Origin of the sequence: Streptomyces sp. NBC_00344 (assembly GCF_036088315.1) — a bacterium.
Classification (GTDB): Bacteria; Actinomycetota; Actinomycetes; order Streptomycetales; family Streptomycetaceae; genus Streptomyces.
In genome coordinates this window covers 5,973,867-6,030,349 of record NZ_CP107996.1, presented here as the reverse complement: position 1 = coordinate 6,030,349, position 56,483 = coordinate 5,973,867, and the positions used below count along the sequence as shown (strand labels likewise).

General features: G+C 70.2%; 52 protein-coding genes, 1 pseudogene and 1 riboswitch (2 of these 54 cut by a window edge). Of the genes and pseudogenes, 21 read left to right on the top strand and 32 right to left on the bottom strand.

Annotated elements, in window-relative coordinates; translation table 11 throughout:
- On the top strand, positions 1–1,365 hold the 3' portion of the coding sequence (locus tag OHS16_RS27335) for a hypothetical protein (protein WP_328539901.1). The gene continues 255 nt to the left of window position 1, outside the view; 1,365 of the gene's 1,620 nt are visible here — the last part of the coding sequence; its start codon lies off the left edge, out of view; its stop codon occupies positions 1,363–1,365.
- Positions 1,366–1,371: 6 nt separating this feature from the next.
- Here the strand turns inward: OHS16_RS27335 and OHS16_RS27330 are convergent, their stop codons facing one another.
- Positions 1,372–2,871, bottom strand: a complete 1,500-nt coding sequence (locus OHS16_RS27330; protein WP_328539900.1) for an SCO1417 family MocR-like transcription factor — start codon at positions 2,869–2,871, stop codon at positions 1,372–1,374.
- Between the two features lie 187 nt (positions 2,872–3,058).
- Between OHS16_RS27330 and yczE the strand changes: the two genes are divergently transcribed.
- The 4 genes from yczE (at position 3,059) to OHS16_RS27310 (ending at position 6,450) form a co-directional block, all read left to right on the top strand.
- The gene (gene yczE / locus OHS16_RS27325) at positions 3,059–3,643 is read left to right on the top strand and encodes a membrane protein YczE (protein WP_328541007.1); all 585 of its coding nucleotides are present in this window, start codon (positions 3,059–3,061) and stop codon (positions 3,641–3,643) included.
- A complete protein-coding gene (locus OHS16_RS27320; protein WP_328539899.1) occupies positions 3,640–4,425 on the top strand; it encodes a glycerophosphodiester phosphodiesterase family protein in 786 nt (261 codons plus the stop codon). Before yczE ends, OHS16_RS27320 begins: the two co-directional genes overlap by 4 nt.
- Positions 4,422–5,771 carry an MFS transporter gene (locus OHS16_RS27315; protein WP_328539898.1) on the top strand — a complete coding sequence of 450 codons (1,350 nt, stop codon included), beginning with the start codon at positions 4,422–4,424 and terminating at the stop codon, positions 5,769–5,771. Before OHS16_RS27320 ends, OHS16_RS27315 begins: the two co-directional genes overlap by 4 nt.
- Positions 5,772–6,075: 304 nt before the next feature.
- Positions 6,076–6,450 carry an RNA polymerase-binding protein RbpA gene (locus OHS16_RS27310; RefSeq protein ID WP_161311542.1) on the top strand — a complete coding sequence of 125 codons (375 nt, stop codon included), beginning with the start codon at positions 6,076–6,078 and terminating at the stop codon, positions 6,448–6,450.
- Between the two features lie 158 nt (positions 6,451–6,608).
- Here OHS16_RS27310 and fxsA read toward each other — a convergent pair whose 3' ends face one another.
- From fxsA to OHS16_RS27290, 4 genes are all read right to left on the bottom strand, one after another.
- Positions 6,609–7,193: an FxsA family membrane protein gene (fxsA, locus tag OHS16_RS27305; RefSeq protein WP_328539897.1), complete on the bottom strand. Its 585-nt coding sequence runs from the start codon at positions 7,191–7,193 to the stop codon at positions 6,609–6,611.
- Positions 7,194–7,238: 45 nt separating this feature from the next.
- A complete protein-coding gene (locus tag OHS16_RS27300; protein ID WP_328539896.1) occupies positions 7,239–8,006 on the bottom strand; it encodes a polyprenol monophosphomannose synthase in 768 nt (255 codons plus the stop codon).
- 587 nt (positions 8,007–8,593) lie between these two features.
- Positions 8,594–10,234, bottom strand: coding sequence for an amidohydrolase (locus tag OHS16_RS27295; RefSeq protein WP_328539895.1), 1,641 nt, complete (start codon positions 10,232–10,234; stop codon positions 8,594–8,596).
- Between the two features lie 90 nt (positions 10,235–10,324).
- Positions 10,325–10,765, bottom strand: a complete 441-nt coding sequence (locus tag OHS16_RS27290) for an Lrp/AsnC family transcriptional regulator (RefSeq protein WP_164266613.1) — start codon at positions 10,763–10,765, stop codon at positions 10,325–10,327.
- A 202-nt stretch (positions 10,766–10,967) separates the two neighbouring features.
- Between OHS16_RS27290 and OHS16_RS27285 the strand changes: the two genes are divergently transcribed.
- Complete coding sequence (locus OHS16_RS27285; protein WP_328539894.1) at positions 10,968–11,357, top strand: hypothetical protein; 390 nt, start codon at positions 10,968–10,970, stop codon at positions 11,355–11,357.
- A gap of 104 nt (positions 11,358–11,461) precedes the next feature.
- The gene (locus tag OHS16_RS27280; RefSeq protein WP_328539893.1) at positions 11,462–11,701 is read left to right on the top strand and encodes a hypothetical protein; all 240 of its coding nucleotides are present in this window, start codon (positions 11,462–11,464) and stop codon (positions 11,699–11,701) included.
- Here the strand turns inward: OHS16_RS27280 and OHS16_RS27275 are convergent.
- Positions 11,664–12,836, bottom strand: a complete 1,173-nt coding sequence (locus OHS16_RS27275; protein WP_328539892.1) for an acyl-CoA dehydrogenase family protein — start codon at positions 12,834–12,836, stop codon at positions 11,664–11,666. The genes OHS16_RS27280 and OHS16_RS27275 overlap by 38 nt on opposite strands.
- A 302-nt stretch (positions 12,837–13,138) precedes the next feature.
- Here OHS16_RS27275 and OHS16_RS27270 point away from each other — a divergent pair, with 302 nt between their 5' ends.
- Complete coding sequence (locus OHS16_RS27270; RefSeq protein WP_328539891.1) at positions 13,139–14,389, top strand: glycoside hydrolase family 18 protein; 1,251 nt, start codon at positions 13,139–13,141, stop codon at positions 14,387–14,389.
- A 71-nt stretch (positions 14,390–14,460) separates the two neighbouring features.
- Here the strand turns inward: OHS16_RS27270 and OHS16_RS27265 are convergent, their stop codons facing one another.
- Positions 14,461–15,087: a TetR/AcrR family transcriptional regulator gene (locus OHS16_RS27265; RefSeq protein WP_328539890.1), complete on the bottom strand. Its 627-nt coding sequence runs from the start codon at positions 15,085–15,087 to the stop codon at positions 14,461–14,463.
- A 225-nt stretch (positions 15,088–15,312) separates the two neighbouring features.
- Positions 15,313–16,707 (bottom strand): peptidase C39 family protein, encoded by a 1,395-nt coding sequence (locus tag OHS16_RS27260; protein ID WP_328539889.1) that lies wholly within the window; start codon positions 16,705–16,707, stop codon positions 15,313–15,315.
- Positions 16,708–16,879: 172 nt separating this feature from the next.
- On the opposite strand from OHS16_RS27260, the gene OHS16_RS27255 reads away from it, so the two are divergent.
- Both OHS16_RS27255 and OHS16_RS27250 read left to right on the top strand, forming a co-directional pair.
- Positions 16,880–17,461: a uridine kinase family protein gene (locus OHS16_RS27255; RefSeq protein ID WP_328539888.1), complete on the top strand. Its 582-nt coding sequence runs from the start codon at positions 16,880–16,882 to the stop codon at positions 17,459–17,461.
- Between the two features lie 428 nt (positions 17,462–17,889).
- A complete protein-coding gene (locus OHS16_RS27250; RefSeq protein WP_328541006.1) occupies positions 17,890–19,773 on the top strand; it encodes an AAA family ATPase in 1,884 nt (627 codons plus the stop codon).
- Positions 19,774–19,852: 79 nt separating this feature from the next.
- Here the strand turns inward: OHS16_RS27250 and OHS16_RS27245 are convergent, their stop codons facing one another.
- From OHS16_RS27245 to OHS16_RS27195, 11 genes are all read right to left on the bottom strand, one after another.
- Positions 19,853–20,941, bottom strand: coding sequence for a hemolysin family protein (locus tag OHS16_RS27245; protein ID WP_328539887.1), 1,089 nt, complete (start codon positions 20,939–20,941; stop codon positions 19,853–19,855).
- On the bottom strand, positions 20,938–22,281 hold the full coding sequence (locus OHS16_RS27240) for a hemolysin family protein (RefSeq protein WP_328539886.1): 1,344 nt from the start codon (positions 22,279–22,281) through the stop codon (positions 20,938–20,940). Before OHS16_RS27240 ends, OHS16_RS27245 begins: the two co-directional genes overlap by 4 nt.
- Before the next feature lie 184 nt (positions 22,282–22,465).
- On the bottom strand, positions 22,466–22,918 hold the full coding sequence (locus OHS16_RS27235) for a PH domain-containing protein (protein WP_328539885.1): 453 nt from the start codon (positions 22,916–22,918) through the stop codon (positions 22,466–22,468).
- Positions 22,919–22,966: 48 nt separating this feature from the next.
- The gene (gene hisG / locus OHS16_RS27230; RefSeq protein WP_328539884.1) at positions 22,967–23,815 is read right to left on the bottom strand and encodes an ATP phosphoribosyltransferase; all 849 of its coding nucleotides are present in this window, start codon (positions 23,813–23,815) and stop codon (positions 22,967–22,969) included.
- 59 nt (positions 23,816–23,874) lie between these two features.
- Positions 23,875–24,147: a phosphoribosyl-ATP diphosphatase gene (locus OHS16_RS27225; RefSeq protein WP_328539883.1), complete on the bottom strand. Its 273-nt coding sequence runs from the start codon at positions 24,145–24,147 to the stop codon at positions 23,875–23,877.
- Between the two features lie 34 nt (positions 24,148–24,181).
- Complete coding sequence (ribH, locus tag OHS16_RS27220) at positions 24,182–24,667, bottom strand: 6,7-dimethyl-8-ribityllumazine synthase (RefSeq protein WP_328539882.1); 486 nt, start codon at positions 24,665–24,667, stop codon at positions 24,182–24,184.
- A 25-nt stretch (positions 24,668–24,692) separates the two neighbouring features.
- The gene (locus tag OHS16_RS27215; protein ID WP_328539881.1) at positions 24,693–25,976 is read right to left on the bottom strand and encodes a bifunctional 3,4-dihydroxy-2-butanone-4-phosphate synthase/GTP cyclohydrolase II; all 1,284 of its coding nucleotides are present in this window, start codon (positions 25,974–25,976) and stop codon (positions 24,693–24,695) included.
- Positions 25,973–26,626: a nicotinamide mononucleotide transporter family protein gene (locus OHS16_RS27210; RefSeq protein WP_328539880.1), complete on the bottom strand. Its 654-nt coding sequence runs from the start codon at positions 26,624–26,626 to the stop codon at positions 25,973–25,975. Before OHS16_RS27210 ends, OHS16_RS27215 begins: the two co-directional genes overlap by 4 nt.
- Positions 26,623–27,273, bottom strand: coding sequence for a riboflavin synthase (locus OHS16_RS27205; protein WP_328539879.1), 651 nt, complete (start codon positions 27,271–27,273; stop codon positions 26,623–26,625). The genes OHS16_RS27210 and OHS16_RS27205 overlap by 4 nt, the downstream gene beginning before the upstream one ends.
- Positions 27,274–27,278: 5 nt before the next feature.
- A complete protein-coding gene (ribD, locus tag OHS16_RS27200) occupies positions 27,279–28,325 on the bottom strand; it encodes a bifunctional diaminohydroxyphosphoribosylaminopyrimidine deaminase/5-amino-6-(5-phosphoribosylamino)uracil reductase RibD (protein ID WP_328541005.1) in 1,047 nt (348 codons plus the stop codon).
- 177 nt (positions 28,326–28,502) lie between these two features.
- Positions 28,503–28,633, bottom strand: a riboswitch (FMN riboswitch).
- A gap of 115 nt (positions 28,634–28,748) precedes the next feature.
- Complete coding sequence (locus tag OHS16_RS27195) at positions 28,749–29,921, bottom strand: ROK family transcriptional regulator (RefSeq protein ID WP_328539878.1); 1,173 nt, start codon at positions 29,919–29,921, stop codon at positions 28,749–28,751.
- A 123-nt stretch (positions 29,922–30,044) separates the two neighbouring features.
- On the opposite strand from OHS16_RS27195, the gene OHS16_RS27190 reads away from it, so the two are divergent.
- The gene (locus OHS16_RS27190; RefSeq protein WP_328539877.1) at positions 30,045–31,259 is read left to right on the top strand and encodes an MFS transporter; all 1,215 of its coding nucleotides are present in this window, start codon (positions 30,045–30,047) and stop codon (positions 31,257–31,259) included.
- Positions 31,260–31,368: 109 nt separating this feature from the next.
- Here the strand turns inward: OHS16_RS27190 and OHS16_RS27185 are convergent, their stop codons facing one another.
- A complete protein-coding gene (locus tag OHS16_RS27185; RefSeq protein ID WP_328539876.1) occupies positions 31,369–32,658 on the bottom strand; it encodes an alginate lyase family protein in 1,290 nt (429 codons plus the stop codon).
- A 264-nt stretch (positions 32,659–32,922) separates the two neighbouring features.
- Between OHS16_RS27185 and OHS16_RS27180 the strand changes: the two genes are divergently transcribed.
- The 6 genes from OHS16_RS27180 to OHS16_RS27155 all read left to right on the top strand — a co-directional run bounded on the left by OHS16_RS27180 (position 32,923) and on the right by OHS16_RS27155 (position 40,361).
- Positions 32,923–34,308, top strand: coding sequence for a uracil-xanthine permease family protein (locus tag OHS16_RS27180; RefSeq protein WP_328539875.1), 1,386 nt, complete (start codon positions 32,923–32,925; stop codon positions 34,306–34,308).
- A gap of 225 nt (positions 34,309–34,533) precedes the next feature.
- Entirely contained in the window at positions 34,534–35,802 is a 1,269-nt protein-coding gene (locus OHS16_RS27175) for an RICIN domain-containing protein (protein WP_328539874.1), read from the top strand.
- Entirely contained in the window at positions 35,802–37,169 is a 1,368-nt protein-coding gene (locus OHS16_RS27170) for a ricin-type beta-trefoil lectin domain protein (RefSeq protein WP_328539873.1), read from the top strand. Before OHS16_RS27175 ends, OHS16_RS27170 begins: the two co-directional genes overlap by 1 nt.
- 79 nt (positions 37,170–37,248) lie before the next feature.
- Positions 37,249–38,502, top strand: coding sequence for a ThuA domain-containing protein (locus OHS16_RS27165; RefSeq protein ID WP_328539872.1), 1,254 nt, complete (start codon positions 37,249–37,251; stop codon positions 38,500–38,502).
- 269 nt (positions 38,503–38,771) lie between these two features.
- A complete protein-coding gene (locus OHS16_RS27160) occupies positions 38,772–39,404 on the top strand; it encodes a DUF5995 family protein (RefSeq protein WP_443042799.1) in 633 nt (210 codons plus the stop codon).
- A 24-nt stretch (positions 39,405–39,428) separates the two neighbouring features.
- Positions 39,429–40,361 (top strand): LLM class F420-dependent oxidoreductase, encoded by a 933-nt coding sequence (locus tag OHS16_RS27155; RefSeq protein WP_328539870.1) that lies wholly within the window; start codon positions 39,429–39,431, stop codon positions 40,359–40,361.
- 60 nt (positions 40,362–40,421) lie between these two features.
- Here OHS16_RS27155 and OHS16_RS27150 read toward each other — a convergent pair whose 3' ends face one another.
- The 3 genes from OHS16_RS27150 to OHS16_RS27140 form a co-directional block, all read right to left on the bottom strand.
- The gene (locus OHS16_RS27150; RefSeq protein WP_328539869.1) at positions 40,422–42,116 is read right to left on the bottom strand and encodes a flavin monoamine oxidase family protein; all 1,695 of its coding nucleotides are present in this window, start codon (positions 42,114–42,116) and stop codon (positions 40,422–40,424) included.
- Between the two features lie 55 nt (positions 42,117–42,171).
- Positions 42,172–42,969 (bottom strand): carbon-nitrogen hydrolase family protein, encoded by a 798-nt coding sequence (locus tag OHS16_RS27145; protein WP_328539868.1) that lies wholly within the window; start codon positions 42,967–42,969, stop codon positions 42,172–42,174.
- A gap of 216 nt (positions 42,970–43,185) precedes the next feature.
- Positions 43,186–43,638 carry an Lrp/AsnC family transcriptional regulator gene (locus OHS16_RS27140; protein WP_328539867.1) on the bottom strand — a complete coding sequence of 151 codons (453 nt, stop codon included), beginning with the start codon at positions 43,636–43,638 and terminating at the stop codon, positions 43,186–43,188.
- Between the two features lie 246 nt (positions 43,639–43,884).
- On the opposite strand from OHS16_RS27140, the gene OHS16_RS27135 reads away from it, so the two are divergent.
- Complete coding sequence (locus OHS16_RS27135) at positions 43,885–44,244, top strand: ATP-binding protein (protein WP_328541004.1); 360 nt, start codon at positions 43,885–43,887, stop codon at positions 44,242–44,244.
- A gap of 143 nt (positions 44,245–44,387) precedes the next feature.
- On the opposite strand, the gene OHS16_RS27130 is transcribed toward OHS16_RS27135, so the two are convergent.
- From OHS16_RS27130 to OHS16_RS27110, 5 genes are all read right to left on the bottom strand, one after another.
- Positions 44,388–45,260, bottom strand: coding sequence for an RNA polymerase sigma factor SigF (locus OHS16_RS27130; RefSeq protein WP_443042701.1), 873 nt, complete (start codon positions 45,258–45,260; stop codon positions 44,388–44,390).
- 201 nt (positions 45,261–45,461) lie between these two features.
- Entirely contained in the window at positions 45,462–46,904 is a 1,443-nt protein-coding gene (locus OHS16_RS27125; protein WP_328539865.1) for a GuaB1 family IMP dehydrogenase-related protein, read from the bottom strand.
- 174 nt (positions 46,905–47,078) lie between these two features.
- A complete protein-coding gene (locus tag OHS16_RS27120) occupies positions 47,079–47,243 on the bottom strand; it encodes a hypothetical protein (protein WP_328539864.1) in 165 nt (54 codons plus the stop codon).
- Positions 47,240–47,464 carry a hypothetical protein gene (locus OHS16_RS27115; RefSeq protein ID WP_328539863.1) on the bottom strand — a complete coding sequence of 75 codons (225 nt, stop codon included), beginning with the start codon at positions 47,462–47,464 and terminating at the stop codon, positions 47,240–47,242. Before OHS16_RS27115 ends, OHS16_RS27120 begins: the two co-directional genes overlap by 4 nt.
- A gap of 76 nt (positions 47,465–47,540) precedes the next feature.
- Entirely contained in the window at positions 47,541–48,803 is a 1,263-nt protein-coding gene (locus tag OHS16_RS27110) for an NAD(P)/FAD-dependent oxidoreductase (RefSeq protein WP_328539862.1), read from the bottom strand.
- A 415-nt stretch (positions 48,804–49,218) separates the two neighbouring features.
- On the opposite strand from OHS16_RS27110, the pseudogene OHS16_RS27100 reads away from it, so the two are divergent.
- The 3 genes and pseudogenes from OHS16_RS27100 (at position 49,219) to OHS16_RS27090 (ending at position 52,776) form a co-directional block, all read left to right on the top strand.
- Positions 49,219–49,693 (top strand): annotated as a pseudogene (locus tag OHS16_RS27100) (DUF4383 domain-containing protein).
- 107 nt (positions 49,694–49,800) lie between these two features.
- On the top strand, positions 49,801–51,327 hold the full coding sequence (locus OHS16_RS27095; RefSeq protein ID WP_328539861.1) for an SDR family oxidoreductase: 1,527 nt from the start codon (positions 49,801–49,803) through the stop codon (positions 51,325–51,327).
- A gap of 75 nt (positions 51,328–51,402) precedes the next feature.
- Positions 51,403–52,776, top strand: coding sequence for a cryptochrome/photolyase family protein (locus tag OHS16_RS27090; protein WP_328539860.1), 1,374 nt, complete (start codon positions 51,403–51,405; stop codon positions 52,774–52,776).
- Positions 52,777–52,803: 27 nt separating this feature from the next.
- On the opposite strand, the gene OHS16_RS27085 is transcribed toward OHS16_RS27090, so the two are convergent.
- From OHS16_RS27085 to fmt, 4 genes are all read right to left on the bottom strand, one after another.
- A complete protein-coding gene (locus OHS16_RS27085) occupies positions 52,804–53,820 on the bottom strand; it encodes a sugar-binding transcriptional regulator (protein ID WP_328541003.1) in 1,017 nt (338 codons plus the stop codon).
- A gap of 109 nt (positions 53,821–53,929) precedes the next feature.
- Entirely contained in the window at positions 53,930–54,616 is a 687-nt protein-coding gene (rpe, locus tag OHS16_RS27080) for a ribulose-phosphate 3-epimerase (protein WP_328539859.1), read from the bottom strand.
- A 216-nt stretch (positions 54,617–54,832) separates the two neighbouring features.
- Positions 54,833–56,287, bottom strand: coding sequence for an RsmB/NOP family class I SAM-dependent RNA methyltransferase (locus OHS16_RS27075; RefSeq protein WP_328539858.1), 1,455 nt, complete (start codon positions 56,285–56,287; stop codon positions 54,833–54,835).
- Between the two features lie 40 nt (positions 56,288–56,327).
- Positions 56,328–56,483 carry the end of a methionyl-tRNA formyltransferase gene (fmt, locus tag OHS16_RS27070; protein WP_328539857.1) on the bottom strand. It continues 789 nt past the right edge of the window, so only the last 156 of its 945 coding nucleotides appear in the window; its start codon lies beyond the right edge, outside the window; its stop codon occupies positions 56,328–56,330.

Below are 56,483 nucleotides of genomic sequence, written 5' to 3'. Positions count from 1 at the left end.
TTGCTCGCCCTGATCACGGTGATGGCCGCGGCCGCCTGGAAAGGCCATGAACGCCCAGCGGTGCCGACCGGGCCCGACGAAGCGGAGACAGCCAGGCTCCAGGCTCTCTACGAGGCCCTGATGCCGTACTTCTCCGTACCCGAGGACCCCGCTCCGCTCTTCACCCACGGAGGCGAGTGGGACCACACGTTCAGTGACTACGAGTTCGACGAGGACGGGCGGCTGACCGAGCTCCAGGTGAAGTACCCCGCGTACTTCACGGACGGGGAGGCCTCCTGCCGTGCCCGGATCGAACAGTTGCTGGAGACCAAGTCCGGTCGCGGTCGTGAGTATCTGTTCGACTGGGACGAGGAAGGAAACACGCTCACCATGAGCGTGCTGCCCGCCCTCCCCACCTCGATCGCGGCGCAGCCCTTCGTCACCGCCCCGGGAGAGACCGTCCTCGGCTTCACGGACGACGGCGTGGTGCAGCGCACCGTTCCGGTCCAGGAGGGCGAGGAGACCCGTGACGCCTCCCCCGTCGTGTGGCGGACCGGCTCACGGTCGACCGAACCGCATCTGCTCGTCGTCGGCGCACCGGGCAGCGGAACCACCACGCTGCTCCGCTCGATCGCGCTCCAGACCCTGCGGCACGGCGATGTGGTGATCGTCGAGGGTGGCGGGACCGGTGAGTACGCCTGTCTCAGCGGGCGGCCCGGCGTGCTCGCAGTCGAGTGCGGCCTCGCCGGCGCGCTGGCCACCCTCGAATGGGCCGCGCACGAAACCGAGCGGCGGCTGACCGTGACCAACCGCGCCAGGCAGTCCGGGCATCCCTCACCCGAGGACGTGAGACGCCCGTTGTGGATTCTGCTCGACCGGCCGAGCGCTCTCGGACATCTCGCGGCGGCCGAGGGCCGCACCGACCCCCAGGACCTGCTGCAGATCCCGCTGCGGCACGGCAGAACCGCCCATGTCACCGTCGTGGTCGCCGAGCAGTTCGACACGGTCGGCGCCATCGGCGAGACCATCCGTCAGCACACCCGCGCCCGCGTCGTGCTCGGGCCCGCGACCTGCCATCAGGCCGAAACCGTGCTCGGCATCCCGCCCCACACCACGCCGACCCCCGGCACCCCGCCGGGCAGGGGCTACGCGCGGCTCGGATCGGGACCCGTGCTCAGGCTGCAGGTGCCGGCCACCCCCGACCCGTACGACGACGCCACCACCGAGGCGCACCGCAGGGCCGTCCTCGCCCTCGTCCCCGGGGCCCCTGAGCAGGCGGACGCGGCACCGGTCCCCATGGAGAAGAAGCAGGAGGCGTCCGGCCCGGCCGATGCGGCACCGGCCCCCGTGGAGGCCGCGGCCGGTCCGGTACCCGCCGAGGGCTGACCCCGGTCAGGCGACGAACGTCCGAGGGGCCTCCGTGCCGGTGCTCGCGCCGGTCCCGACGAGCCGTGCGGCCGCCGCGAGCCGCAGCGCGGCCTCGTCCGCCACCGGACCGCCCACCGTGAAGGGGAGCCGCACATACCCTTCGAACGCCCCGTCGACCCCGAACCGCGGCCCTGAGGGAACCCGTACGCCGACCCGCTCGCCGACCTCGGCGAGCCGCGATCCCGATAGCCCTCCGGTCCGCACCCAGAGCGTCAGTCCGCCGTGCGGAACCTCGAACTCCCAGCCGGGCAGTTCCCGGCGTACCGCGGTGACCAGTGCGTCACGGTTGTCTCGCGCCTGCTCCCTGCGGATACTCACGGCGTCCTCCCACCCCCCGGTGCTCATCAGCCAGTTGACCGCAAGCTGTTCGAGCACCGGGGTGCCCAGGTCGGCATAGGCGCGCGCCGCCACCAGACTGCGGATGACATCCGGGGCCGCCCGCACCCACCCGATCCGCATGCCGGCCCAGAAGGCCTTGCTCGCCGATCCGACGGTCAGCACCGTGCTGCCCGCCGGATCGAAGGAGCACACGGGGCGTGGCATCCGGATGCCGGGATCCAGCAGCAGTTCGGACATGGTCTCGTCGACGACCAGCACGGCGCCTGCCGAACGTGCCGCGTCCACCAGCCCGCGCCGCTGTTCCTCGTCGGCCAGCGCCCCGGTGGGATTGTGGAAATCCGCCACGACATAGGCCATCCTCGGCGCGGCATCGCGCAGCACCTGCCGCCATCGGCCGATGTCCCAGCCGCTGAGCCCCTCGGCCATCGCCACGGGCACCAGCCGGGCGCCGGCCTCCCGCATCAGCTGCAGGATGTTGGCGTACGAGGGGGATTCGACGGCGATGCGCTCGCCCCGGCCCGCGAACAGATGACAGATGGCGTCCATGGCACCCATCGCACCGGTGGTGACCATGATCTGTTCCGGCATGGTCGGAATGCCGCGCTCGCTGTAGCGGTCGGCGAGCATCTGCCGCAGTGCGGGCAGTCCGGCCGGATAGTCGCCGTGTGTGTGGGCGTAGGGGGCCAGTTCCTCCAGCGCCCCCTGCACCGCACGGGTGAGCCACGGCTCGGGCGCGGGCAGCGAAGCGGTGCCGAGGTCGATCACCGATCCGAGGGCTTCCGGCGGCAGTGGCTCCAGACCGCGGGCCGGCAGCGGGTTGCCCGCAGGCACCGCGGTCCAGCTGCCCGCTCCCCTGCGTGATTCCAGGAAGCCCTCGGCCCGCAGCGTCTCGTAGGCGGTGGCCACCGTGGTGCGGCTCACCACCAGCGCCACCGCGAGTTCACGCTCGGCGGGCAGCCGGGCCGCCACCGGCACCCGGCCCTCGAGGACCAGCAGTCTGATGCCGTCGGCCAGTGCCCGGTAGGCCGGAGGCTTCCGGGTGCCGGGCCCTGCGGGCCGGGTCTGCTGGGTGCTGAGCTGCCGGGCCAGCTGAGCGGCACCGACCGCTGAAGTCCACTGCGCCATGAAACCCAGTCCACCTTTCGGATATTGGCCCTGTCCGTCAGGAGATTACAAGCCACAGGGTGTCATGCATCAGTCCACCGCTGCCAGCCCGCTGCTGCCAGTTTTCCCTTTCACCGCGGGAGCCGACTTGTCCGGGACACTCACTCGCCGACTGCTTCAGCTGTACGCCGGCCTGGCTCTGTACGGGATGAGTTCCGCCCTGCTGGTGTGCGCGGGGCTCGGACTCGAACCCTGGGGGGTTCTGCACCAGGGGCTGGCCGAGCTGACGGGGCTGACCATCGGGACGGTCTCCGTCATCGTCGGCGCCGCGGTGCTGCTGTTGTGGATCCCGCTGCGGCAGCGCCCCGGACTCGGCACCGTCTCCAATGTCTTCGTGGTAGGCGCCGCCATGGACGCGACCCTCGGGCTGATGCCCGGCATCCACGGACTGACCGCCCGGATCCCGCTGATGGCCGCGGGGGTGTTGCTGAACGGAGTGGCCACCGGGCTCTACATCTCCGCGCGCCTGGGCCCCGGGCCGCGGGACGGGCTGATGACGGGACTGCACCGGATGACCGGCCGACCGATCCGGTGGGTGCGCACCGCCATCGAGATCATGGTCGTCGCGGCCGGCTTCGCCCTGGGCGGCACCGCCGGTGTGGGCACGATCACCTACGGACTGGCCATCGGACCGCTGGTCCAGCTTTCGCTGCGCCTGTTCACCGGCCGGCCGCAGGTCAGCGTGGCCTCGGTCGTCGTCCGGGCACCCGAGCGGGCCATACTGCCCGAGTGACCCGTACCCGCCACCCCTTTCTTGATCACGCAGGCCCGATACCGTTCGCCCACCGCGGCGGCGCGGCCGACGGCATCGAGAACACCAGCGCCGCCTTCGCGCGGGCGGCCGATGCCGGATACCGGTACTTCGAGACCGATGTGCACACCACCTCGGACGGCCGGCTCGTCGCCTTTCACGACGCGACGCTGGACCGCGTGACGGACGCCCGCGGCCGGATAGCGGATCTTCCCTGGCGCGAGGTGCGGCGTGCACGGGTGGCTGGTGCCAGGCCCCTGCCGCTCTTCGACGAACTGCTCGAGGAGTTTCCCGGGGCCCGCTGGAACATCGACGTCAAGGCGGAGTCCGCCCTTGTCCCGCTGATCGGCCTGATCCGCAGAACCGGTGCCTGGGACCGGGTGTGCATCGGCTCGTTCTCCGAGCGACGGGTTGCCCGGGCGCAGCGCATCGGCGGTCCGCGGCTCGCGACCTCGTACGGCATGCGAGGTGTGCTGGCACTGCGGCTGCGCTCGTACGGGGTCCCGGCCGCTCTGCGCGAAAGCGCTGTGTGCGCCCAGGTTCCCGAGTTCCACGGCCGGGTCAGAGTGGTGGACCGCCGCTTTGTGCGCACCGCTCACACCCTGGGGCTCCAGGTGCATGTCTGGACGGTCAACGATCCCGCCCGCATGACCGCCCTGCTCGACCTGGGCGTGGATGGCATCATGACCGATCATCTCGAGTCGCTGCGCACGGTTCTCACCGAGCGGGGGGCGTGGAACCGACGATCAGGGGGCACGGGTTGAGCGCTGGAACGGCGGAACGGGCGGCCGGTGCGGCCGACCGCAGGCGCGAGCAGCACGGCTGGTACTTCTACGACTTCGCCTGCTCCGTCTACTCGACAAGTGTGCTCACGGTCTTTCTCGGGCCCTATCTGACCTCGGTGGCGAAGTCCGCAGCCGACGCCGGGGGCTTCGTCCATCCTCTGGGCATCCCGCTGCGCGCGGGTTCGGTCTTCGCCTACTCGGTCTCCGCGTCCGTGGTGGCCGCTGTGGTGGTGATGCCGCTGGTGGGCGCCGCCGCCGACCGGACGGGACGGAAGAAGCCGCTGCTCGCGGCCTCCGCGTACATCGGCGCCGCCGCCACCGCCGGCATGTTCTTCCTGAACGGCGACCGCTACCTGCTGGGCGCCCTGCTGCTGATCGTGGCGAACTCGGCGCTGGCCGTCTCGATGGTCCTCTATAACGCCTATCTGCCGCAGATCGCCGAACCCGGCGAGCGCGACACCGTCTCCTCGCGTGGCTGGGCCTTCGGCTACACCGCCGGCGCCTTCGTCCTCGTACTGAATCTGGTGCTGTACACCGGCCACGACAGCTTCGGAGTGTCGCAATCGACCGCCGTACGCATCTGTCTGGCGTCGGCCGGGGTGTGGTGGGGCGCCTTCACCGTGATACCGCTGAGGCGGCTGCGTGACCGGCGGGTCGCGGCCGGCGGCGGGCGCGGCGCCGTCGGTGCGGGGTGGCGGCAGCTCATGGCAACCCTGCGGGACATGCGCCGCTATCCGCTGACGCTGTCCTTCCTGCTGGCTTACCTGGTCTACAACGACGGTATCCAGACGGTGATTTCACAGGCCTCCGTGTACGGTTCCGAGGAGCTGGGCCTCGGCCAGACCACGCTGATCACGGCGATTCTCCTGGTGCAGGTACTGGCGGTGGCGGGCGCGCTCGGCATGGGCCGGCTGGCGCGGACCCACGGCGCGAAGCGGACGGTTCTCGGTTCGCTCGCGGTGTGGACGCTGATCCTCTGCGTGGGGTACTTCCTGCCGCCCGGCAGGCCGTTCTTGTTCTTCCTGCTGGCCGCGGCGATCGGCACGGTGCTCGGCGGCAGCCAGGCGCTCTCCCGTTCGCTGTTCTCGCATCTGGTGCCGCCCGGCAAGGAGGCCGAGTACTTCTCCGCCTACGAGATGAGCGACCGCGGGCTCAGCTGGCTCGGGCCGCTGATCTTCGGGCTCGCGTACCAGCTGACCGGGGATTACAGGGATGCCATCGCCTCGCTGGTGATCTTCTTCGTACTGGGTTTCCTCCTGCTGGCGCGGGTACCCGTCAAGGACGCCGTGACAGCGGCGGGAAACGCGGTACCCGACCGGATTTAGGTGCTGAAGTGAAAGGCCGGTAGTGTACGCCTTTGGCTTACCAGGCGGACCGTTACTGCGCGATCAGGAAATGAAGACGCAGGGTGACATCTTTAGGCAGATGTGACAAACAGGGCACTGGTGGGTACAACAAGGGGCGGCACGACGGAAGGCAGCGGCGCGCAGCGCTTCCACCGATGGCGGTGGCGGGCGAGTAGCAGGCGCTTGACCCGCAACGGGAATCTTTACCGCCGACCGGACGTTGACCGGATGACGACGACAGCGACACCTGTCCTGTGGGCGACAAGCCCGGGAGGCACGATTCATGAGTGAGCGAGCTCTTCGCGGTACGCGCCTCGTGGTGACCAGCTACGAGACCGACCGCGGCATCGACCTGGCCCCGCGCCAGGCGGTGGAGTACGCATGCGAGAACGGACATCGCTTCGAGATGCCGTTCTCTGTGGAGGCGGACATTCCGCCGGAGTGGGAGTGCAAGGCGTGCGGCGCCCAAGCACTCCTGGTAGACGGGGACGGCCCTGAGGAGAAGAAGGGCAAGCCTGCGCGCACGCACTGGGACATGCTCATGGAACGACGCACCCGCGAGGAGCTCGAGGAGGTGCTGGCCGAGAGGCTGGCCGTCCTTCGCTCCGGTGCCATGAACATTGCCGTGCATCCGCGGGACAGCCGCAAGTCCGCGTAACGCTCAGGCGTTCGCGTACCGCACGAACAAGAGCCGCGGGTCCGCGGCACACTTCAGGGTGTGCCGCGGACCCGCGGCTTCTTCTGTGCCACCCGCGGCTGCTCGTGTGCGACCGCGGCTTCTTCGTGCGCCACCCCGGAGCGGAGGCAGCTGTGGCATCACGGAGCGAGCGGCGGGCGGGGGCCCTCGTCCCCGGCCTGCGAGGTCCGCTCCTCCTTGATGACCTCGCCCTGCACCACCTTGCCGTCCGGGCGCCGCATCCGGGCCTGCTGGTAGGCATCGCCGAGAGTGCCGGGCGCCGACGCGTTCATCCGGCGCTCGAGGGACCGCTCGGTGTAACGGCTCAGCAGCGACCTGACGGGCGGTACGAGGCAGATCAGCCCCACCACGTCCGAGACAAGACCCGGCAGCATGATCAGCAGACCGCCGAGCATCAGAAAGCCGTTGCCCGCGCTTTCCCGGTCGTCAGGTGCCGACTGGTCATCCGCGGGTCCGCCGTCCTGCTTCTGCTGGAGTGTCGCCGTCAGATTACGGAAGGCGCGACGCCCCGCCCGCTTGATGACGGCGCCGCCCAGCACGGCCCCGCCGATGAGCAGAGCGAGCACGGTGAGCCCGCCGGCGGCCTCCGCCACCACGATCAGCAGCCAGATCTCCAGCACCAGCCATACGGCGATACCGAGCGGGACGAGAGTGCGCGCACGTGAGCGCCTGGGTGCCGTCGGGGGCGGTGTGCCGGTCGTCATACTCCCAGTGTGCCTGGCAACGCGCGGGGGCGGCGTCCTGGGCGGTCAGGAAGGCCTGCGGCCCATCAGCCGGGAGGCCCGCGATCCGATACCCCAGGCGGTGACCCGCCACAGGGCCTCGACGACGATGTCACGGCTCATCTTGGAATCACCGATCTCCCGCTCGACAAAGGTGATCGGGACTTCGACGACATGGCAGCCGGCTTCCACGGCGCGGCGCGCGAGGTCCACCTGGAAGCAGTACCCCTGGGAGGCGACCTCGTCCATGCCGAGCTCTTCGAGGGTCTCTTTGCGGAAGGCCCGGAAGCCGCCGGTGACGTCCCGCATCGGCACGCCGAGGAGCAGCCGTGAATAGGTGCTGCCGCCGCGCGAGAGGACCTCGCGGTGCTTCGGCCAGTTGACGACCCGTCCGCCGGGCATCCAGCGGGAGCCGAGCACCAGATCGGCGCCCTTCAGCGCGATGAGCAGCCGCGGGAGTTCCTCGGGCTGGTGGGAACCGTCGGCGTCCATCTCCACCAGCACGCCGTAGCCGTGCTCGATGCCCCAGCGGAAGCCCGCCAGATAGGCAGCACCCAGCCCCTCTTTGCCCTGCCGGTGCAGCACCTGGACCTGGGGGTCCGCGGCGGCGATCGCGTCAGCGATCTTCCCGGTGCCGTCCGGACTGTTGTCGTCGGCAACGAGAATGTCCGCTTCGGGCACCGCGGCACGCAGCCGGGCGACGATCGGCTCGATGTTCTCGGCCTCGTTGTAGGTCGGGATGATGACCAAGGCCTTGCCGAGCGGACCGAACTGCCGCTCACCGCCGTCGTTCACTGCTGCCCCTCACATTGTCACTGCCGAACCATCACCCTATCGAGCGGGCGAACGGCCCAACGCAGCCGAGTCCGCCGGAAACCGGCGGCCGGTGTTCGCGCAGCGGCCGGAAGCCGTTCGACCGGGGCCCGGGTGGCGTCAGGGGCCATGAGGGAGTATCGGATCGGGGCCCGGTGTCCTTCGGGCCGACCTGGGGCCCGCTGGCTGCGGGTCGACCGAGAGCCGTTGTCTACTGAACGTCCGGGCCCCACCCGGGTCGCACCTTCCCCCGAGCTCCTGAGGAGCAGGGGTGACCCCCTTCCGGCTGAAACCTCCCTCGCCCCCGAGGCGCGGGCGCTGAACCTGGCTCCCAGTGGCGGCGCACACGGCACGCCGTCCCATGACCCAGCGGCGTTCGACGACTGCGTGGAGGTTCTCCGGTCGGACGTCCTTCGGTGGACTCGGCCGAACCTACCCGCCACCGGCCGCACTCTGTCAACACCCGCGTGAGCTGCGTCGTTTCCGTGAATCAGCAGGTCAGTACAGTGGAGAAGCGGGTCGTGGCAGAGCCTATGGAGCATCGATCGGCAGTACGGACGATCCGGATGTCACTCGTTCGGCCTCACGAAGACAGTCTGCCCGAAGACCACCGTCCGCAGGCAGACCGGGAGTTCGGCCCCGGGGGTGAGATCCGGCAGACCGGGGGTGCCGGACCGCGGATCCGTCGACCAGCGGGCAACCCGGTCGTCCGGGGCCTGGACCACCAGGTCGGCGGTGCGCCAGACCGCGTAGTCGGCCGGTGCACCGGGGATGAGGACACCTGAGTCGTCCCGGCCGATGGAACGCCAGCCGCCGCGGGTGTGGGCGGCGAACGCGGCGCGCACCGAGACCCGGTGCTCAGGGGTGCGGTGGAAGGCGGCGGCACGCACGGTGGCCCAGGGAGCCGGCGGCGTGACAGGGCTGTCGGACCCGAAGGCAAGCGGAACACCGGCGCGGAGCATGGCCGCGAACGGATTGAGCGTACGGGCCCGCTCGGCGCCCAGACGCTGCGCGTACATGCCGTCCTCACCGCCCCACGCCGCGTCGAAGGCCGGCTGAACGGAAGCGGTGAGCCCGAGCTCCGCGAAGGCGGCGATGGTTTCGGGCGTGAGCATCTCGGCGTGTTCGACACGGTGCCGGGCGGCGCGGACCCGGGCGAGCCCCAGCTTCTCCGCGACCGACCGCGCCCCGTCGACCACCGCAGTGATCGCCGCGTCGCCGATGGCGTGGAAACCGGCCTGGATGCCGGCCTCGGTGCAGGCCATGACGTGGGCGGCGATGTCGCCCGCGTCCAGCCGGCCGTGGCCGGTGTGGGCGGCGTCCGCGTACGGCTCGTGCAGACACGCGGTGTGCGATCCGAGCGAACCGTCCACGAAGAGGTCGCCCGCCGCACCGATGGCGCCGAGCTCCCTGACGCGCCGCGCGTCATCGGCGCCGGTGACGCGGTCCGCCCAGTAGCCGAAGACGCGCGGGCCCGGTTCCTGGGCCGCGAGGGCGAGCAGGCCGGTGAAGTCCTCCTCGTCGGAGATGTCCGGGCCACCGCACTCGTGCAGCGCGCCGATCCCCAGCGACGCCGCACGGTGGCGCGCGGCGCGCTGGGCCTCGGCCCGCTGCTGGGGGGTGACGGCGGCGTACGCGGCCGCCCGGACCGCGTGATGGGCGGCCCCGGTGAGCGGGGCGTCCGGGTGATATCCGGCGAGCGAGGTGATCCCGGGGACCAGGTCGAGAAGCGCGGTGGAGACCACGGCCGAATGAACGTCGACCCGTGGCAGATACACCGGCCTGCCGCCGGCCGCCTCGTCGAGTCCGGCCCGGGTGAGCGGCACCTCGCCCGGCCAGTTCGCCGCGTCCCAGCCGTGGCCGAGCAGCACCCGGTCGGCGGGGCGCGCCGCGGCATGTGCCCGCAGCAGGGCGAGCGCTCCCGCGGGCGTGCGTGCCGCCGACAGGTCGAGGCCGGTGAGCGCGAGGCCGGTCGATGTGGTGTGTACGTGCGCGTCGGTGAACGCCGGTGTGACCAGTGCCCCCTCGAGGTCGACGACCTCGTCGGCACCCCTGGCGAAGGTATCGGCAGCGCCTTCCGACCCCACCCAGGCGATGTGTCCGCGCTCCACGACCATCGCGGTGGCGAAGGGGTCGGCGGGGCTGTGAATGTCTCCGCCACGCAGCAGCACGGTGCGGTGGTCGGCCTGGAGGGCGGTGCTCTCGGTCATGGGAACAGTCTCCCGCCTGCGGGTGAACGACACGTACACCGGGGCGGCGCGAAGCCCGTAACGGGGCCTTCGCGATCCTCCCGCGCAGGCTCAGATCTCCGGCGGACGGGCCTCGTACGGAGTGGACAGCACGACCGTCGTACGGGTGGACACCCCGGCCAGCGAACGGATCCTGGTCAGCAGGTTCTCCAGTGCCAGCGGGGTGGGCACCCGCACCTTGAGAATGTAGTTCTCGTCCCCCGCGACACTGTGGCAGGCCTCGATCTCGGGGACCCCGGCCAGACGTTCCGCGATGTCGTCGGGTGCGCTCGGGTCAAAGGGCTTCACCGAGATGAAGGCGGTGAGCGGCAGCCCCACGGCCTCCGGGTCGACCACTGCGGCATAGCCGCGGATGACTCCGCGCTGTTCGAGCCTGCGTACCCGCTGATGCACCGCCGATGTGGACAGGCCCGTGGCCTTGCCCAGGTCGGTGTAGCTCATCCGCCCGTCCTTGACGAGCAACTCCACGATGCGGCGATCCAGCTCCTCCATACGGATCAACCTATTGCCCAGGTCACTCCCGGCACAGCCGAAGCGGGCCCGGAAGGGGCACTCACGGCGGCCATGTGATGAAGACCACAGGCCTGGAGCGGTGTGGGCGGGGGACGCGCGATTACCGCACCGGCGCTGCGGGAAGTGCTTGCTGTGGTCGAGACCACAGTTCCTGGTCGGCCCATCCGAGGGGGAAATTCTTATGCCCAAGCTCAAGAGCGCCGATTGCACCGAGCTCGCCGATATCGAGGACGACCCGGAACTGGACGCGTACGACACCTTTGAGATGTACCGGGTCATCTGCCCGGACTGCGCCCAGCCGATCGCGCTGCTCGCCGACGAGAGCCTGCTGCCCGAGCACGCGCTCTGCGCCAGCCCCTGGAATCCGTTCGGTCTGACCGTGTGTGCCGGCACCGGCCGCAGCGCCTCGCAGGCCCGGCCCGCGGACGACAGCCTCGAAGCACAGGAGCAGGACACCGCCCTGTTGTTGACGCTCCCTCAGGGGCTCGACTGGCGGAAGCAGCCCTTCTCGCACGTCGGCGGCCCCGGGTCGCGTCCGGTCAAGTTCACACAGCGGCGGCACGCCGCCTGACCGCCTGTCAGCGGCGCCCCGATGCCACCACCCCGGTAGGGCGCGAACAGACGCCCGACCCGGACGGACGGTGACCCCGTGGCGCCGCACCGCGTTGACCGTGCATGACTGTTCTGCACTACGGAACCGCGACCGGGCGCCGTCGGCTGGTCGCTTCCGCGCCAGAAGAATCGCTTCCGCACTTCGCCGACGCCCCGATCCACCAGGCGCTGATCCAGCAGTGGGGCCGCGCGGGCAGGGCCCTGCCGGGACGGCGCGACCCGGAGTGGACGCGCCTCACCGCGTCCACCGTCCGGGCCGGGCAGTTCAGTGCGACTCAGGACCCGCGAGGTGCCGGGCGATGACCATGCGCTGGATCTGGTTGGTGCCCTCGACGATCTGCAGCACCTTGGCCTCCCGCATGAACCGCTCCACCGGGAAGTCCATGGTGTATCCGTAGCCGCCAAGCACCTGGACGGCGTCCGTGGTGACCCGCATCGCCGCGTCCGTGCAGAAGAGTTTGGCCATGGCGGCCTGCCGGGAGAACGGACGACCGGTGTCCCGCAGCCGTGCGGCGGCCAGATAGAGGGACCGGCCGGCCTCGATCTGGGTCGCCATGTCGGCGAGCAGAAAGCGCAGCCCCTGGAAGTCGGCGATGGGGCGGCCGAACTGCTGCCTCCCGGTGGCGTACAGCACCGCCTCGTCCAGCGCCGCCTGCGCGACACCGATGGCGCAGGCCGCGATGCCGAGCCGCCCGGAGTCGAGCGCCGAAAGCGCGATGGCGAAGCCCTGGCCCTCCTCGCCGATGCGCCGGTCGTCGGACACCCGGACCCCGTCGAAGTGCAGCTGAGCGGTGGGCGAACCCTTCATTCCCATCTTCTTCTCGGGAACCGCGGCGTTCAGCCCCGCCGCGTCACCGGGCACCAGGAAGGCCGAGATGCCCCTGGCGCCCTCCCCGCCGGTACGGGCCAGAACGGTGCAGAAGTCGGCGACGCCGCCATGCGTGATCCACGCCTTGGTTCCGGTGATCACCCAGTCATCGCCGTCGCGTACCGCCTTGGTGCGCAGCGAGGCGGCGTCGGAGCCCGAAGCAGGCTCGGAGAGGCAGTACGCGCCGAGCAGCCCCCCGCCGAGCATGGCGGGGAGATGTGTCGTCCGCTGCTCCTTCGTTCCGTAACCGGCAAGAGCGTGACAGGCCAGCGAATGGACGCTGACGCCCAGACCGACGGTGAGCCGCGCTCCCGCCAGTTCCTCGAGCACCTGGAGATAGACCTCGTACGGCTGGTCCCCGCCGCCGAACGCGGAGTCGTACGGGAGGCCGAGCAGCCCTGATTCGGAGAGCAGCGAGAAGATCTCGCGAGGGAAGCGTCCGGCCTCCTCATCGGCGGCGGCCGTCGGAGCGATCTCCCGCTGGACGATGTCACGCACAAGCGCGATCAGGTCCCGGGACTCCTCGGTGGGCAACTGACGGTCCACCAACTGCGGGGCGTGGTCGGGCATGGCGACGCTCTCCTCCCTGTCGGGCGCTGCGGCATGGGCGCGGCCAGGGTGTGGCAGCGCTGCCGGGTCTCACCTTCAGCCGATGCTGCCCTCCCGGATCGCGGAAGAGCCTGACCAGAGGCTGTGGCGGCTTGAGTATGCCCGATCGGCGGACTTCCGTCACGAGATCCAGATTGGTCCGAACCATTGACCGCACTGGTCTAGTCCTTCTACCTTCCCTGTCATGGCTATCGCGTTCATGCCAAAACACTGGCGCGGAGCCATCCCCCACCTCACGTCCCCCTCCCCCACGAGGAGACAGCATGTTCGGACCACTCCACCCCCGGGCCCGTCTGCGGGCCCTCGTCGCCGCCGTCTGTACGGCTGCCCTCGGCGCCGCCCTGCTCGCGGGGGCCGGGACCGCGGCGGCCGGCGAGAAGAGCGCCCCTGCGGCCGGCACGGCGGCGGCCGCGGGCAGCAAGGTCGTCGGGTACTACGCCGACTGGGACGTCTACCAGCGCAACTACCAGGTCAAGAACATCGAGACCTCCGGGTCGGCCGCCCGGCTCACCCACATCAACTACGCCTTCGGCAACGTCACCGGCGGCAAGTGCGCGATCGGCGACGCCTACGCGGACTACCAGAAGACGTACGACGCCTCCTCCAGCGTCGACGGCACGGCCGACACCTGGGACCAACCGGTCGCGGGTAACTTCAACCAGTTGCGCGAGCTCAAGAAGCTGCACCCGAACCTCAAGGTCATCTGGTCGTTCGGCGGCTGGACCTGGTCCGGCGGCTTCGGCGAGGCGGCGAAGGACCCGGCGGCCTTCGCCCAGTCCTGCTACGACCTGGTCAAGGACTCCAGGTGGGCGGACGTCTTCGACGGCATCGACGTCGACTGGGAGTACCCCAACGCCTGCGGTCTCTCCTGCGACACCAGCGGGGCGGCCGCCTTCAAGAACGTGATGGCCGCGCTGCGCGCCAAGTTCGGATCATCGAGTCTGGTCACCGCGGCCATCACCGCGGACGCGTCGGCGGGCGGCAAGATGGAGGCCGCCGACTACGCGGGCGCAGCCCAGTACGTCGACTGGTACAACCCGATGACCTACGACTACTTCGGGGCCTGGGACGCCCAGGGGCCGACGGCGCCGCACTCCCCGCTCACCTCCTACACCGGCATCCCCAAGGAGGGCTTCAACACCGACGCGACCATCACCAAGCTCAAGGCGCTGGGCATCCCGGCGCAGAAGCTGCTGCTCGGCATCGGCTTCTACGGCCGCGGCTGGACCGGTGTGACCCAGGCCGCTCCGGGCGGCGCCGCCACCGGGCCCGCGCCCGGCACCTACGAACAGGGCATCGAGGACTACAAGGTGCTCAAGAACAGCTGCCCGGCCACCGGTACGGTCGCCGGAACCGCCTACGCCAAGTGCGGCTCCAACTGGTGGAGCTACGACACCCCGGCCACCATCGCCGGAAAGATGGACTACAAGAACCAGCAGGGCCTGGGAGGCACCTTCCTCTGGGAGCTCAGCGGTGACACGTCGAACGGTGAACTGATCCACGCCGTCAGCTGACGGCGTCCGCCGGACGGGAGGGCGGAGGGCCTGGCGGTCCTCCGCCCTCCCGTCGCGTCGGGCCGCGCTCCTCATGCCGCGGGCGGCGGCGACGGGCACTCGGGGACGAACTCACCGACGGTGTCCAGGGTGTTGCGCAACATCCTGACGAGCAGGGAGCGGACCGTCTCGCGCGCCAGCTCCGGATGGTTCAGCCAGTCGAGCGTGACCGACTCCACCGCGCTCAGCCAGCCGAGCAGGGCCAGCCGGGCCAGCTGCGGTATCCCCCGTCTGCCGTACGCGCCCTCCGCGATGGCGGCGATCAGTTCCTCACGGACCGCTTCGCGCAGTGCCTGCACCTGGGTGTCGAAGCCGACGCCGCCGGTGACGACGGTGCGGAAGGCGGCCTGATGGTGCTGCGCGTAGAGCAGATAGCCGTCGATGGTGCGGTGCACCCGTTCGGCACGGGGCAGCTCGGTGTCGCTCGCCGCGCGGGCGACAAGCTCCGCCACGGAATCCTCGACGACGGCGAAGTAGTAGCCGCGCTTGCTCTTGAAGTAGTAGTAGATCAGCCCTTTGGCTACCCCGGCGTGACGGGCCATGTCGTCCATGGACAACGCGTCGTAGGAGGTGTCGGCGAACAGCTTCCGCCCGGTCGCGATCAGTTCGGCGCGACGGAGCTGGGATCGCTCGGTCGCGAACTGTTGAGTGCTGTTCAATCAGGCCCAGTCCCCCGCTGCCTCAGGATTCCCCGAAGTATGACAGACGTCGTTCGGGACCAAGTGGGGCTGCCGGCAAGGACGTTGACGCACGACCGCAGGCGCCCGCTGCATCCGGTGCGGACGCGGCGGACGGTCGGGGCAGTCATGCGGCCCGGACCGCCCGGCGGGCACGGCTCTCCACGCGACAGCGAGCTTCGTCGCCGCGGGGAGCAGCCTGCCGGATCAGCGGATGCCGACGGACTCCAGAGCCCACCGCTGGGCGCGCGTGGGGCGGACCGGCCAGTACAGGTAGCAGACCCCGCCCGTGCCGGACACCACGGCGCCGGAGGCGTTGTGGCGCTTGGTGCGGAGCCAGATGTTCTCCCACTCGGACCGCTTGTAGACGTGCCGCACCGCGTCGTCGTCGTGCGATGCCGGATCGTTGGCGATCACATCGCCGTCCGCCGTGAAGCCGATCACCGTCATCAGATGCCCGGATGTGCCGTATCCCGCGCCGGTGAGCTCCTCCTTGAGGAACGACTGCGACGTTATGGCCGGGATGCCCGCCCGGATCAGGGTCTCCAGGTCATTGAGTGACGACAGCCGGGTGACCACCGAGCTCAGGTCCTGGTAGCTCGCCGCATAGGCGGCGTTGAACGGCCAGTTCCCGCAGCCCTCGTACTGGTAGTCGTATGTGTAGCGCGCCGCGTTGCAGACCTCGGGATCGGCGTAGCCGGGGTTCACCCACGCGAGGTCCTCGGCAGTCGGACCGCTCCCCCAGTACTTGATGATCATCGAGGACGAGGTGGGACTGCACCAGGCCTCACCACCGCCGTCGTACTCCGGGTACTGCCCGTCGTGGACGTCCTGGGAGAAGCGCGGGACGTCCAGTTCGCGGGCGTGACACGGCGTCGATGCGGGGACGGTGAACCGGTCCGGGATGTCGGACGCCATCGCGCCGAGCCGCCAGACGGTGGGGCTGAGCCCGGTGTCCGGCTTGCGGTAGAGGGTCAGCCGCAGCCGGTAGGAGACCAGGCGCAGCCCGCTCGCAGGAGCGTCGACGGAGAAGGTGTCGGTCCAGATGGAGCTCTTGCCGTCGCTCTGGTCGTCGACGGACGTGCGCTTGATGTCCTCGTCGCCGGATGCCCATCGCCCCATGACGTACCAGGGCGTCTCGGTGCCGTCGCTGTAGGTTCCGCGCAGTTCGGTCTGGAGCCAGGTGCCTGCCGGAGTGTGCGCGTTCCAGGAGGCGATGACCTCGGTGGCCGGTACCCGGGAGCGGTGGACGGGCGAGGTCCAGGTGGCGTAATCCCAGGACGCGGTCTTCTTGCTGTGCGGGTCGGTGTAGTCCATACGGCCGGCCGGTGAGCCGATCACCAGCGCCGGCCGCCGGCCCGCGACGGCTCGGACGCCTGCCGCGGCGCCGGAACGCCAGTCGGAGTATGTGGTCCAGGAACTGTTGTCCACGAGCGGAGGCGCGGGCCTTCCCTTGGCGACGGCCGGGGCGGCCGGAGCCCCCGGGGCGGCTGACGTGGTCCGGACGGCCGCGGACGCGGGAGCGGCGGATGCCGCCGCGGCACCCGCCGCGGCCGCGAGCGCGGCGGCGAGCACGGTTCGGCGCGGAGTTGAACTGGTCACGATGGTGGACCCCCAGTCGAGTACGGATGGGGCGGCAGCTGCACGGCAGTGGAGCAACTATCGCGGCTACCGGCGCACTTCTGCCAGTGATTCCCCTCGCGTCTTGGGACCAATATTGGTGTGGACCACTGGCGTGACCTGCGATGCGACCCTCTGCTCCTAGGCTGGCCCCATGAATGACCTTGATCGCCTCGCGGCTGCGGTCCGTGAACTCCCCGCCTCCTGCGGCCCGGTTCGCCTCATCGCGGTCGACGGCCATGCGGGGTCGGGGAAGAGCACTTTCTCGGCCAGGCTCGCCGCGGCACTGGACGGCGCGCCTGTACTGCATCTGGACGATCTGGCCACCCATCAGGAGCTCTTCGCCTGGATGGACCGTATGCGGTCCCAGGTGATCGGCCCGTTCGTCCGCGGTGAGGCCGCGCGGTACGGACCGTACGACTGGACACTGCGCCGCTTCGGCCCTGAAAGGAGCGTGCGCCCTGCTGACGTCGTCATTGTCGAAGGGGTGGGCGCCGGGCGGCAGGCGATGCGCCCTCACCTCGCGCAGCTGCTGTGGATGGACCGGGACGCCGAGGGTTCCTGGCGGCGGGGCCGCCGCAGGGACGGACCCGCGCTGTCGGGTTTCTGGGACGGCTGGACCGCGGCGGAAGCACAGCACTTCGCCGAGGACCCTTCCAGGCCATTCGCGCATCTTCTGGTGCGCGAGTTCCGCACGGGATACGAGTGGTGCCGGAACCCCTCAGTGACAGCATGAGCGACCCGTTCCGTGACGGACGGTGACCAGCTCTGCGGATGCCGGAGCTCCGGCGGAAAACCTCCCATCAAGTGCTTCAACTGTGCTTGACCCAGGGCCCGTACAGGTCTTACGTTCTCAATGTGCGGCTTTTCGAAGCCGCCGCGGACACGAAGCCCCCGGTTGTTCCCCCGTGATCGGGGGCTTCGTTCTGCCCACTTCACCCTCAAACGGACGCCCGGTATCCCTGATCGCTCACCCTCGGTCACCGCCGATCGCGTGCGAAGCGCCCCGGTGCGCGCCCCCTGCGCCCTTCGGTGCTCGCCCCCTGCGCAGGTACGATGCCCCTCGGGCGGCACCGGCAATTCCCGTCCGCTGCACAGCGGTTCACAGGCCGCAGGACTCCTGTCCGGCGGCACGGTACGGGGGCACGGTCTGTGGGGGACGTGATGGATTTCGGCATGCAGGGCACGCACGCCCCGGCCGACCTCGCCTGGCTGCGCGGAGTCGACGCCTACACGATGGGCGCATACCCGCAGGCCGAGGAGGAGTTCAGAGCCGCGGTGCGGCTCGATCCCGGGATGGCGGACGGCTGGCTCGGACTGCACGCGCTGCGGGTGGACACCACCACCGCGCTGCTGCGGATGTTCCGCCACAGGGAACGCTTCGGCGAACAGCGCTCACGGCTGAACCGGCCACTCAACTCCTGGTACTGGCTGGGCTGGTGGGTGCAGCCGGTGCTGGAGAGCCCACGCGATCTGCTGCTCGCGCACGCATCGCACTGGCTGGACGGGCGTCATGTGCCCGAACTCGACCGGGCACTCGCCGGGCTGCCCCCGGTCGACACCGACCCCCAGGTGCGCTTCCTGCACGCCTGCCGGGCCTATCTCGCCAAGGACTGGGAGCGGCTCGTCCGCCATACCGCGTCGTTGGTCGAGGACCCCCTGCTGGGCATCGAAGCGGGACTGTTCGGCGGTATGGCCCGGGTGCGCCTGGAGATGTACGGGCAGGCCGAGCCTCTGCTGTCGGCGGCGCTGATGCGCTGCCGCAGCGAACAGCCGCAGCGCAAGGAATTGCGCTACTGGCTCGCCCGTGCCCACGAGGGCACCGGCCGAACGGCGGCCGCCCTGCCCCTGTACCGGGCGGTGCACCGGGTGGATCCGGCCTTCATGGACACATCGGCACGGCTGGCCGCGATATCCGAGGGCGACGGATTCGACGAGACGGCCGACTACGCCGCCGTCGCGCTCGCCGGGTCCGGCCAGGACGCCGTGGACGGCCAGTCCGAAGGGGCGCTGCTCGAGAGTGATCCGGCGGAGAGCCGGGAGCTTCGTACCGGCGCCGATCCGCTCGGCGGCCCCGCCCCGGCCGACGCCGTGCGCAACAGGGAGATCTTTTCCGTGACCCCGGCGGGTCCGGAACTGCCCACCGGCCCCACCGACCCGGAGCTGCTCGCCGAGGCGCTGGCCGAGCTGGAGCGGATGGTCGGTCTGGAACCGGTGAAGCGTCAGGTCAAGGCACTGTCCGCGCAGCTCAACATGGCGAGGCTGCGGGCCGGGCAGGGCCTGCCCGTACAGCCCCCGAAGCGCCATTTCGTCTTCTCGGGCCCGTCAGGCACCGGCAAGACGACTGTCGCCCGGATTCTGGGCCGGGTCTTCTACGCGCTGGGGCTGCTCGGGGGCGACCACCTGATCGAGGCCCAACGGGCCGACCTGGTGGGGGAGTTCCTGGGGCAGACGGCCGTCAAGGCCAATGAGCTGATCGACTCGGCGCTGGGCGGGGTGCTGTTCGTCGACGAGGCGTACAGCCTCTCCAACTCGGGCTACAGCAAGGGCGACGCCTACGGGGACGAGGCTCTTCAGGTGCTGCTGAAGCGGGCCGAGGACAACCGGGATCACCTGGTCGTCATCCTGGCCGGCTACCCGGAGGGCATGGACCGTCTGCTCACCACCAACCCCGGTCTGTCCTCACGCTTCACCACCCGCGTCGACTTCCCCAGCTACCGGCCGCTGGAGCTCACCGCCATCGGCGAGGTGCTGGCCACGGAGAACGGCGACGTCTGGGACGAGGAGTCGCTGGACGAGCTGCGCTCGATCGCCGGGCATGTGGTGGACCAGGGCTGGATCGACGAACTGGGCAACGGCCGTTTTCTGCGCACGTTGTACGAGAAGAGCTGCGCCTACCGGGATCTGCGGCTGTCCGGGTATGCCGGAACACCTGACAGGGACGATCTGTCCACGCTGCGGCTGCCGGATCTGATGCAGGCGTACGGGGAGGTGCTGTCGGGACGCGGGCCGGTGGGACGCGGCACCCAGGAACCGCCGGCGCCCTGAGCGGCGCTGCGCGGCGCTCGCCCTCCCCCTTCCGGAGTTCCGGAGGGGGAGGACGGGCAGCGCCGCGCAGCCGGCCGGCTCACCCCGCCAGCGCCTGCTCGCTCCGTTCCATCCGCGGCTCCGACACCCGCCCCGCCGTGTCACGGTGTGCCGGGTCCCTGACCTCCCCCACCAGCATCTCCAGCACGTCCTCGAGCGCCACGAGTCCCAGCACCTTCCCCGAGGCGTCCGCGACCTGCGCCAGATGGGTCGCGGCCCTGCGCATCACGGTCAGGGCATCGTCCAGCGGAAGCTCCGTGCGCAGGGTGGTCATCGGCCGCCAGACCTGCTGCGGTACCGCACGGTGGCGTTCCTCCAGGTCGAGCACGTCCTTGACGTGCAGATAACCCATGAAGGCGCCACCGTCCGCGCAGACGGGGAAGCGGGAGTATCCGGTGCGCACGGTCAGCTCCTCGATCTGCTGGGGCGTGACCGAGGGGGCGACCGTGATCAGTTCGGCACGGGCGATGGTGACGTCCGCGATCGGGCGGCTGCCGAGTTCGAGCGCGTCCTCGAGGCGCTCCTGCGCCTCGGAGTCCAGCAGTCCTGCCTGGCCCGAGTCCTCGACGAGCCGGTTGAGCTGCTCGCTCGTGAAGACCGCCTCGACCTCGTCCCTTGGCTCGACGCCGAAGAGCTTCAGCACCAGCCGGGCGCAGGCGCCCAGGGCCACCGTCACCGGACGGCACAGCCGGGCGAACCCGACGAGCCCGGGGGCGAGCAGAAGCGCGGTCTTCCCGGGGGCCGCCATCGCGAGGTTCTTGGGGACCAGTTCGCCGATGATCAGGTGGAGCGACACGACACCGGCGAGTGCGATGACATAGCCCAGCGGATGGACCAGCCCGTCGGGCAGCCGTGCCGCCTCGAACAGCGGCTCCAGAAGGTGGGCGACGGTCGGCTCCGCGACAGCGCCGAGCGTCAGCGAACAGACGGTGATACCGAACTGCGCCGCCGCCATCATCCGCGGCAGGTTCTCCAGACCGTGGAGCACCTTACGGGCACGGGCGGAGCCTTCGGCGGCAAGCGGCTCGATCTGGCTGCGGCGCACCGAGACCAGCGCGAATTCGGCGCCCACGAAGAATCCGTTGGCGAGTACCAGAAGCAGGGCGAAGAGAAGCTGGAGGATGCTCATCGCACGCCCTCCGTGATCCCGGCGGGTACATCGGAGGTACGCACCAGACGCACCCGTTCGGCCCGGTAGCGGTCGACCTGGCGCACCGAGAGCCGCCAGCCGGGCAGCTCGGCCCGGTCACCGGGGGCCGGGATACGGCCCAGCAGATCGGCGATGAGCCCGGCGACGGTCTCATAGGGCCCTTCGGGCACTTCGAGACCTATCCGTCGCAGGGTGAGGACCCGGCAGCTGCCGTCGGCCTCCCAGGCGGGCCTGCCGTCCTCGGCGGGCAGGGCGGAAAGCTCGGGACGGCCGGCGTCCGCCCCGTCGTGCTCGTCCCTGACCTCACCGACGAGCTCCTCGACGATGTCCTCGAGAGTGACGACCCCGGCGGTGCCTCCGTACTCGTCGACCACCACGGCTATCGGCTGCTCGGTGCGCAGCCGCTCCAGCAGCTGCTGCACGGGCAGTGTCTCGGGCACCAGCAGGGGCGCCACGGCGACCCGGGACACCGACGTCCGCTGCCTGTCGTGCGGGGACACGGCGAGGGCGTCCTTCAGGTGGACCATCCCGACGACCTCATCGATGCGCTCCCGGTAGACCGGGAAGCGCGAGAGACCGGTCGCCCGGGTCAGATTGAGCACATCCGCCGCGGTCGCCGACGACTGCAGGGCGCTGACCTTCACCCGGGGTGTCATCACGTGCTGTGCGGTCAGCCCGGCCAGCGAGAGGGTCCGTACGAAGAGGTCGGCGGTGTCCTGCTCAAGCGTGCCCGCCTGCGCCGAGTGGCGCGCCAGCGATACCAGCTCGCCGGGGGTACGGGCGGAGGCGAGTTCGTCGGTCGGCTCCACCCCCAGGGCCCGCACCAGGCGGTTGGCGACGGTGTTCAGCAGGGCGATCACCGGCCGGAACGCGGCCGAGAACAGCTGCTGGGGCCCGGCGACGAACCGGGCGACCTGGAGCGGCTTGGAGACCGCCCAGTTCTTCGGGACGAGTTCGCCGATCACCATCTGCACGGCGGAAGCCAGCAGCATCCCGACGACGACGCTGATCCCGGAGACGGCCCCTTCGGGCAGTCCGGTCGCCGTCAGCGGCCCGGTGAGCAGCCGGGCGAGCGCCGGCTCGGCGAGCATGCCGACCACCAGTGAGGTGATGGTGATGCCGAGCTGGGTGCCGGACAGCTGGAAGGAGAGTTCCCGCAGCGCACGGACGACGGTGCCGGCCCGCCGGTCGCCGTCGGCGGCGGCGCGCTCGGCGTCAGCCCGTTCGACCGTGACGAGGCCGAACTCGGCCGCGACGAAGAATCCGTTGGCGAGAATCAGAAGGAAAGCTGCTCCGAGGAGCAGCAGGGGGATGGTCATGCCGCCGCCTCCGGCCGGGGGGCGGCGCAGGTACTACCGGACGATCCGTCCATTGCTGGAAGGAGTCACTCCTCATGTCGCAGGATGGCCCCGCGGGCCACTCGGACCACAGGGATGCGGGGCGGGGGCGCACCGGGCGCCGCCGCCACCAGAGTAAACAACCGCGGGGGTGTTCGGCAGGGGCTCAGCTCTTGGGTGCGCCCGTGCCGTGCGATTCCGCGAGAGCGCGCAGCGCGCCGGCGTCCCTGATCGCCCTGGCCCTGCCGATGCCCGGCTGAATGCCGAGTGCGGGCAGGCTGGTGCCGTCGCTGAGGTCGAGAAAGACCCAGGCGTCGCCCGGCCGCAGATTGACCCGCAGGATCTCGGCCCAGTCCAGCGTGCGCCGCGATGTGAGGTTGACCACCGTGACGCCGTCCTCGTCAGCGACCACCTTGGGGCGGCTGAGCAGCGCGAGTACTCCGAAGAAGATCAGCGCGGTGAGGATGAAGGTGACCCGGTCCCCCGTGGTCAGAGTGCTGAGGGTCAGGGAGATCCAGCAGAGGACGACCAGCATGATCGTCCCCACGGTCAGCAGCACGATCCGGGTGGGGGTCGGCCTGAAGGTGACGGGGAGGGTGGGCTGTTCGGGGGCGGTCATACTCCGTGGGTCCTTCGGGGCTGGTCGCGGTCCGTGTCGAGCGGCCGGTCAGAGACGGCAGGCGTGGATGGCGGTGGTGAGGATGGCCCGGGCTCCCAGGTCGTACAGACCGTCCATGATCCGCTGGGCCTCCTTGGCTGCGACCATGGAACGAACCGCCACCCAGCCCTCGTGGTGCAGCGGGGAGATGGTCGGCGACTCGAGACCCGGCGTGAGGGCCACGGCCTCCTCGAGGTGCTCGACCCGGCAGTCGTAGTCCATCATCACGTAGCTGCGGGCCACCAGAACGCCCTGCAGACGCCGGAGGAACTGCTGCACCTTCGGTTCATCCGCCTCGGCGCCGACCCGGCGGATGACCACTGCCTCGGACTTCAGGATCGGCTCGCCGATGACTTCGAGGCCCGCGTTGCGCAGTGACGTACCGGTTTCCACGACGTCGGCGATGATCTGCGCGACACCGAGCTCGATGGCGGTCTCGACCGCACCGTCGAGGTGCACCACCGAGGCGTCGACACCGCGGTCGGCGAGGTCCTTGCCGACGATGCCCTCGTAGGAGGTGGCGATGGTCTTCCCGCCGAAGTCCGCGGGGCCCGTGGCCGTACCGGGCTTGGTGGCGTAGCGGAAGGTGGAGCGTGCGAAGCCGAGCTGGAGGATCTCCTCGGCACTGGCGCCGGAGTCGAGCAGCAGGTCGCGGCCCGTGATGCCGATGTCGAGCTTTCCCGAGCTGACGTAGATCGCGATGTCGCGCGGGCGCAGGTAGAAGAACTCCACCTCGTTCCCGGGATCGACGAGAACGAGCTCCTTGGACTCCTTGCGCTGCTGGTAGCCGGCCTCATGGAGCATCGCCATCGCAGGCCCGGAGAGTGAACCCTTGTTGGGAACGGCGATGCGCAGCATGAGGTCAGCTTCCTTATGTAGCGGGGTGTGTGCGGTGCGTACGGAGATGAGGGCCGGGCTCAGAGATGGGCGTATACGTCGTCGAGCGAGATCCCGCGGGCGACCATCATCACCTGGACGTGGTACAGCAGTTGCGAGATCTCCTCGGCGGCGGCTTCCTTGCCCTCGTACTCGGCGGCCATCCAGACCTCGGCGGCCTCCTCGACGACCTTCTTGCCGATGGCATGCACACCCTTGCCCACCAGTTCGGCGGTACGGGAGGTGGAGGGGTCGCCGTCGGCGGCCTTGAGCTGGAGCTCGGAGAAGAGCTCTTCGAAGGTTTTGTTCGCCATGATGCTGCTAAGAGTACGGGGTCCGCGTCCCCACTCAGCGCCAGGGTTCGCTGACCGTGCGCAGTGTGGTCGCGGTGGCGACGGCGGCGGTGACAGCTTCGTGCCCCTTGTCCTCGTGGGAGCCCTCCAGTCCCGCCCTGTCCAGCGCCTGCTCCTCGGTGTCGCAGGTCAGCACGCCGAAGCCGACCGGTACTCCGGTTTCGACCGAGACCTGGGTGAGGCCGTTGGCCACGCCCTGGCAGACGTAGTCGAAATGCGGTGTGCCGCCCCTGATGACGACGCCGAGCGCCACGATGGCGTCGTAACCGCGTCCTGCCAGGACCTTGGCGACCACCGGGAGCTCGAAGCTGCCGGGGACCCGCAGCAGCGTCGGTTCGTCGATGCCCAGCTCTCCGAGGGCACGCAATGCGCCGTCGACGAGGCCGTCCATGACCTTCTCGTGCCACTGGGCCGCGATGACGGCCACGCGCAGGTCGCCGCAGTTCTTCACGGTGAGTTCGGGTGCGCCCTTGCCGCTCATGTCTCTCCCTCAGCCTTCTTGCTTCTTACTGGTTGCCGCAGGCCGACGTGTTGTCCAGCCAGGGCAGGTCATGTCCCATCCGGTCCCGCTTGGTCCGCAGGTACCGGAGATTGTGTTCGCCCGCCTGGACGGGCATCGGCTCCCGGCCGGTGACCGTGAGGCCGTGCCGGACGAGTGCGGATGTCTTCTCGGGGTTGTTGGTCATCAGCCGCAGGCTGCGCACTCCGAGGTCCTCGAGGATCTGCGCGCCCGCCGCGTAGTCACGGGCATCGGCGGGCAGCCCGAGTTCGAGGTTGGCGTCGAGGGTGTCCCGGCCGCGCTCCTGCAGTTCGTAGGCGCGCAGCTTGGAGAGCAGCCCGATGCCGCGTCCCTCGTGCCCGCGGAGGTAGACGACGACACCGCGTCCCGCGTCGGTGATCCGTTTCATCGACGCGTCCAGCTGGGGGCCGCAGTCGCAGCGCTGCGACTGGAAGATGTCGCCGGTGAGGCATTCGGAGTGGATCCGCACCAGGACGTCGTCCCCGTCCCCGATCTCGCCGTGCACCAGGGCCACGTGCTCGATGCCGTCGACCGCGGAGCGGTAGCCGTACGCCGTGAAGTCGCCGAAGGCGGTGGGCAGGTGGACGGTCGCCTCACGCCGGACGGTGGGCTCGGAGCTGCGGCGGTAGGCGATCAGATCCTCGATGGAGATGATCGTGAGGCCGTGCTTGCGGGCGAACGGGATCAGCTCGGGCAGCCGCAGCATCACTCCGTCCTCGCCCGCGATCTCGACGATCGCGCCGGCCGGGCGCAGACCCGCGAGACGGGCGAGGTCGACGGCCGCCTCGGTGTGCCCGTTGCGCACCAGCACACCGCCCGGCTTGGCACGCAGCGGGAAGACATGCCCGGGGCGTACGAAGTCGCCGGGCTCGGCCCGGCCGTTCGCGAGGAGCCGGAGAGTGGTGGCGCGGTCGGCCGCGGAGATGCCGGTCGTGACGCCGTGCCGGGTGCTCGCATCGACGGAAACGGTGAAGGCCGTCTGCATCGACTCGGTGTTGTGCGTGACCATCTGCGGCAGGTCGAGCCGCTCCAGCTCGTCGCCCTCCATGGGCGCACAGATCAGCCCGCGGCACTCGCTCATCATGAACGCCACGATCTCGGGGGTGGCCTTCTCCGCGGCCATGACGAGGTCGCCCTCGTTCTCACGGTCCTCGTCGTCGACGACCACCACGGGGCGGCCTGCGGCGATGTCGCGGATGGCCTGTTCGACGGGATCGAGGGACAGGTCCTCGGAGTTGTCGGTCGAGTACCAGACGGGCTGCGCAGTCATGCTGCTGCTCCTTCGAGGGCGGGCTCGGTGGTCGTACGGGAGCGGAGCCACCAGTCGCGCATGCCCCACAGGACGAGCGCGCCGTAGACGACATAGATGAGGCCGGAGAAAGCGAGGCCGCTGTGGAAGTTGAGTGGAACGCCCACCAGGTCGACGAGCAGCCAGGCGAACCAGAACTCGACCAGGCCGCGCGCCTGAGCGACCATCGCGACCACGGTGCCGACGAAGATGTAGGCGTCCGCCCACGGGCTCCAGGAGAGCGAGGGGAAGGCCGTGAACAGGCCGCCGACCGCGAGTGTCCCGAGGGCGGCGCCGGCCACCAGGTACCCCCGCTCGCGCCAGCGGGCGAACCGGACGGCCAGGGTGCCGTCCTGGGCCTGCTGCCGGCCGGAGCTCCATCGCTGCCAGCCCCAGACGGCCACCGCGATGACGACGATCTGCTTGCCGACGCCTCCCGCCTGCTGCACGGAGAGGTTGGCGGCCACGAGGATCACCCCGGACAGGAACTGGGCGGGCCAGGTCCAGATGGACCGCCGCCAGCCGAGCGCCAGCGCCGCCAGCCCGATGGTGTTGCCGAGCATGTCCGACCAGATGATGTGCTGGCCGAAGGCGGTGAACGCCTCGGTGTTGAGCCAGGACAGTGCGCTCACTTCACCCGCTCCTCTGTGTCGGTGACGGACGGGGCGCCGGCGGGGATGCCGGGGACGGCGCCCGCGCCGAGCAGCCTTTCGACGTACTTGGCGAGCACATCCACTTCCAGGTTGACCGGGTCACCGGGCTGCTTGAGGCCGAGTGTGGTCAGCGCGAGCGTGGTCGGGATGAGGCTGATGGTGAAGTAGTCGCGGCCCGCTTCGACCACGGTCAGGCTCACGCCGTCGACGGTGATGGAACCCTTTTCGACGACATAGCGGGTGAGGTCGGCGGGCAGCGAGATCTTCACGATCTCCCAGTTCTCGGAGAGCTTGCGTTCCACGATGGTGCCGGTGCCGTCCACGTGCCCCTGGACCAGGTGTCCGCCGAGGCGGCCGCCGAGCGCCATGGGCCGCTCGAGGTTCACCCGGGAACCGACATCGAGCGCGCCGAGGCTGGAACGGGTGAGCGTCTCGGCCATGACATCGGCGGTGAATTCGCCGCTGCCGAAGTCGACCACCGTGAGACAGACTCCGTTGACGGCGATCGAGTCGCCGTGCGTGGCGCCGTCGGTGACGACGGGTCCGCGCAGACGGAAGCGGGAGGCGTCGCCGAGATTCTCGACGGCGGTGACCTCACCCAGTTCTTCGACGATTCCGGTGAACACGGCGCTCAGCGCTCCTTAGGGGTGGCGGTGATCCGCAGATCGGGGCCGATGCGGACGGTCTCGGTGACGTCGAGGCGCAACGCTTCGGTGATGGTGGTGATTCCGGCATCGGCGAGCGCGGCGGGGCCCGCGCCGATGAGTACGGGGGCGAGATAGCCGACGACCCGGTCGACGGCGCCCGCGGCCACGAAAGCCCCGGCCAGGGCAGGACCGCCTTCGAGGAGTACCGAGCGGACGCCGCGCTCGTGGAGCGCCGCGAGCAGGGCCGGGATGTCGAGACCGCCGGCGGTGCGCGGGAGCCGCACGACGCCGGGAAGACCTGTCTGCGCGTCGTCGGCGACGGCGATCAGCGTCGGCGCTGCGTCGTCGAGGATGCGCGCACCGGCCCTGACCGCCGTCGCATTGGTGTCGACGACGACCCGCAGAGGCTGAATGGCGCCCTCGATGCCGCGTACCGCGAGGTGCGGGTCGTCGGTGCGGGCCGTGCCCGAGCCGACCACGACCGCGTCCGACTCGGCGCGCAGCCGGTGGACGTCGGCGCGGGACTCTGGCGAAGTGATCCAGCGGCTCGTGCGGTCGGCCGCTGCGATCCGGCCGTCGAGGGATGCCGCGTACTTCCAGGTGACATGGGGCCGGCCGAGGCGCACGGAGGTGAGCCAGGCGGCGTTGCCCGCTTCGGCCTCATCGGTGAGGACGCCGGCCGTCACCTCGATCCCGGCCGCACGCAGGGTGTCGGCGCCGCCGGTGGCCTGAGGGTTCGGGTCGCCCACGGCGTAGACCACGCGGGCGATCCCCGCATCGATGAGCGCCTGGGCGCAGGGACCCGTGCGACCGGTGTGATTGCAGGGTTCGAGCGTGACGTACGCGGTCGCGCCGCGGGCCAGTCGGCCGGCTGCGGTGAGTGCGTTCACCTCGGCGTGCGGCCCGCCTGCGCGCTGGTGGAAGCCTTCACCGACAGTCCTGCCCGCGGCGTCGGCGATGACGCATCCGACGACCGGATTGGGGCTGGTGGAGCCGAGTCCGCGGGCTGCGAGCGAGATCGCTCGGCGCATGGCGTCGGCTGCGTGCGCCGATACAGCGGCTGCGGTGGCCACCGGGTCCTCCTGCCTCTTCGGGCACGGACTCCGGGGCCTGTCGATGACGACAGAAAGCGGGAACGCGTCAGCACGCCGGAGCACGAGGGACACGTCCATGGACGTGTCACCGGCAACGGCATACCGAACGGCCCGCCGCGCACTGCCTCCCATCCGGACTTTCACCGTCGGTCCAGGAATTTCACCTGGTCAACCGCCCGCTGGATGCGGACGGGTCGCGGACTGTAACCGCCGGTTCGGAATTACACCGACCCCGGAGTGCGCTGCTGCTGTTACATGGTCAGTCTGCCACGTCCGGCTGTCGGCCATGCGGGGGACCGCTGTGGGGTGGCTCACAGACGGGTCCGGAAACCGCCGCTCGCGCGGTGCGGCCCGGGCGCCTCAGCCGCTGAACAGCTCGTCCTGCGCGGCTTCGCGCGCCGTGAGCAGCGCGCCGTGCAGTACCGCGCCACCGCCCAGCGCCCCGGCCCGTACTTCTGTACGCAGCGGGGAGAGCCGGGCCACGTGTTCACCGACCAGGACGGCGAGCCCCGGTCCGCCCGCGAGTCCGACCTCACCGCCGATCACCACGCAGCCGGGGTCGAGCACGGCCGCGACCGCCGCGACACCGACGGCGATGCGCCGGGCGAGCGCGTCCAGGAACGCCGCACCGCTGTCCCCGGCCGACGGCGCGCTCCGCACGACGGCGGCGGCGGCGGGCTCCTGCGGCTCCGGGACCGCCTCGATGCCGTGCTCGGCGGCGAGCGCGCAGATCCCGGCGCTGCCCACCAGCGCGTGGAATCCGTCGTCGCACCCGGTGGCCGAAGGAAGACCCCCGGAGCCCGGCACCGGGAGGAAGCCGAGTTCTCCGGCGCCGCCCGAGGCCCCGCGGCGCAGCTTTCCCCCGAGCACCACGGCGGCGCCCACCCCGTGGCCGAGCCACAGCAGCACGAAGGTGTCGAGGCCGCGGGCGGCGCCAGTCCGCTGTTCGGCGACGGCAGCCAGATTGGTCTCGTTCTCGACGAGGACGGTGGCGGGCAGCCTTTCCTGCAGGGCGACGACGAGCCGGCGGTGCCAGGCGGGCAGCCCGGTGGTGGCGCGCAGCTCTCCGGTGGCCGGGTCGATCAGGCCGGGGGCGCCGATGCCGACACTGTGCAGCCGGGCGGCGCCCGCCTGGGCCACCGTCCGCTCCAGGAGCGCCACCGCCTGCTCGACGGCGGGCTCGGTGCCGGTGTCCTGACTGATGGGCAGCGTGGCCTCGGCGAGGGTGAGTCCCAGCAGGTCGGCGACGACCACGGCGACGCCGCCGGTCCGTACGTCGAGGGCCGCGAGGTGAGCCCGGTCCGCGACGATCCCGTAGAGCCGTGCGTTCGGGCCGCGGCGGTCAGCGCCGGACTCGCCGACGACCTCGATCAGCCCGGCGCCCTGCAATCGGTCCACGAGGTCGGCGACGCTCGGGCGGGACAGTCCGGTGAGTGTCTTCAGCTGGCCTGCCGTCAACGGGCCTTCGTCCTGCAGGAGGTCGAGGGCGAGCCGGTCGTTGATGGCCCGGGCGGTGCTCGAGGAAGCGGGCATGCCGGGGATCCTTCCAGATCTATTTATCAGGCAGGTTACCTGATAGTTTACTGGCGCACCGCGGCCCGGCACACGGACACACCATGCGAACGCGGCCCGCAGAACAACACCCGGGGAGGGTGCATGACCGGTGGAACGGACTTCGGCCAACAGACTCTGAAGCGGGGGCGGTACGCGCTGGCCGCGGTGTTCTGCGTGCACGGCGCGGTCACCGGCAGTTTCGCCACCCGTATCCCCTGGATCCAGGACCACACCGGAGTCAGCGCGGGGCAGCTCGGTCTCGCCCTGGCGTTCCCTGCCATCGGCTCCACCCTGCTGATGCCCCTTTCCGGTGCCATCTCCCATCGCTTCGGCGCACGCAGGGCTCTGAGCGGACTGCTCGCCCTGTGGACGTTCTCCCTGGCCCTGCCCGGCTTTTCGTCGAATCTGATCACCCTCTGCGCAGCCCTTTTCGTCTACGGCGCGACGGCGGGCATGTCGGACGTGGCGATGAACGCGCTGGGCGTCGAGACCGAGACCCGTCTCGGCAGGTCGATCATGTCGGGGCTGCACGGAATGTGGAGCGCCGGCGCACTGATCGGATCGGCGGCAGGCACGCTCGCCGCCCATCTGGGCAGCGACGCCAGGCTCCATCACTGCATAGCCGCGGCCGCCCTCACCGTGCTGGGGCTCGTCGCCTGCCGGAGTGTGCTCGATGTTCAGAGCGCACCCGACGAGGCGGCGCCGCCCCGGTTCACGCTGCCGCCGAAGTCGGCATTGATCATCGGCGCCGTCGGCTTCTGCGCCGTCTTCGCGGAGGGCGGCAGCCTGGACTGGTCGGCGGTCTTCCTGCGGGACACCCTGAACACCTCACCGGGCGCGGCCGCGGGTTCCACCACCGCCTTCGCTCTCACCATGGCGCTGGCCAGACTCGCGGGCGACCGCGTGGTGGACCGCTTCGGAGCCGTGCGGACCGTGCGTGCGGGCGGGATCCTGGCCACGCTCGGCGGGGTACTGGTCGTCCTGGCGCCCAACCCTCCTGCCGCCATGGCCGGTTTCGCGCTGATCGGGCTCGGTGTCGCCGTCGTCGTACCGCTGGCCTTCGCGGCTGCCGGACGCAGCGGGCCCCGGCCCAGCCAGGCCATCGCCGGTGTCGCGACCATCACCTACACCTCCGGGCTCGTGGCGCCTTCGGCTATCGGCGGCATCGCCAACGCGACCTCGCTCGTGTGGTCGTTCACCTTGGTGACGGTACTGACCTTCGGCCTAGTACTGGGCGCCGGCGTCCTGCGCCCCGGCAGGTCCGCGGCGCAGAAATCAACCCCCCTCGACGCAGAGGCCCCGGGCCCGCACCCCTGAACCGCCGGCGCATCGCGGGCGTCATCGGATGGTGCACGCGCGGCAGCCGCGTCCGGACGGGACCGGACACGGCTGCCGTGCGCGCCGCCGGAGGGGGCGGGTCCCCGGTTCAGCCCGCTATCGAGTCCAGTTGCTCCGCCGCGGGCCGCAACGCCCACAGGTCACCGCCGGGCGGCGCCTGGAGGTCCGGCACCGCGGCCCGGGCCCTGACGTCTCCCGCGTCCGCGGCCGCGTGCACGATGTCGCTCGCCGCGTACCGGTAGAACTCCAGCTCCGGATACGGCCAGTCGGACTCCCCGGTGGCGGCGGGCAGCAGACAGTCGACCGCCTTGAACAGGCTCTGCCCCTGCGGCCCCTGATAGGCCCACAGGTTCACCCCGACCCGCCTGCCGATGGCGGCGAGCCGGGTGTAGGCCACCAGGTCGAACGTCGAGTAGTGCCAGCTACGGGTGCGGGCCAGTTCCTGCGGCTGGGTGCCGTCCCCGGCGATCTGGGCGTCGATCCGCTTCGAACGGGCGTCGAGGACCACCCTGCGCGCCAGGGCCCGGTCCCCGGTGGCGAGCGCGAGCCCGGCCACCTGCATGTCCATGAAGGTGCCGTGGTTGTTCCCGGCGGCCGACTCCTGCCTGCCGAAGTCGGAGCCCACCAGCCAGCCCAGGAAGTCCTTGTTCCAGGCGGTCATGCCGGCGCGGTCGCTTCTCGTCCAGCCCGGCGCCCCCGTGTCCAGCACGGCGATGGCGTCGAGGACGCTGGTGTACTGCTGCGAGAAGTCGATGATGCCGATCGCCCTGCCGTCGTACTTGCAGGGAATGAACTGCCCGTGGTCGAGATTCGGGTTCATCCGGGTCGCCGGATCGACGAACCAGGTCCGCACGATGGTGGCTGCGTGCTCCGCGTACTCCATCCTGCCCGTGTAGTACCAGGCCAGGCTGAGCGTGGTGACCGAGTTGAAGACCTTTCCGATGTCGGGCCGGTCGGTGCCGGTGTCGACCTCGGGGTTGCGCTCGCCGTCACGCTGGACGTACGGACAGCCCCAGGGGTTGTCCGCGGACTTCGGCTGGGACGGCCACCAGTAGGGGGCCTGGCTCAGATAGTCGTGCGGGTCGCCCCCCGGAGCCGGCTGCGGCTTGTCGGTGACGGTCCACGGGCCCTGGCCGAGCCAGGTGTCCGCGGCCGCGGTCAGCGATCTCAGCGACCTGCGGAGCGCGGGGTCGCCGCGGTCGATGCGCATGCGTGCCTGCTGAAGCCGTTCACCGTCGATCACCGCGGTCCTGGGCACCTTCCAAGCGGAGGTGTGCTGGGCGGTCGCGGCGGAGGACTCGGCCGGAACGAGTACGGCGGCCACGGTGACCGCGGCGGCGATCAGCGCGGCCGGACGCCATCGGGGTCTTCCGTTCATGGAACGCTCCTATCAGATATATGAACGCAGTTCATAAACAAGACCGTTGGTGAGCGTAGGGCCGCCGACCCCGCACGACAATGCTCCGTACGCGATTCATGGATGAGACCCGCGGGCGCTGAGGACAGGAGAGCCGGCCGCTGCAAAGGGAGTCCGTGGTTCCGGATTAGCATGACCTCCGGCGCGCGCCGGATCCCCGAGCGCCGACGAGGGTCCCGCTCCCGGGCCGGGCACCCGCACCACAGAGCACCGAGGAGCAGGACCATGGCGGGCTTCGGCTGGAAGCTGCACGGCGACGGCAAGAGCCTCGCACCCGGCGAAGTCGTCAAACCCGGTGAGCGGCTCACCTGGGGGCGCACCGCGGGCCTCGGTGCGCAGCATGTGGTCTCGATGATCGGTGCCTGCTTCGTGGCGCCGATCCTGATGGGCCTGGATCCCAACCTGGCCGTCATGGCCTCCGGTGTGGCCACCATATTCTTCCTGCTCGCCACCCGCGGCCGCATCCCCAGCTACCTCGGCAGCAGCCTGTCCTTCGTCGGTGTCGCGGCGGTCATCAAGACCCAGGGCGGCGGGATCGCCACCCTCACCGGCGCACTGCTGATCGTCGGCGTGGTGCTGTTCCTGTGCGGGGCGGCCGTCCGCGCACTCGGCGCGCGCATCATCCACGCCGTACTGCCACCGGTGGTCACCGGCGCTGTCGTGATGCTCATCGGTTTCAATCTCGCCCCGGTGACCGCGGGTACCTACTGGCCGCAGGACCAGTGGACCGCTCTGCTCACCATGCTCTTCACCGGCTTCGCGCTCGTCGCGCTGCGCGGGTTCTGGTCACGTATCGCGATCTTCCTCGGACTGGCCTTCGGCTACGGGGTCTCCTGGGTCTTCGACCGGATCTTCGGACGGATCCACTCAACCACCGGCTCCGGGGCCGCCACCGACCACTGGCGGCTCGACCTGTCCGGCGTGGGCCGCGCCGACTGGATCGGACTGCCCGACTTCCACGCGCCGAGCTTCTCCCTCTCGGCGATCCTGGTCGCCCTGCCCGTGGTGGTGGCGCTGATCGCCGAGAACGCCGGCCACGTCAAGGCGGTCGGCGAGATGACCGGTGATCCACTCGACGACCGGCTCGGCGGGGCGATCATGGCCGATGGCGCGGCCACCGTCCTCTCGACGGCCGTCGGCGGTCCTGCGACCACCACCTATGCGGAGAACATCGGCGTGATGGCCGCGACCCGCATCTACTCCACCGCCGCCTACTGGTGCGCAGCGGGCTTCGCCATCCTCTTCGGACTCTGCCCGAAGTTCGGGGCGGTCGTCGCCGCCATCCCGGGCGGTGTGCTCGGCGGGATCACGGTCGTCCTCTACGGCATGATCGGTCTGCTCGGCGCCCAGATCTGGATCCGCGCCCGCGTGGATCTCTCCAATCCGCTGCACCTGGTGCCCGTCGCCGCCGGCCTCATCATCGGCATCGGCGATGTCAGTCTGAGTTTCACCGACAACTTCCGGCTGAGCGGCATCGCCCTGGGCACCCTGACCGTGCTGATCGGCTATCACGCGCTGCGGCTGTTCGCTCCTGCGCACATGACGCAGGACTCGCCGCTGCTCGACGCCGGAACCTCCTCGTACGACAGCACGCCGCCCGACCCGCACTGAGCACCGCCGTTCCGGGGACGGCTGCGCCGGGCAGGAGCGGGCACGCCGGGGAGCGCCGCCAACTTTCTGGTATAGACCTTCGTCGGAAGTGTTGACGCTCCCAGCCGCCGGCCATTAAATCGACTCTTGAAATAAGTCATGAGGTAAGCCGCCCAGGGAGCTCTGCACGCCACCTCATGTCAGGAGCATGACCATACTCTCGACGTCCCGACCAAGGAGTCCGGCATGTCGGCATCAGCCCCCCATAGACGCATCCGCCCCCTCGCCCTGCTCGCATCGGCCGCGCTGATCCTCTGCGGCTGGCTTCCGCAGGCAGCGTCCCAGCAGTCCCCCGGCACCGCCCCGGCAGCGGCCACCGCCACCTTCACCGACGACTTCGACGGCTCGGCCGGAAGCGCGGTCGACAGCTCCAAATGGGGCTACGAGACCGGCGACAACGTCAACAACCACGAGCGGGAGTACTACACCAGCGGCACTCACAACGCCGCCCTCGACGGCCAGGGACACCTGGTCATCACCGCCCGGAAGGAGAACCCGGCCAACTACCAGTGCTGGTACGGCACATGCCAGTACACATCGGCCCGGCTCTCCACCCCCACGAAGTTCACCCAGGCATACGGTCATTTCGAGACCCGGATGAAGCTCCCGCGGGGTCAGGGCATGTGGCCCGCCTTCTGGATGCTCGGCAATGACATCGGATCGGCGGGCTGGCCCAACAGCGGTGAGATCGACGTCATGGAGAACGTCGGCTTCGAACCGGGCAGTGTGCACGGCACCATTCACGGTCCCGGCTACTCCGGTGCGGCCGGCATCGGCGCCGGGTACACCCTCCCGAACGGGCAGAGCTTCTCCGACGCGTTCCACACCTTCGCCGTCGACTGGGCGCCCAACTCGATCTCCTGGTCCGTCGACGGGCAGGTGTACGAGACCCGCACCCCGGCCGACCTGAACGGCAACCGGTGGGTGTTCGACCACCCCTTCTACCTGATCATGAACCTCGCCGTCGGCGGCTACTGGCCCGGTGACCCGGACGGGAACACCGCCTTCCCGCAGCAGTTGGTCGTCGACTACGTCCACGTCACCAGCGGAAGCACGTCAGGGGGCGGCGGCAGCGCCCACCCGATCACCGGCATCGGCGGGATGTGCGTCGATGTGGCCGGAGGGAGCAGCGCGAACGGCACGCCGATCCAGCTGCACGGCTGCAACGGCAACAGCGCGCAGTCCTGGACGGTGGGCACCGACGGGACGGTGCGCGCCCTCGGCAAGTGCCTGGACGTCGCAGCCGCGGGTACCGCCAGCGGCACCCCGGTCCAGCTCTACGACTGCAACGGCACCGGCGCGCAGAAGTGGACCGTGAGCGGCGCCCACGACATCGTCAACCCAGCCTCGAACAAGTGTCTCGACGCGACCGGCAACAGCTCGGCGGACGGCACGAGACTCCAGATCTGGGACTGCTCCGGAGCCGCCAGCCAGAAGTGGAACGTGACGGGCTGATGAAGAGAACCGCGACCCTCCTCTCCGCGGCCCTGGCGGCAGGCGCCCTGGGCACACTCGGCATCACCCCGGCCTCCGGCGCCGATCCCACGGGACCGATCAGCGGCTACGGCGGCAAGTGCGTCGACGTGGCATCGGCGAGCAGCGCCAACGGTGCCGCGGTGCAGTTGTACGACTGCAACGGCTCGGGCGCGCAGTCGTGGACCGTCGCAGCCGACGGCAGTCTGAAGGCCCTCGGCAAGTGCATGGACGTCACAGCGGCCGGGACGGCGAACGGCTCAAAGATCCAGCTGTACGACTGCAACGGCACCAGCGCCCAGAAGTGGACGGCGTCCGGTGGCCGGCTGGTGAACACCGGCTCCGGCCGGTGTCTCGACGCCACGGGCCCGGGCTCGGCCAACGGCACCCGACTGCAGATCTGGGACTGTGCCGGAAGCGCCAACCAGCAGTGGACCGTCCCCACCGGCACGACCACCCCGCCTGCCGGCGGCGGGGTGCAGGCCGTGGCTCCGTATCTCTACAACGGGTGGGGCAGCCCGCCGGACCCGACGACGATCATGTCGGCGACGGGAGTCAAGTGGTTCACCCTTGCCTTCGTCCTCAGTAACGGTTCCTGCAATCCCCAGTGGGACGGCAGCCGGGCGCTTACCGGCGGTGTGGACCAGAGCACCGTCAACCGGATCCGTGCGGCAGGCGGCGACGTGGTCCCGTCCTTCGGCGGCTACAGCGGCAACAAGCTGGAGTCCTCCTGCACCAGCGCGAGCGCGCTCGCCGGGGCGTACCAGAAGGTCATCAACACCTACGGCCTCAAGGCGATCGACATCGACATCGAGGCCGACGCCTACAGCAACGCCACCGTCCAGCAGCGCACCGTCGACGCTCTGAAGACCATCAAGGCCAACAACCCCGGCATCACCGAGTACGTCACCATCGGCACCGGACAGAGCGGCCCCGACACCGGGCTGATCGACAAGGCGGCCGCATCCGGCCTCACCGTGGACGCCTGGACGATCATGCCGTTCGACTTCGGCGGCGCGGGACAGAACATGGGCACCCTCACCGTTCGGGCCGCCGACGGGCTCAGGAACGCACTGAAGAACGCCTATGGATACAGCGACGACCAGGCGTACCGGCACAGCGGAATCTCCTCGATGAACGGCGTCACCGACAACAGCGAGACCGTCACCGTCGCGGACTTCCGCACGATCCTCGGCTACGCCCAGCAGCACCACCTCGCCCGGCTGACCTTCTGGTCCGCCAACCGGGACCGGCCGTGTGCCGGTGGCTATCCGAACGACGACACCTGCTCCGGAGTATCCCAGCAGCCCTGGGAGTTCACCCGGACCCTCGCGCAGTACGGCGGGTGAGGCTCACGGCTCCCGGCCACCGGGAGCCGTGAGCACCACCGCCCCCCACCGCCCCGTCGCGCACAGGAGGAACCTGTCGATGGCATCAAAACGCTCGCCACATCCGCTGTCCCGGACGTTCGTGAGGCTGCTCGCACTCTGCGCCGTACTGCTCGGCCTCACGGTGGCCCCGGCCTCGGGCGCCACCCGGACCGCCGCGCCCGCCTTCAAGGTGCTCGCCTTCTACGACGGCACCTATGACGCGGCGCACATCAGCTTCGTGCACGAGGCCAACCAGTGGTTCCCGCAGGCCGCGGCCGCGAACGGCTTCTCGTACACCTCGACCAACGACTGGAGTCAGCTCAACACGGCCAACCTGGCCAACTACCAGGTCGTGCTCTTCCTCGACAACTACCCGCAGACGGCCGCGCAGCAGAGCGCCTTCAAGACCTACATGGACAACGGCGGCGGCTGGATGGGTTTCCACGTGTCCGCCTACAACGACGCCACCCCGAGTGACTGGTCCTGGTACCACAACACTTTCCTGGGCACCGGCACCTTCAAGAGCAACACCTGGGGTCCGACAGCGGAGACGCTGAGGATCGACGACCCTGACCACCCGTCGATGGCCGGGCTGCCCGCCACCATCACTTCATCGGTCAGCGAGTGGTACAGCTGGAACAACGATCTCCGCAAGAACCCGGACATCGACGTCCTGGCGTCCCTCGACCCCTCCACCTTCCCGGTGGGCACCGATCCGAACCAGACCTGGTACAGCGGCGACTACCCGATCATCTGGACCAATCGCAACTACCGGATGCTGTACGCCAACTTCGGCCACAACGCGATGAACTACGACACCAACACGGCGCTGTCCTCGACGTTCGCCAGCGATCAGCAGAACCAGTTCCTGATCAACGGTCTGAAGTGGCTGGGCGGCACCGGTGGTACGACTCCGCCCGGCGACGGCACGGCCACCGGAGCCATCACGGGCTACGGCGGCAAGTGCGTCGATGTCCCCGGGGCCGGCACCGCGAACGGAACCGCGGTGCAGCTGTACGACTGCAACGGTACGGCGGCCCAGAAATGGACAGCGGGCACCGACGGCACGGTGAAGGCACTGGGCAAGTGCCTCGACGTGACAGCCGCAGGCACCGCCAACGGCACCAGGACACAGCTCTGGGACTGCAACGGCACCGGCGCCCAGAAATGGACAGCCCGCGACGGAGCCCTGGTGAACGCCGGATCCGGTCGCTGCCTCGACGCCACCGGACCCAGCTCGGCCAACGGCACCAGGCTGCAGATCTGGGACTGCACGGGGAGCGCCAACCAGAGGTGGCAGCTTCCCGGATGATCTTGGCGTCCGGTGCCCGGACGAACCGTATGTGACGACGGGCTCCCCCGGGCCGCTTCCCCCGTTCTGAGGAAGTACCGGCGTGACACGGCCCGGGGGGAGCGGGGGGCTGCGAGGCTGTGCCCATGGTGCAGACGGAACGTTCCGCAGCCAGGACCGGCATGGCCGGGCGGCCGCTCACCGGCGGGCTGCCGTTCTCCGGTGAGTTGTCGCTCACCGGCGGGCTGCCGCTCTCCGGTGAGTTGTCGGTGGACGGTGTGCTGGCCCGGATGCACGCGTTCCGGATCTCCTGGCCGCCCGCGGACGGAGTGGCCGTGTTCAACCAGGTCTATCTGACGGTCACCGAGGAGATCGGCCGGCGTATCGGGACCGGACAGTTCACGGATCCGCAGGCAGCGGCGACCCTTGATGTGCTGTTCGCGGGACGCTATCTGGCGGCCGTCGACGCCGAGACCGACGGCCGGAGGCCCCCGGCCTGCTGGCGGCCGCTCTTCCAGCACCGGCACCATCCCGGGGTACGGCCACTGCAGTTCGCCCTGGCCGGCATCAATGCTCATATCGGCCACGACCTCGCGCTGGCCGTGATCGACAGCTGCCGGCTGCTCGGCTGCGAACCGGCGGCGCTGGAGGGCGAGTTCGACCGGGTGGGCGATGTTCTTGTGCTGCTGGAGGAGCAGATCCGTGAGGACCTGATGCCGGGCCCCGACCTCCTGGAGATCGCCGACCCGCTCACCCATCTGCTCGGCACCTGGAGCCTGGAGCGGGCGCGGGACGCCGCCTGGTCGGCCGCCCGGATTCTCTGGGGGCTGCGGGAACTCCCCTTGCTGGCAGACGAGTTCAGAGAGCGGATGGACTCGGGTATCGGCCTGGTCGGCCGGTACCTGCTCACTCCGCTGCGCTGACATCCGTGGAAATGGAGCACCTGTATGGCGATCCCGCTCGGTCTAGGCCTGCCCCAGACGAAGCAGTACGCCATCGGCCGCGATGTGCCCGCCGTGGCCCGCGCTGCCGAGGAGACCGGATACCGGTCCCTGTGGGTCTTCGAACGCATTCTCTTCCCCGAGCCGCAGACCCAGGGGCTCTACGGCATCCCGGGGCTGCCCTGGCCCGACCGGTACCGCTCGGTCGCCGATCCCCTGGTGACGCTGGCCCTTGCCTGCGCGGTGACCGAACGGGCCAGGCTGGGCACCAGCGTGCTGGTCGCCCCGCTGCACATACCCTTCCAGCTGGCCCGAACCCTGGCCTCGCTGGACGCGGCGAGCGGCGGCCGGATGGTGGCCGGAATCGGCACGGGCTGGTCCAGGGACGAGTACCTGGCCGCCGCGGTGGCGCCGTTCCAGCGGCGCGGCGCGTTCCTGGACGAACTGCTCGATGTCTTCCATGCGGTGTGGGGCGCCGACCCGGTCTCGTACGACGGCGAGTTCACCACGATCGCGGCTTCCGAGGTCGGCCCCAAGCCGGCCCGGCCGATTCCGGTTTTTCTGCCCGCCTCCGGCCCCCGCCCGACCCGGCGGCTGGTGGACCGGGCGGACGGCTGGATGCCGGTCGCCTCGGGCCCGGACAAACTGGCCGGGCAATGGCGGGAGATCCAGGCGCTGGCAGGTGAGCGGGGCCGCGAGCGTCCTCTGCGGGTGACGGTGCGGGTCAACGCCCGCTACAGCACAGACCCGTACACACGGGACGACCGCATCCCCTTCCAGGGCAGCGCGGAGCAGATCGTCGAGGATCTGGCCGCCCATGCCGAGGTGGGGGTGGCGGACGAGTTCCTGCTCGATCTGCAGGGGACGCCGCGGAGCGCGGACGAGCTGAGCGATGTGGCGGCCGAGGTGTACGCCGGGGCACGGGCCGCCGGCGTCTGAGGCCCCGCCCGCACGGTCCCCGGCGGCGCAGGGCCCGGCGATCCCCAGCCCCGGCGCCGCTCAGTCCTCCGGGAGTTCGACCGGGGCGATGTCGTCGAAGACGTCGCCGGGGCCGGGGTTGGTGGCGTCGGTCCCGCCACCGAACTGTGTCATCACGCCCCACACCGCGTTGAGCGCCGTCTGTACGGCGCCCTCCGCCCAGCCCGCCGTCCACGAGATGTCGTCGCCGGCCAGGAAGATCCCGCGCTTGTCCTCGGGCAGCCGGTCCTGCATGAAATGGGTGAACAGCCGCCGCTGATAGCGGTAGTGCCCCGGCAGGTTGGCCTTGAACGCACCCATGAAGTAGGGCTCGTTCTCCCAGGAGACGGTCACCGGGTTGCCGATGATGTGCTTCCGGATGTCGACGTTCGGGTAGATCTCGCCGAGCGACTTCAGCATGACGTCCATGCGTTCGTTCGGCGAGAGCGGCAGCCACTTCAGACTGTCGTCGCACCAGGTGTAGGAGAGGCAGATGACAGCGGGCCCGTCCGGTCCTTCGTCGAGGAGATACGTCCCGCGGGTCATCCGGTCGGTGAGCGTCATGGACATGGTGTCCCGTCCGGTCACCTCGTCCTTGTCCAGCCAGAAAGGCCGGTCCACGGGTACGAAGAGTTTGGACGACTCCATGTAGTGGGTGCGCTCCATCGCCGTCCAGTGGTCGATCGGGAAGAGCGAGTCATCGCAAGCGATCTTGGAGAGCAACAGCCAGGACTGCCCGGTGAAGATCGCCGCCCGGAAGGTGCGGATGTCGCCGGCCGCGTCGGTGACGGTGATCCGGTTGCCTGCGGTCCGGTTCAGCCGGGTCACGGCCGGGCGGGGCTCGCCCTGGTGGAGCGACGACAGCGAGGTACCGAGCGGCCAGTGCACGAGCTTCCGGGGTTCCCGGTCCCAGAGCCGCAGGGGCAGCTGCTGGCTGCCGCCGACAATGCCCCGGTGGTGGTCGTCCGCCTCGGTGTAGACGACCCGCAGGATCTCCAGGATGGAGTTGGGGAAGTCGGTGTCCCAGCCGCCCGTGCCGAAGCCGACCTGGCCGAAGATCTCCCGGTGCCGGAAGGACTTGAAGGCGTCGGAGGCACAGAGGAATCCGTAGAACGTCTGGTTGTCGAGCTTCTCGACGAGCTGTCCCCAGATCTCACGGATGCGCGGGACGTCGCGTTCGCGCATCGCCCGGTTCATGTCGGAGAAGTCGGCGCCCTCGTCCAGACAGGCGTTCCAGGCGTCCATCACATCGCGGTAGACCTGCGGCAGATCGGCGATGGTCTCGGCGTAGTGGGATTCCCCCTTGAGGTCGACGACGGTCGACGGGGTGGTGGGCGAGAGCGGGTTGGGGAACGGCCGGGTCTCGAGGCCCACCAGATCGATGTAGTGCTGGAGCGCCGTGGAGGACGGCGGGAAACGCATGGCGCCCATCTCGGCCGTCAGCGATGGGTCGCAGCCGTCGAATCCGACCGTGCGCAGCCGACCGCCGATCTGGTCCGCCTCGTAGACGACGGGCTTGAGGCCCATCTTCATCAGTTCGTAGGCGGCCACGATGCCGGAGAGCCCGCCGCCGATGACCGCGACCTCGCTGCCGTGCTCGGTTGCCGGTATCTGGCCGAGACCGGCCGGATGGGCGAGGAAGTCGTCGTAGGCATAAGGGAAGTCCGGCCCGAACATGGTGATCGGAGGCTGCGCGTCGCTGTGCTGGACGGCAGTGGTGGGCACCGTGGACGTCATGGGGCAGTGACTCCTTGCACGCGGATCATGAGGGGTGGTGAACGGCGGGTGCGGCTCAGACCAGAGAGGTGTACAGGCCGGGGCGGCGATCACGCAGGTAGGGGTTGCTGCCCCGCGAGGCGCGGAGGAGCCCGGGGTCGGCTTCGCCGACGATCAGCTCGTCGCCGCGCCCCGCGCGGGCCCTGACGGCGCCGTCAGGTCCGGCGAGACAGCTCAGGCCGACGAAGTCGAACTCGCCCTCCTGGCCGGTCCGGTTGACGTAAGCGATGTACATCTGGTTCTCGAAGGCACGCACCGGAACGAGCGAATCGGCGACGAACTGGAAGGGGTGCATCTGCGCGGTCGGGACCAGGAGGAGGTCGGTGCCTGCCAGTGCGTGGGCGCGGACGTTCTCAGGGAACTCCACGTCGTAGCAGACCATGACCCCGATGCGGAGACCCTTCAGCTCGGTCTGCACCACGGGGTTGTCCCCGGGAGTGAACCACTGCTGCTCGAAGCACCCGAAAAGGTGGGTCTTGCGGTAGTTCAGCTGCCGGGTCCCGTCCGCGGCGATGAGCTGGGCCGAGTTGTGGACCAGGTCTCCGGCGCGCTCGGGGTAGCCGTAGAGGACCGCGAGGGAATGCCGCAGGGCGATGTCGGCGACGGCCCGGGCGCCGGCTCCATCGGCGGTCTCGGCCAGCCGGGGCACGTCATCGCCGATCGCGTACCCGGTCAGGAACATCTCCGGGCACACCAGCAGCTCGGCGCCCGCAGCGGCCGCCCGCGCGGCGGCCTCGTCCAGCACCTTGAGGTTCCCGGCGACGGAGCCGGGGCGGCCGGAGCTCTGGAGCAGGGCGATACGCAGCGGCGGCATGGCAGACCTCGGACGGTACGGAAGAGCATTCTGGGGACGAATAGACGGTACGGTCCGCGGTTCAGCCGCGACAAGATGCGTCCGTTGCGCATCAATGCCCGATTCGTTGCGCCCCGACGAGCCGTCGCGGTGATCTCTTGCGTGACACAGGGCCGGGATCGCCGGCTGTGCTCCGGCCCACGCCGGGGGGGGGCAGGGCTCCCGGGGAAACAGCCCTCAGGTGGGTGAGCCCGATGAATACCGCCTGAGCAGCGGTGAAAGCACCAGGACCGACTTGGTGCGCTCCACGAAGGGCTCCCCCGCGATGCGTTCGAGTACCCGCTCGAAATGGCGCATGTCGGAAGCGAAGACCTGGACGATGGCGTCCGCCTCGCCGGTGACCGTGGACGCGGACGCCACTTCCGGGTTCCGTTCGAGACCGCGCCGGATTGCCTCGGGCGAGGTGTTGTGACGGCAGTAGATCTCGATGAAACCCTCGGTCTCCCAGCCCAGCGCGGCCGGGTCGACACGAACGGTGAAGCCGGTGATGGCTCCGTCCGCACGCAACCGGTCCACCCGCCGTTTCACCGCGGGCGCGGAGAGGCCGACCAGTGCGCCGATGTCGGCGAAGGTACGGCGGGCGTCTTCGGCGAGTGCATGCACGATGCGTGCGTCGAGCTCGTTCAACAAGGCCGGTGAGTCACTTCTGTGCGGTGCTGGGGGCGGGAGCGGCGCGTCCCGCTGCCAGCAGTAGAACACGAGCCCGCGGCCCGTCCCGACCTGCCGGGCCACATCGCCGGGGGCCGGTCAGGACGTCCGGGCACCCCGATGCCCGACCGGATTTCCGCCGCCAGCGAACCACAGGTACGCGAGTGATGGATCGCCGCAGGCGGGGTATGCGAGCGGGAGATGACTTAGGAGCCGCCCGTGGTTGTCATGGATGCGCCGCTGGCAGACAGTGCCACGGCCCGCGAAGCCGCCACCCGTTTCATGTCCCAGCACTGCCCCTGGGCAGATATCGATGCCGTGCTGCTCGTGATCAGCGAGCTCGTGGCCAACGCCGCCCGGCACACCGCCGGCTGGTGGCGGCTTCGGCTGCGGGTGGACGCGGAGCAGCTGGTGGTGGAGATGGACGACGAGAGCCCCGCCCATCCGGTCGCCAGGGAGCCCGACTTCGCGGGCGGCGGCGGGTTCGGCTGGCACATGGTGCTGCGGCTCGCGGGAAGGGTCGAGATCAGCCCCCGGCCCCAGGGCAAGACCGTCCGGGCTATCTGGGCCCGGCCGGCGATGGGCTGAACGCGACCGCTGCGCTCAGCACCCGGCAGAGCGCCGCCGCCTTCGGGCGCCGCTCCCGTGGTAAGGCCTGGGGTTCCACACGATCCCGGATCTCCGCGATCTCCGTGTGGTCCCTCATGCGGGGGACGCGCCTGCGGCAGTTGTCATTCCTCGGCGAGCAGTCCGGTGCGCAGGCGCGCGGTGATCCGCGCGAGCAGCCGGGACACATGCATCTGGGACACGCCGAGCTCCGCCCCGATCTGCGCCTGGGTGAGCTCGTCGCCGTACCGCATCCGCAGGATCCGCCGGTCCCGCTCGTCGAGCTGCTCGACGAGGGGCCTGAGCGCGGCGACATTCTCGACCAGGTCCATGTCCGGGTCGATCTCACCGAGCCGGTCCGCGAGAGTGTGCCTGCTGCCGGGCGCGTCGTCGAAGGGGACGTCGATGGAGCCCGCCGTGTAGCCGTTGGCCGCCACCAGGCCCTCGACGATCTCCTCCTCGTCCATTCCGAGGTGGTCGGCCAGCTCCGCGGCGGTCGGCGAGCGGTCGAGCGTCTGGAACAGCTCGTCGGAGGCCTTGGCCAGCGCGATCCTCAGCTCCTGGAGGCGGCGCGGCACGTGAACGGACCAACTGGTGTCACGGAAGAAACGCTTGATCTCGCCGATGATGCACGGCATGGCGAACGTCGCGAACTCCACCTCACGGGTGAGCTCGAACCGGTCGATGGCCTTGATCAGCCCGATCGTGCCGACCTGGACGATGTCCTCCATCTGGTCGGAGCGGCTGCGGAAGCGGGCTGCGGCGAACCTCACCAGCGAGAGGTTCAGCTCGATCAGCGTGTTGCGCGCGTACTGGTAGTCGTGGCTGCCTTCCTCGAGCACGGCGAGCCGCGCGAAGAAGTTTCTGGAGAGTTCACGCGCGTCCCGGGGTGCCACCTTCCCGGGCCTCTCCACGTACGGGAGATCCTTACCGGCCGGGGCCGAGGGCCGGGCAACGTGCGGTGCGAGTCCAGTCGGGACTGTGATCGCCATGGACACGGTGTCCTCCCCATCTCGTGCTCCGGCTGCGTGCGCATGTGCCGACTACCCGGTATGCCGTACTCCATACGTGGGATACAGCGTCACCGCGTCAGTTGCACCGCATGGTGGCCGGTTTTCGCGGGAGCAGCCGCCTTCCGGGAGCCCGGGAACGCCGGAACCGGCCGCCGCGGTGCGGGGGCCGGCTCCGGTGCGTGACGATCATCCCCAACTGGCGTGCAGCGGCTTGCCCTCGGCGTAGCCGGCCGCGCTCTGCACACCGACGATCGCCCTCTCGGCGAACTCCTCCAGGGAGTTCGCACCGGCGTAGGTGCAGGAGGAACGGACGCCCGCGATGATCGAGTCGATCAGATCCTCGACGCCCGGGCGCGCCGGGTCGAGGAACATCCGCGAAGTGGAGATGCCCTCTTCGAACAGCCCCTTGCGGGCACGGTCGTAGGCCGACTCCTCGCTCGTGCGGTTGCGGACGGCGCGGGCCGACGCCATACCGAAGGACTCCTTGTACCAGCGGCCGTCCGCGGACTGCTGGAGGTCGCCGGGCGATTCGTAGGTACCCGCGAACCAGGACCCGATCATGACGTTGGACGCTCCGGCGGCCAGCGCCATGGCTACGTCGCGCGGGTGGCGGACACCGCCGTCCGCCCAGACGTGCTTGCCGAACTTCCGCGCCTCGGTGGCGCATTCGAGCACGGCCGAGAACTGCGGACGCCCCACTCCGGTCATCATCCGGGTGGTGCACATCGCGCCCGGGCCCACCCCGACCTTGATGATGTCAGCGCCGGCCTCGATGAGATCGCGGACCCCTTCGGCGGCGACGATGTTGCCGGCCACGATCGGCACCGCGGGGTCGAGCGCGCGGACCGCCCTGACGGCCGCGATCATCGACTCCTGGTGACCGTGCGCGGTGTCCACGACGATGGTGTCCGCGCCCGCGTCGAGCAGCTGCTTGGCCTTGCCGGCCACATCTCCGTTGATGCCGACGGCCGCGGCGATGCGCAGCCTTCCCTGGGCGTCCACGGCCGGGGTGTAGAGGGTCGCGCGCAGCGCGCCCCTGCGGGTCAGGATGCCGACCAGCTTGCCGTCCGGGTCGACCGCCGGGGCGTAGCGGCGGTTGGCACTGTCGAGCCTGTTGAACGCCTCACGGGGATCGATGGCCGCGTCGAGCAGGACCAGGTCCTTCGACATGACCTCGGACAGCTGGGTGAAGCGGTCGACCCCGGCCAGGTCCTCATCCGTGACGACCCCGACCGGCCTGCCCTCGTCGTCGACGACGACACCCGCGTTGTGCGCACGCTTGGGCAGCAGGGACAGCGCGTCGGCGACGGTCTGGGAAGGCGCGAGCACGATCGGGGTGTCCAGCACCAGGTGGCGTGTCTTCACCCAGCCGATGACTTCGGTGACGACCTCGATCGGGATGTCCTGCGGAATGACCACGAGCCCGCCGCGGCGGGCGATCGTCTCGGCCATCCGGCGGCCCGCGATGGCGGTCATGTTCGCGACGACCAGCGGGATGGTGGTGCCTGTGCCGTCGGGAGCGGACAGGTCGACGCCCTGCCGGGAGCCGACCGCGGAGCGGCTCGGCACCATGAACACATCGTCGTATGTGAGGTCGTAAGGCGGCTTCAAGTCATTGAGGAAACGCATGCTAACTCTCTCACCTGCGGTTTTAAAGAATGGGCGGGCGGGAAGTCAGCTCCGTCCAGCGAGGGATCAGGCTGCGGCTCCTACGCCATCATCTCCGATGGCCCACCCTTCTGGCGAGCCGGCACCTCCCGCTCTGTGCCTTCCGCCAGAGGTCGCGGAAGGGTCTTGGTGTCTTCATCCAAGGCTCAGCAGCACCTGCGGAAGCTTCTTCTCCACTTCGTCGGCGAGCCGCTCGAACTCGCCCCGCAGGAATGGCCCGGCCAGCTTCAGCGGTCCCTGGAAGCGGAGAATCGCCCGGTAGGTGATCCGGGTGCCTGTGCCGGCGGTCTCGAAGGTCATGTCGTCGAGGACTCGACCTTCGGACCTTCTCCCACGAACGTCAGGCGGCGCGGCTCGAGCCGCGTCAGCCGGTAGGTGAGCTCGGTCTCCCGGCCCCGGAACTCGGAGACGTTGCGCCAGGTCGCGCCGGGCAGCACGGGGCCGGTGTCAAGCCTGCGGCAGGTCTTCGTCCCCGGATCCCACTCCTCGGTGCGGGAGAAGTCCTTCAGGTAGTCGATCACGGTGTCGACCGGACGGTCGACCGGATGGTCCGTTCCACGCTGACCACGGTGGTCTCCTTGTTCTGTCGCCGGTGGGTCATGCCCTGCTGCGGCTGCGCCTACCCAGGTCCTCGAGTACTTCCCTCGCGGCCCGCGCCCCGGAGGCGAGTGCCCCCTGCACCGAGCCGGTGGCGCGGTGGTCTCCGCACACGTACCGGCCGGGAGCCGTCCGCGAGGTACGGCTCAGCGGCCACGGGGGGAGCATCGCGGGCAGCGCGTCCTCGATCGTCCGGGCGGCGAGCAGCTCCCAGGTCGCGGTACGGGTGCCGTAGACGTCCGCCAGGTCCTCGCGCAGTCCCTCCTCCCGGCCGGGCAGGTCCCGGCCGAGCAGGGACGTGGAGATGAGCGACCGGCCGGCCGGCGCGTAGGGCGGCGCCACCTCGCTCAGCACACAGGTGTTCAGGAAGCGGCGCTGCCGGTCCACGAGCAGCGTCGGCTCGCGCAGCGGTGAAGCGGCCGCCGCGTGGTAGTAGGTCGTCACCGTGCGGCCGGGAGGAACGTCGAGACCCGGAAGGAGCGCCGCTGCCGCGCGAGCTCCGGTGGCCACGACCACGGCCGCCGCCTCCCGCCCCGTACCGTCCTGGAGGCCGACACCCGAGCCGGTGAGTGCGCGGACCGGGGTCCCTAGGTGCAGCACGCCCGGCGGCAGACCCTGTGCGAGTTGCGCCGGAACCGCTCCGATACCCGCCGCCGGCAGACAGAGGGTGCCGCGGAGCATGCTGCGCCAGACCAGGTGGAAGAAGCGGGAGGACGTTTCCAGCTCGTCCTCCAGAAGGACTCCGGAGAGAAACGGCCGGAAGAACTCCTCCGTCAGTCCCTCCGAGATCCCGGCATCGGCGAGCGCCGTGAGTGTCGTACGGTCCGCGCGGCGCTTCAGCGGGCCCACCGGCCCGAACATGTCGCGCAGGCTCAGCAGTCCCAGCGCCAGCAGGTCGCGTGCCGGGGCGAGCCGACCCGGCAGGAGATCGGCGGCGGCGCCGGGCCGGCGGGTGGGATCGGTGAAGCGCAGCCTTCCGGACGGAGTGTGCACCAGAGCCCCTGGCGTGAAGGGCCGCAGGGAGAGGTCCCGGAGCCGCACCCGCCGCTTCACCTGTGGGTAGGACGTGTTGAAGACCTGGAACCCCCGGTCCAGAAGAAAGCCGTCCTGCCGGTCGGTCCGCATCCTGCCGCCGGCCGCGTCCGACGCTTCCAGCACCTCTACGGACAGTCCTGCCCCGCACAGGTCGCCCGCACAGGCCAGGCCCGCCAGTCCGGCACCGATCACGATGACATCGGGGCGAGGGCCCTGGTTGTCCGCCATGGAGTCTCACCTTTCACGCCACCGGTCAACGCGCCCGGGCCTCTCAGTAGACGCTCTTCCGGAGATGTTTTCTCCCCGGGACCGGTGAAGGGGTGGGACCGGTGGAGGGGTGCCGTCAGCCGGATCCCGCGGGGACCACCAGCTCGATGGCTTCACGGAGGCCGCCGGGACGCCGGGTACCCGGAACGGGCGGCCCGGCCCACCCCGGCCCCGCGATCAGCACCGCCGGGCGTCTGCGTGCGCCGCGTCCCCCCCACTCGATCGCGGTCAGGTGCTGGGCCAGTGGACGACTGGCCGTGCCCCGCGACTGTGACCACAGGCCACCCCGCGCACGGACCGGTGCGCCGTACCGCTTCGTCCAGCGCACCGGCGGGCAGAGCCGCGCCGAACATGGACCGGGGCCGCCGTCTTCGGTCTGATTCTGCTGGTGTTCGGCAGCCTGGGATTCGCGGACCAGCTGGACCTCTTCAACACCCGGGCTCCCAGGTCGCCGGGTTGTCCGCCAACGGGCTCCTCAGCACGGTGTCACTTCGTCGGTCTCATCCTCATCGGCGGAGCCGTCATCGGCGGCAACATCGTGTCGACGGTCAACACGACCGTGGGCACACTGTTCCTGCTCAGCGGTTTCGCCCACATCTTCATTCTCGACCGGCCGGCAAACGTCCTCGGCTTCGGAATGTCCAATGTGATCTTCTGCTTCGTGATGGGGCTGCTCATCCTGACCTTCGGCGTGTACGGGCGGGTCACCGGCGGCCTCCCCGCACGACAACCCGTACTGGCGCGAGCGCCATCAGGCCGCCGGGAGTGCGAAGACCCCCGCCGATATCACCAGCGGCGGGCGCTCCGCTACTGCCGTTCCGCCGCCCCCGGGAAGGGGCACCACCCGGTGATCCGCCCGGCCTGCGGATCTCCGGTGCCGCGTCCACCGTAAGCGGCCCGCGAGACGCAAGGATGGACACAACCGACATATGACCGCATTCGAGATGTTGAGGCTTCGATGAGCGACGGCGAGGACACGACCGCACCACGCTGCCTGGTGACCGGCGCGACGGGCTACATCGGCGGCAGACTCGTACCGGAACTGCTCGCGGCCGGCCACCGGGTGCGCTGTCTGGCCCGGACTCCGAAAAAGCTGCGCGACTATCCGTGGACCTCCCGGGCCGAAGTGGTCCAGGGCGATGTCACCGACGCCGCATCGGTTGCCGCGGCCATGCAGGGTGTCGACGTGGCGTACTACCTGGTGCACGCGCTGGGCACCGGACCAGGATTCGAGGAGACGGACCGCACCGGAGCCCGGATCTTCGCCGAGCAGGCAAGGGCCGCGGGGGTCCGGCGCATCGTGTATCTCGGCGGCCTCACTCCCGAAGGGGTCCCCGATGAGGAACTGTCCCCGCACCTGCGTTCCCGCGCCGAGGTCGGCCGCATCCTCCTCGACTCGGGCGTGCCGACCACCGTGCTCCGAGCCGCGGTGATCATCGGCTCCGGGTCGGCCTCCTTCGAGATGCTCCGCTATCTCACCGAGCGGCTGCCGGTCATGGTGACCCCCAGCTGGGTGCACACCCGCATCCAGCCGATCGCCGTCCGCGATGTGCTGCGGTATCTGGTGGGAAGCGCGCGGATGCCGGCCTCGGTGAGCCGGAGCTTCGACATCGGCGGCCCCGACGTGATCACGTACCGCGAGATGATGCGCCGTTACGCGATCGTCGCGGGCCTGCCTCACCGGCTCATCCTGCCCGTGCCGATGCTCACGCCCCGCCTGTCCAGCCACTGGATCGGTCTGGTGACACCGGTCCCCCGGTCCATTGCCCGGCCACTCGCCGAATCCCTGCGCTACGAGGTCGTCTGCGGCGAACACGACATCGCGCAGCATGTACCGGACGGGCCTGGGCAGCCCTTCACCTTCGGAACCGCTCTGAAGCTCGCCCTCCGGCGGGTGCAGGACGCCGATGTCACGACGCGTTGGTCGTCCGCATCCCTGCCCGGCGCACCGAGTGATCCCCTGCCGACCGATCCGGGCTGGGCGGGCGGAAGTCTCTACACCGACCACCGTGAGCTCACCGTGGACGCCTCACCGGAGGCGCTCTGGCGGGTGATCGAAGGGGTCGGCGGCGACCACGGATGGTATTCGTTCCCGCTCGCCTGGGCGGTCCGGGGCTGGCTGGACCGGCTGGCGGGCGGGGTGGGCCTGCGCCGCGGCAGGCGCGACGCCGAACACCTCAGGGTCGGGGACTCGCTGGACTTCTGGCGGGTCGAGGAGATCGAACCCGGGCATCTGCTGCGCCTGCGCGCCGAGATGCGGCTGCCCGGCCTCGCCTGGCTCGAGATGTACGCCGACCGGGATCCGTCGGGGCGCGCCCGCTACCGGCAGCGGGCCGTTTTCCATCCGCGCGGACTGCTCGGACATGTGTACTGGTGGAGCGTCTCGCCGTTCCACGCCATCGTGTTCGGCGGTATGGCACGCAATGTCACCGAGGCGGCCACGGGTGCACCGGCCCGCAGAACACCGCCCCGCGTCCGGCGCTGATCTCCACCCCTGGCAGGACACCTCGGCCACAAGCCGTTGAACCGTATCCGTACTACCCCGACCAGGAGTGGCGCCATGACCGTATCGGTCGCCCTGTTCACATCCGATCTCCGGCTGCACGACAATCCGTCGCTGCACGCGGCCATCGGCTCGGTGGACGAGGTGGTGCCGCTCTTCGTCAACGACAGCCGCATCCGGGCCGCGGGTTTCGCCACCCCCAACCGCACAGCGTTCCTCGCCGACTGCCTGAACGGACTCGACTCGGGGCTGCGGGAGCGCGGCGGCCGTCTCGTCGTGCGGTCCGGTGATGTGGTCGAAGCGGTCTGCCGGGTCGCGGCGCAGGCCGACGCCCGTGAGGTTCACGTGGCAGCGGGGATCAGCGGCTACGCGGACCGCCGGGAGGAGCGCCTGCGGGATGCGCTGGAATCCGACGGCCGCCGTCTGCTGGTCCATGACGCGGTGGTCACCGCCGTCCCGCCCGGCGACATCACCCCGGCCGGCTCGGACCACTTCGCCGTGTTCACTCCCTACTTCAGGCGCTGGTCGCAGCAGCACCTGCGGAGTGTCCTGCGGGCCCCGCGCGTGGTGAGGGTCCCTGACGGCATCGGATCGGAAGCTCCGCCGGCCCGCGAGAAGGTGTCCGGCGTCTCGGACGGCCTGGCGGCAGGCGGTGAGGAAGAGGGCCGCAGGCAGTGGGCTGCCTGGCAGCGCACCGGGCTCGCCGCCTACGAGGAGCGCCATGACGATCTGCCGGGGGACGCGACGTCGAAGCTCTCCCCGCATCTGCATTTCGGCACCCTCTCCCCCGTCGAGCTCGTGCACCGCGCCGTCGGGTCGGGCGGGCCCGGCGCAGAGGCCTTCGTACGGCAGCTCTGCTGGCGGGACTTCCACCACCAGGTGCTGGCCGCGCGTCCGGCGGCCGCCACCGACGACTACCGCTCACAGCACGACTCCTGGCGGTCCGGGGCAGCGGCGGAGCGGGACACCGAGGCGTGGCGGGAGGGGCGCACCGGCTATCCGGTGGTCGACGCCGCCATGCGCCAGCTGAAGCACGAGGGCTGGATGCACAACCGCGGCCGGCTGCTCACGGCGAGTTTCCTCGCCAAGACCCTGTACGTGGACTGGCGGGTGGGAGCCCGGCACTTCCTGCAGCTGCTGGTCGACGGCGATGTGGCCAACAACCAGCTCAACTGGCAGTGGGTGGCCGGCACCGGCACGGACAGCCGGCCCAACCGGGTCTTCAACCCGGTGACCCAGGGCAAACGGTACGACCCGGACGGCGCCTACGTGCGCCGCTGGGTGCCGGAGCTCCAAGGCATCAAAGGCGCCGCCGTGCACGAACCGTGGAAGCTCCGGGCGGCCGACCGAGGCGGTGACGACTACCCCGAGCCGCTGCTCGAGCTGTCCGAAGGACTGGCCCGCTTCAAGCGGGCCCGCGGACGGGACTGAGGAGGCCCGGACCGCCGGCCGGTCTGGTCAGTCCCCGTCCGGGTCGGCCCTGTCCAGTGCCCTTCGCGGCCCAGGGCCGGTCTCGGTCAGCAGGACGTCGGCGGCCGCGGTGTCCGTGACCAGACTGGTGACCAGCCCCGACTTCAGTACGGCGCCGATCGCCGCCGCCTTGCGCTGGCCGCCCGCGATCGCCACGACCTCCGGGATGCGGCGCAGCCGGTCGGCCTCCACGGTGATGCACCGCTCGCCCAGGTCGCGCCCGACCCGCCGGCCCTCGGCGTCGAAGAGGTGGGCGGACATCTCGGCGGCGACTCCGAGCGAGGCGTAGTGCTGCCGCTCCTTGTCACTGAGCATGTCGTGGACGGTGGAGATCCCCGGTTCCCACGAGCCGATGGACACCGCGGCCACGGTCACCTTGTCGAAGTACTCGAAGGCACGCGCGATCCCGGTCTGGTTGCGCAGCGCCGCCGCGGTGGCCGGATCGGGCAGCAGCATCGGGGCGTAGATGGGGTGCGCCTCTCCCCCGGACACCTGGGCTGCCCGCCGCACGGCCTCCACCGAGCCGCGCTCGGCAGTACCGGCGTCGTACACACCGGTCAGCTGGACGACCGTGCACGGCGGCAGGCTGTCCAGGGCCGCCGCCATGTGGATGGTGGACCGGCCCCAGGCCAGGCCGAGCACATCGCCCTCGGTCACCAGCTCGCCGAGCAGATCGGCAGCCACCTCGCCCAGGTTCTCCGGGTCGGGGGCGTCGTCCGCCTCCTCGGCCGGAGACTCCACGACGACCGCGTGGCGCAGCCCGTAGCGTGCCCGAAGCGCGTCGGAACGCTCGGCGTCCAGCTCTGCGGGTACGCGGATCTCGATCCGTACGAGATCACGCTCGAGGGCGGTTTCCAGGACCCGTGCGACCTTGAAGCGGCTGACGCCGAACTCCTCCGCGATCTGGATCTTGGATTTTCCCTCCAGGTAGAAGCGGCGGGCCATGGCAGCCGCCTGCACCAGCTCCGCGGGTCCCATCCGCAGGGCTGGTCGACCCGACGACATACCAGACACCGCGATCTCCTCACTGCTGTTTCACTCCCCGGACCCGCCATCCTGTCAGATCCGGCACATCTTGATCGGCCCGCGAGGGCCGCGTTCATCTGCTGGTGGCTCAGTGGCCGCATGCCCAGGGGGCCGATGCGGTGGTCTCCTCCGCCTGGTGCCTGAGCATGCGAACGGCCGCGGCCGGGTCGTCGGCGCCGTACACCGCGGAGCCCGCGACGAAGACATCCGCGCCTGCCTCGGCACACCGCTCGATGGTGGAGGCGGAAACACCGCCGTCGACCTGCAGCCACAGTTCGAGGCCGTGCTTCGAGATCAGCTCACGGGTCCTGCGGATCTTCGGCAGCATGATGTCCAGGAAGGACTGTCCGCCGAAGCCGGGCTCCACCGTCATGATCAGCAGCATGTCGAGCTCGGGGAGCAGGTCCTCGTAGGGCTCGATGGGCGTCGCGGGCTTCAGCGCCATGGAGGCGCGGGCGCCCTTGGCCCTGATTTCGCGGGCCAGCCGCACCGGGGCCGCGGCCGCCTCCGCGTGGAAGGTGACCGAGCCCGCGCCGGCCTCGACGTACTGCGGAGCCCAGCGGTCCGCGTTCTCGATCATCAGATGGCAGTCCAGAGGGGTGTCCGTCGCGCGGCTGAGCGCTTCCACCACCGGGACGCCGAGCGTCAGGTTGGGCACGAAGTGGTTGTCCATCACGTCGACATGGAGCCAGTCGGCACCTTCGACAGCCCTCGCCTCCTCCGCGAGCCGGGAGAAGTCGGCGGACAGGATGCTGGGATTGATCTGCGCGGCCATGCCCCAAGCCTGCCATGCCCCGGCCCAGTTGCCTGCCACGGTACGGACCAAGTACGGCCTCAGAGCCGCGCACTCCTCACAATCCCGGCGATTCCTCCCCGGCATCCCGCGCGGAGACCGCTGCCGGATGCCGTCCTTCCGCTGGCCCGCGCGGAGACCGCTGCCGGATGCCGTCCTTCCGCTGGCCCGCGCGGAAACCGCTGCCGGATGCCTCCCTCAGCCCGTTCGCCGCAGCAGGGCGAGATACATGGCGTCGGTGCCGTGCAGATGCGGCCACAGCTGAACGTCGGGCCCGTCCCCCACGGCGGGGACCCCGGGCATCAGCGGCCGCACGTCGATCCATTCGGCTTCGACCGGCTGACCGCCCCGGCCCCCGAGCACGTCGTCCACCACGATCCGGGTCTCGGCCAGGTGCGGCGAGCAGGTCGCGTATCCGACGACGCCGCCGACACGCACCGCGCCGAGGGCTTCCCTGAGCAGCCCGCGCTGGAGTGGGGCGAACCCCTCCAGGTCCTCCGGACGCCTCCGCCAGCGCGCTTCCGGCCTGCGCCGCAGAGCACCGAGACCGGTGCACGGGACGTCCATCAGTACCCGGTCGAAAGAGCCGGGCAGCCAGGGCGGCCGGGTGCCGTCCGCGGCGATCACCTGGTACGGCCCCGGATTGCCGGCCAGGGTCCGCTCGACCAGCCTGGCCCGGTGCGGTTGCTTCTCGGAAGCCAGCAGCGTGGCCCCGCGCTGCGCCGCCAGGGCGGCCAGCATCGCGGCCTTGCCACCGGGGCCGGCACACCCGTCGAGCCAGCGCTCGTCACGGCCTTCCATCGGGGCGTTGGCCAGAGCGATGGCGACCAGCTGGCTGCCCTCGTCCTGCACCCCCGCCCTGCCGTCCCGTACCGCTTCGATGGCACCGGGCTCGCCACCCTCCGCGAGCCGTACGGCGTACGGCGACCAGCGCCCGGGCAGCGCGGAGTCCTCTCCGGCTGCCTCGATGAGTTCGTCCGTCGTCGCCCGGCCCGGCCTGGCGACCAGCGTCACCTCGGGCCGTTCGTTGTCCGCCTCAAGCAGGTCCTCGATTCCGGCGCGGCCGCCGCCCAGCGAGTCCCACAGCGCCGAGACGATCCACCGGGGATGCGAGTGCACCACGGCCAGATGGTCCTCGGCGTCCTGGTCGTACGGCGGAGCGACCCGCTCCAGCCAGCCGTCGAGGTCGTCGGCCGCGACCTTGCGCAGGACCGCGTTGACGAACTTGGCCCGTCCGTCCCCGAGCACCACCCTGGCGAGCTCCACGCTCGCCGAGACCGCCGCGTGCGTGGGGATACGGGTTCCGAGCAGCTGATGGGTGCCGAGGGCCAGGACGTCGAGCACCGGCGGATCGACCTGGCGCAGCGGCCGGTCGATGCACGCGGAGATCACCGCGTCGTACGTCCCCTGCCTGCGGAGCGTCCCGTACACCAGCTCGGTCGCCAGTGCCGCGTCCCGCCCGTCGAACTGGGGGTTCTCGCGCGCCTTCTTCAGCAACGGCGGCAGGACGAGGTTGGCGTAGGCATCCCGCTCGTCGACTGCCCGCAGTGCCTCGAACGCGAGGATCCGCACCGGATCCTTCTGCGGACGGCGGTACGGCTTCGAGTGCGGCTTCGGCTGCTGGGCTGGACGGCGACGAGGCTGGTCGGTCACGTGAAAGGTGCTCCGCTGATGATGAGAGGGACGAACTCTCTCAGCCTACGTCCGCCGGCCCGACGTGCTCTCCGGGGGCGATGCGCACTCCGCGCGCCCAGTCGGCCGCGCGCATCGGCTTCTTGCCCTGCGGCTGGACCCACAGCAGCTCGACGGCGTGCGAGCCGGTGCCCGCGTAGACGTTGGTCTTGGTGAC

Coding starts and splice junctions, on each gene's coding strand:
- OHS16_RS27330 (WP_328539900.1), bottom strand. CDS start 2,871: ATGGCGCAGTGGACTTCAGCGGTCGGTGCCGCTCAGCTGGCCCGGCAG.
- yczE (WP_328541007.1), top strand. CDS start 3,059: ATGAGTTCCGCCCTGCTGGTGTGCGCGGGGCTCGGACTCGAACCCTGG.
- OHS16_RS27310 (WP_161311542.1), top strand. CDS start 6,076: ATGAGTGAGCGAGCTCTTCGCGGTACGCGCCTCGTGGTGACCAGCTAC.
- fxsA (WP_328539897.1), bottom strand. CDS start 7,193: ATGACGACCGGCACACCGCCCCCGACGGCACCCAGGCGCTCACGTGCG.
- OHS16_RS27295 (WP_328539895.1), bottom strand. CDS start 10,234: ATGACCGAGAGCACCGCCCTCCAGGCCGACCACCGCACCGTGCTGCTG.
- OHS16_RS27290 (WP_164266613.1), bottom strand. CDS start 10,765: ATGGAGGAGCTGGATCGCCGCATCGTGGAGTTGCTCGTCAAGGACGGG.
- OHS16_RS27285 (WP_328539894.1), top strand. CDS start 10,968: ATGCCCAAGCTCAAGAGCGCCGATTGCACCGAGCTCGCCGATATCGAG.
- OHS16_RS27280 (WP_328539893.1), top strand. CDS start 11,462: ATGACTGTTCTGCACTACGGAACCGCGACCGGGCGCCGTCGGCTGGTC.
- OHS16_RS27275 (WP_328539892.1), bottom strand. CDS start 12,836: ATGCCCGACCACGCCCCGCAGTTGGTGGACCGTCAGTTGCCCACCGAG.
- OHS16_RS27270 (WP_328539891.1), top strand. CDS start 13,139: ATGTTCGGACCACTCCACCCCCGGGCCCGTCTGCGGGCCCTCGTCGCC.
- OHS16_RS27255 (WP_328539888.1), top strand. CDS start 16,880: ATGAATGACCTTGATCGCCTCGCGGCTGCGGTCCGTGAACTCCCCGCC.
- OHS16_RS27250 (WP_328541006.1), top strand. CDS start 17,890: ATGGATTTCGGCATGCAGGGCACGCACGCCCCGGCCGACCTCGCCTGG.
- OHS16_RS27245 (WP_328539887.1), bottom strand. CDS start 20,941: ATGAGCATCCTCCAGCTTCTCTTCGCCCTGCTTCTGGTACTCGCCAAC.
- OHS16_RS27240 (WP_328539886.1), bottom strand. CDS start 22,281: ATGACCATCCCCCTGCTGCTCCTCGGAGCAGCTTTCCTTCTGATTCTC.
- OHS16_RS27235 (WP_328539885.1), bottom strand. CDS start 22,918: ATGACCGCCCCCGAACAGCCCACCCTCCCCGTCACCTTCAGGCCGACC.
- hisG (WP_328539884.1), bottom strand. CDS start 23,815: ATGCTGCGCATCGCCGTTCCCAACAAGGGTTCACTCTCCGGGCCTGCG.
- OHS16_RS27225 (WP_328539883.1), bottom strand. CDS start 24,147: ATGGCGAACAAAACCTTCGAAGAGCTCTTCTCCGAGCTCCAGCTCAAG.
- ribH (WP_328539882.1), bottom strand. CDS start 24,667: ATGAGCGGCAAGGGCGCACCCGAACTCACCGTGAAGAACTGCGGCGAC.
- OHS16_RS27215 (WP_328539881.1), bottom strand. CDS start 25,976: ATGACTGCGCAGCCCGTCTGGTACTCGACCGACAACTCCGAGGACCTG.
- ribD (WP_328541005.1), bottom strand. CDS start 28,325: ATGCGCCGAGCGATCTCGCTCGCAGCCCGCGGACTCGGCTCCACCAGC.
- OHS16_RS27195 (WP_328539878.1), bottom strand. CDS start 29,921: ATGCCCGCTTCCTCGAGCACCGCCCGGGCCATCAACGACCGGCTCGCC.
- OHS16_RS27190 (WP_328539877.1), top strand. CDS start 30,045: ATGACCGGTGGAACGGACTTCGGCCAACAGACTCTGAAGCGGGGGCGG.
- OHS16_RS27185 (WP_328539876.1), bottom strand. CDS start 32,658: ATGAACGGAAGACCCCGATGGCGTCCGGCCGCGCTGATCGCCGCCGCG.
- OHS16_RS27180 (WP_328539875.1), top strand. CDS start 32,923: ATGGCGGGCTTCGGCTGGAAGCTGCACGGCGACGGCAAGAGCCTCGCA.
- OHS16_RS27175 (WP_328539874.1), top strand. CDS start 34,534: ATGTCGGCATCAGCCCCCCATAGACGCATCCGCCCCCTCGCCCTGCTC.
- OHS16_RS27170 (WP_328539873.1), top strand. CDS start 35,802: ATGAAGAGAACCGCGACCCTCCTCTCCGCGGCCCTGGCGGCAGGCGCC.
- OHS16_RS27165 (WP_328539872.1), top strand. CDS start 37,249: ATGGCATCAAAACGCTCGCCACATCCGCTGTCCCGGACGTTCGTGAGG.
- OHS16_RS27160 (WP_443042799.1), top strand. CDS start 38,772: ATGCACGCGTTCCGGATCTCCTGGCCGCCCGCGGACGGAGTGGCCGTG.
- OHS16_RS27155 (WP_328539870.1), top strand. CDS start 39,429: ATGGCGATCCCGCTCGGTCTAGGCCTGCCCCAGACGAAGCAGTACGCC.
- OHS16_RS27150 (WP_328539869.1), bottom strand. CDS start 42,116: ATGACGTCCACGGTGCCCACCACTGCCGTCCAGCACAGCGACGCGCAG.
- OHS16_RS27145 (WP_328539868.1), bottom strand. CDS start 42,969: ATGCCGCCGCTGCGTATCGCCCTGCTCCAGAGCTCCGGCCGCCCCGGC.
- OHS16_RS27135 (WP_328541004.1), top strand. CDS start 43,885: ATGGATGCGCCGCTGGCAGACAGTGCCACGGCCCGCGAAGCCGCCACC.
- OHS16_RS27125 (WP_328539865.1), bottom strand. CDS start 46,904: ATGCGTTTCCTCAATGACTTGAAGCCGCCTTACGACCTCACATACGAC.
- OHS16_RS27120 (WP_328539864.1), bottom strand. CDS start 47,243: ATGACCTTCGAGACCGCCGGCACAGGCACCCGGATCACCTACCGGGCG.
- OHS16_RS27110 (WP_328539862.1), bottom strand. CDS start 48,803: ATGGCGGACAACCAGGGCCCTCGCCCCGATGTCATCGTGATCGGTGCC.
- OHS16_RS27095 (WP_328539861.1), top strand. CDS start 49,801: ATGAGCGACGGCGAGGACACGACCGCACCACGCTGCCTGGTGACCGGC.
- OHS16_RS27090 (WP_328539860.1), top strand. CDS start 51,403: ATGACCGTATCGGTCGCCCTGTTCACATCCGATCTCCGGCTGCACGAC.
- OHS16_RS27085 (WP_328541003.1), bottom strand. CDS start 53,820: ATGTCGTCGGGTCGACCAGCCCTGCGGATGGGACCCGCGGAGCTGGTG.
- rpe (WP_328539859.1), bottom strand. CDS start 54,616: ATGGCCGCGCAGATCAATCCCAGCATCCTGTCCGCCGACTTCTCCCGG.